The following is a 55,233-nucleotide window of genomic DNA, read 5'->3' as shown; positions in this document are numbered from 1 at the left end:
TCTCCCACGACGTCGACCTGGTCGAGACGGTCGTCAACAAGGTGTTCTACCTGGACGCCAACCGCGCCCAGATCGACGTCTACAACATGGGCTGGAAGCTCTACCAGCAGCAGCGCGAGGCCGACGAGAAGCGCCGCAAGCGCGAGCGGCAGAACGCCGAGAAGAAGGCCGCCTCCCTCAACGCGCAGGCCGACAAGATGCGCGCCAAGGCCACCAAGACGGTCGCCGCGCAGAACATGGCCCGCCGCGCCGAGCGCCTGCTCTCCGGCCTGGAGGCGGTCCGCCAGTCCGACAAGGTCGCCAAGCTCCGCTTCCCCGAGCCCGCGCCCTGCGGCAAGACCCCGCTGATGGCCGAGGGCCTGTCGAAGTCGTACGGCTCGCTGGAGATCTTCACCGACGTCGACCTGGCCATCGACAAGGGCTCCAGGGTCGTCATCCTCGGCCTCAACGGCGCCGGCAAGACGACCCTGCTGCGTCTGCTGGCGGGCGTGGAGCAGCCGGACACCGGCGGGGTCGTCCCCGGCCACGGCCTCAAGCTCGGCTACTACGCCCAGGAGCACGAGACCCTGGACGCCGACCGCACGGTTCTGGAGAACATGCGCTCCGCCAACCCCGACCTGGACCTGGTCGAGGTCCGCAAGACGCTCGGCTCCTTCCTGTTCTCCGGCGACGACGTCGACAAGCCCGCCGGCGTCCTCTCCGGCGGCGAGAAGACCCGCCTGGCGCTCGCGACCCTGGTGGTGTCCTCGGCGAACGTGCTGCTGCTGGACGAGCCGACCAACAACCTCGACCCGGCCAGCCGCGAGGAGATCCTCGGCGCGCTGCGCACCTACAAGGGCGCGGTCGTGCTGGTCACCCACGACGAGGGCGCCGTGGAGGCGCTCCAGCCGGAGCGGATCATCCTGCTGCCCGACGGTGTCGAGGACCTGTGGGGCGCCGACTACGCGGACCTCGTCGCGCTCGCCTGAGCCGTCGGGGCGGTCAGGGCGGTCAGCACCGCTTGATCGAAGAGGTGATCCACTGCGTATGGATCATTCGGCCGATCCGTGATCCATCATCTGTGTGAGATCTCCTCGTACCGAGGTGTGTCCTACATCAATTTCCCGGCCGGGCCCATTATCGGCAAGGGCTCGGCCGCCGCGCGTCTCTGACCTGGCACTTCGTGAATTTACCCGTTCGGCGGTGCGAACGCGGCTGGGAGGAATTACAGATTCCGCTTGTGGGGATGGGCTCCCGTCGTCAAAACCTTGTCTCACGGACCTTGCCGAATGGGTGGCCATGAAGGCCCGGAGGGGTGATCATGAGGAGACCAGAGCGCACTTCCCATGAGGAGGCACGGGTGGCCGAGACTCTGAAGAAGGGCAGCCGGGTAACCGGCGCCGCGCGCGACAAGCTCGCGGCAGACCTGAAGAAGAAGTACGACTCCGGTGCGAGCATTCGGGCGCTGGCCGAGGAAACCGGCCGCTCGTATGGCTTCGTACACCGGATGCTCAGCGAATCGGGCGTCACGCTCCGTGGGCGTGGCGGGGCGACGCGGGGCAAGAAGGCCGCATCGTCCTGAACCCGGGCGGCCCATCGGCTTCGATGGTGGCCACCCGGTCGGTCAGCTGATCGGCCGGGTGGTTACTGTGCAGTCACTTAGCATCGCTCTGTTGACCGCACTCATCGGAGGCGCCCCATGGCTTCGCCCGACCAGGATGTTGTTCCCGAAGCTCCCGCACTCGACAAGGACGGCGTAAGGCTCACCGTCGACGACGCGATCGCCACGGTGACGCTGACCAACCCGGCCAAGCGCAACGCCCAAAGCCCCGCTCTGTGGCGGGCGTTGGCCGAAGCCGGGCGGCTCCTGCCGGGGTCGGTCCGGGTCGTTGTGCTGCGTGCCGAGGGCAAGTCCTTCTCCGCCGGACTCGACCGGCAGGCGTTCACGCCCGAGGGCTTCGACGGCGAGCCGTCGTTCATCGACCTCGCGCGTGGCAGCGACGCCGAGCTGGACGCGACCATCGCCGAGTACCAGGAGGGTTTCACCTGGTGGCGACGGAGCGACATCGTGTCCATCGCCGCGGTGCAGGGGCATGCCATCGGGGCGGGCTTCCAGCTCGCGCTCGCCTGTGACCTGCGCGTCGTCGCCGACGACGTGCAGTTCGCCATGCGTGAGACCAGCCTGGGGCTGGTACCGGACCTGACGGGCACGCATCCGCTGGTGGGGCTGGTCGGGTACGCCCGGGCGCTGGAGATCTGCGCGACCGGGCGGTTCGTCCTGGCCGAGGAGGCCGTGAGTACGGGGCTGGCGAATGTCGCGGTGCCGTCGGATCAGCTCGAGGACGCGGTACGCGACCTGGCCGGGGCGGTCCTGGCCGCGCCTCGGGACGCCGTCATCGAAACCAAGGCGTTGCTGCGTGGGGCCGACGGCCGGTCCTACGAGGACCAGCGCGCCGCGGAACGGGCTGCGCAGGCCCGGCGGCTGCGGGACCTGGCGGGCGTCGGCGAGTGAGTCCTCACCCGACCGCGGTCACCAGCACCGCCACCGTCGGATGATCCGGTAGCGCCTGTTCCACCTTCGCGCGGACCTCCCGGGCCACGTCCACGGCTCGGTGGTCCGCGCCCACCGCCAGTTCCAGGCGGACGTGCCGGCGCGGCAGGGCGGTGGTCCCGTCCTGCCGTTCTTCGATGTGCACCGGGCGGCCCAGCGTGCCCGTCAGGTGGGACACGCCCGGGACGCCCAGGGCGGCGTCGGCCGCACGGGCCTCGTCGGTGTCCCCGGGCGACACGGCGGAGGCCGGCTCCGGCGGCCGTACCGGACGGGGCTCCGGCTCCTCGGCGGTCGAGTCGACAAGCGCCGTCACCCGCAGGTCCACCTCCGCCAGCGCCAGGCCGAGCTCTTCCGCCGCGCCCGCCAACACCTCCCGCACCCGCGCCGCCGTCGTCGGCAGCGGCTCGGACGCCGTCGCGGCGAACTCGGCCGTCGCCCGCAGGGAGCCCGGCGGCAGAGCGCTCGGCGGAGGCGGTACGGCGGGCTCGTGCGCGTCCTCCGGGTCGGCGAGCCCGATCCGCACCGGGCCCAGTCGTACGCCCCGCATGTCCTCGGCCGCGCGCCGCAGCATCGCGCCGGCCGCCTCCTCCGAGATCCACGCGCCGTCGCGCGCGCCGCCCAGGGGCAGCAGCCTGCCCAGCCTCAGCTGTTGCCGTACGGCCTGCGTCCATCGATCCACCGTCATTACTCCAGCCTGCCGCATCCGTGGCGCGCAATCGCGCAACGCCGCTTACCGTGGTCAAAGGGACGATGACCGGAAGGGATGTACGGCGATGAGCGAGATGACGGAGCGGAACCGGACGCGGGGCCCTGAGAGCGAGACCGAGTCGCCGGTGCAGACCCGCAAGACCGCCAAGCGCGGCGGCGGGGACCCGGGCACCCGGGGGCGGACGACCATCGCCGATGGGGTCGTGGAGAAGATCGCCGGGCTGGCCGCCCGGGAGGTCGACGGAGTGCACGCGATGGGCAGCGGGCTGAGCCGTACCTTCGGAGCCGTGCGGGACCGGGTGCCGGGCGGGGCGAGGGCCGTGACGCGCGGGGTCAAGGTCGAGGTCGGCGAGGTGCAGACCGCGCTCGACCTGGAGATCGTCGTCGACTACGGCGTACCGATCTCCGATGTGGCGCAGGCGGTGCGGGAGAACGTCATCGCGGCGGTGGAACGGATGACCGGCCTCGAAGTCGTCGAGGTCAACATCGCGGTCAGTGACGTGAAGCTGCCGGAGGAAGAGGAAGAGGAGCAGGAGTCCCGCCTCCAGTGACGCGGCGACCGACAACCGAACGGAGCGCACCATGAGCATGGCCGTGGTCGGCATGATCGCCGGCATGGTGCTGGGATTCGCCGGGTATTTCGGCGGGTTCGGCGCCTTCCTGCTGGTCGCCGCCCTGGGCGCCGTCGGATTCGTCGTCGGCCGGTTCCTGGAGGGGGACTGGGAGCTCGGCGACTTCTTCCGTACCCGTGACGACCGGCGGCGGTGACACCCGTGAGCAGCGCGGCCGACGGACTGCGCAGACCCGTGGCCGTCGTCCCGCCGGGCGGGCGCGGCGCCACACGGATCGCCGACCGGGTCGTCGCGAAGATCGCGTCGCAGGCGGCCCGCGAGGCACTCGGCGAACTGCCCGAGGACGCCGCGCCCCCGCACACCAATGTCGCCGTCCACCACGAAACGGCCCGCATCCGCGTGCACCTCGAACTCGTCTACCCCTGCGATATCGGCGCCCGATGCGGGCAGGTGCGTCGTCATGTCGTGGAGCGGGTAGGCGCGTTGGTGGGCATGCAGGTGCCGGAGATCACCGTCCAGGTGGAGCGACTGCACCTGGCACCGGCGCACGGCGCGGCACAGGGGAGGACGCGATGAGCGAGCCCCAGGGATCCGAGGGCACCACACAGCGACTGCCGGTCATGGAGAAGGCGGCCGACACAGGCGGGGAGTACGAGGCTCCACCTGTGCCGGACAGCCAGGACGGAAAGGCCGGCGGCCGCTTCTGGTCGGCGCGCCGCGTCCCCGCCGGCCTCGTGGCGCTGCTGCTCCTGGTCGTCGCGGGCGCCTTCCTGTACGACATCGCCGCCGTGCGCGCCGACCGGGACGCCCTGCCCTGGCGCCGCGGCCTCGCCCGGCAGCTCGCCGAGCGGCCGTTGGACGACATCTGGGTGCTCGTCGGTGCGGGCGTCGCCGCCGCCCTCGGCCTGTGGCTGATCGTGCTGGCCGTGACGCCCGGTCTGCGGGCCGTACTGCCGATGCGGCGCACCCACGCCGACGTCCGCGCCGGACTGCACCGGGACGCGGCCGCCATGGTGCTGCGCGACCGGGCCATGGAGGTCCCCGGAGTGCGGTCGGTACGGGTACGCGTGCGCCGCGCCCGCGCCGACGTCCGCGCGGTCTCCCACTTCCGCGAACCGGACGACGTACGCGACGACTTGAACGCCGCGCTCACCGAAGCGGTCAGGGGGCTGGGTCTGGCCCGGCAGCCCGCGCTGTCGGTGCACGTGGCACGACCCGGACGGAAGGGGTGAGCACGGTGCTCAGGACCGTCAACCGGGTGCTGCTCGCCGTCGCCGGCCTCGTGCTGCTCGTCCTCGGTGGCTCCGTGCTCGCCGTGGGACTGGGCGCCCCGGCGCCCTCCTGGTGGATCCACGACGGCTCGCACGACGTGCTGCTGACCGACTCCGAGCGGACCCGCTGGCGGGACGACGCCTGGTGGTGGCCGACCGTGATCGCCGTGCTCGCCGTCCTCGTCCTGCTCGCCCTGTGGTGGCTCACGGCGGTCCTGCGCCGCCACCGGCTCACCGAAGTACTGGTCGACACCGGGGACGGCGAGGGCGCGCTGCTGAGGGGCCGGGCGCTGGAGGGCGCACTGGCCGGACAGGCGGGCGAACTGGACGGCGTGGCCCGCGCCCAGGTCCTGCTCACGGGCCGCCCCAGAGCCCCCGAGACCCGCGTACGGCTCCGGCTGGAACCGCACGTGGACCCCGGGACGGCCCTGCACGACCTCGAGACCGGGGCGCTGACCCACGCTCGCGATTCGGCGGGCCTTGAGACACTCCCGGCCGAGGTCAGACTGAATGCGGTCAAGCACCGTGCGGAAAGGGTCAGTTGAGAAACCTCAGAACCCGTGCCGCATTCCCCCGTCCACCGGCAACATGATCCCCGTCAGATAAGAAGCCGCCGGCGACAGCAAAAACGCAGCCGTACGCCCGAACTCCTCCGGAGTCCCGTACCGCCGCAACGGAATCCGAGCCTCATTGGCAGCCCGAGTCGCCTCAGGATCGGCCGACAACCCGTCCAGCTCGCGCACACGATCCGTATCGATACGAGACGGAAGCAGACCGACAACCCGAATTCCCCGCGGCCCCAACTCGTCCGCCAGCGACTTGGCGAAACCGGCAAGACCCGGCCGCAGCCCATTCGAGATCGTCAATCCGGGAATCGGCTCATGCACCGACCCGGACAACACGAACCCGACCACACCCCCGGCCTCCAGTTCGGCCGCCGACGCCCGCGCGAGCCGAACCGCCCCCAGGAACACCGACTCGAACGCCGCCTGCCACTGTTCGTCCGTGTTGTCGGCGGCGAACCCCGGCGCGGGCCCTCCGACGCTGACGAGGATGCCGTCGAAGCCGCCGAAGTGCTCGCGCGCGGCGGCGATCAGCCGCGCGGGCGCCGAAGCGTCGGCGTTGTCCGCGACCACCCCCACCGCGTTCGGCCCCAGCGCGGCGGCCGCCTCGGCGACGCTCTTCTCCTCCCGCCCGGTGATGACCACCTTCGCGCCGTCGGCGACGAGCTCGCGCGCGGCGGCGTTGCCGAGACCGCGCGTGGCCCCGGTGACGACGTACACCCTGTTCTTCAGCCCAAGATCCATGGCCCCTATCCTGCCCTTTCGGTCCCGAACAGGGCGAGGGCGGTGTTCACCAGGCCGATGTGGCTGAACGCCTGCGGGACATTGCCCAGCTGGACGCCGGCCACGGGGTCGTACTCCTCGGACAGCAGCCCCACGTCGTTGGCGAGGCCGACCAGCCGTTCGAACAGCTTCCGCGCCTCCTCCGTACGGCCCGTCATGTGCAGGGCGTCCGCGAGCCAGAAGGAGCACACCAGGAAGGTGCCCTCGCCGCCCGGCAGCCCGTCCACGGGAGTCTGAGCGGCGCTGTAGCGGCGCAGCAAGCCGCCGTGGCCCAGCGCGTCGCGGACCGCGTCGATGGTGCCGAGCACGCGTGGGTCGTCCGGCGGCAGGAAGCCGACGCGCGGGATGAGCAGCAGCGAGGCATCGAGCTCGCGTGAGCCGTAGTACTGCGTGAAGGTGTTCCGCTCGGGGTCGTAGCCCTTCTCGCACACCTCCCGGTGCACCTCGTCGCGCATCGCCCGCCAGCCGTCCAGGTCCCCGCGCAGCTTCGGGTTCCTCTCCAGCGTGCGCACGGCACGGTCGGCGGCCACCCACACCATCACCTTCGAGTGGACGAAGTGGCGGCGGCCCCCGCGCATCTCCCACAGCCCCTCGTCCGGCCGCCGCCAGGCCGAGCGCAGGAAGTCCATCAGGGCGCACTGCAACGCCCACATGTCCGGTGTGCTGGGCAGGCCCGCCTTCCGGGCCAACGAGAGCGTGTCCATGACATCGCCGTACACGTCCAGCTGGAGCTGGTTCACGGCCCCGTTGCCGATCCGTACGGGCTTCGAGCCGGCGAAGCCGGACAGCCACGGCACCTCGAACTCCGGCAGCCGCCGCTCGCCCGCCAGGCCGTACATGATCTGCAGGTCCGCCGGGTCGCCGGCCACCGCCCGCAGCAGCCAGTTCCGCCAGGCCTCGGCCTCCTCCTGGTAGCCGCACGACAGCAGGGCGCCCAGGGTGAGGGTGGAGTCGCGCAGCCAGCAGTGGCGGTAGTCCCAGTTGCGCACGCCGCCGATCTCCTCGGGCAGCGAGGTGGTCGCGGCGGCCACGATGCCGCCGGTGGGTGCGTAGGTGAGGGCCTTGAGGGTGATGAGGGAGCGTACGACGGCGTCCCGGTGCGGGCCGTCGTAGCGGCAACGGGACGACCACGCCTGCCAGTCCGCGACGCTGCTCTCCAGCGCCTCGTACGGGTCGACGAGCGGTGGGCGCGGCTCGTGCGAGGGATGCCAGGTCAGGACGAAGGCGACCTTCTCGCCCTCGGTGACGGTGAACTCCGAGTGGGTGCCGCAGTCCTCGCCCCAGGTGCGCACCTGGGGCTCGCTGCGCAGCCACGCCGAGTCGGGCCCCGCGACGGCCACCCGGTGGCCGTCGGACCGGCGCATCCACGGCACGATCGAGCCGTAGTCGAAGCGCAGCCTCAGTGTGCTCCGCATGCTGACCTCGCCGCTGAGGCCTTCCACGACGCGTACGAGGTCGGGGGCGCGATCGCGCTGCGGCATCAGGTCGGTGACCCGCACGCTGCCTGCGTCGGTCTCCCACTCGGTGTCGAGGACGAGGGTCTCGGGGCGGTAGGCGCGGCGGGTGCAGGGGCCTGTCGCGCCCTTGGGGGCGATCCGCCACTGGCCGTTCTCCGCGTTGCCGAGGAGCTTGGCGAAGCAGGCCGCCGAGTCGAAGCGGGGCAGACACAGCCAGTCGACGGAGCCGTCCCGGCCGACCAGCGCCGCCGTCTGTTCGTCGCCGATGAGCGCGTAGTCCTCGATATGGGGGTGCACGGGGTGCGGGTGCCCGGCGGACCCGGTGACGAACCCGGGGCGCCGGGGTGATGGTTCGGTCGGCCTACGGCGTTCCGGGCGTCGGCATCGTGACGACGGTCCTCGCCGTGCGGGCGACGGTCGGTCTACGGAGGCCCGGGCGTCGTCACCGTGACGACCGGCCTCGCGGAGTCGGAGGCGGTCGGTCTACGGAGGCCCGGGCGGCACCATGACGGCCGTTCTTCCGGTGCCGGAGAAGATCACGCCCGGCTCCGACGGGGTCTGGTTCAGCACCCATAGACCGATCAGCGTGGCCAGGGTGAAGACGACGGCGATCAGCACGGCGAGCACGAGCCGTCGCCGGCGTTCCCGGCGCAACCACTCGCCGCGCGCCGTGCGGTAGGCGTCGGGAGCGGGCCGCACCCCGCCGGCCAGTGCCTCGAGGGCCTCGCGCAGCTCCCGCTCCGTGCGGTCCGGGCTGGTGTCGTTCATCGCCGGGCCTCCATCGCCTGGGTGAGTGCGGCGATGCCGCGTGCCGTATGTGTCTTCACCGAACCGCAGGAGATCCCCATCGCGGCGGCGATCTCACTCTCCTTCAGCCCGAGCCAGTGCCGCAGCACGAGCGCCTCCCGCTGGCGGGCCGGCAATTGCTGGAGGGCGTCGACCAGCACCCGCTGGTCGTCGCGCAGCAGTGCGGTGCTCTCGGCGGAGGCGACGGCCTCGGCCGGGAGGTTCGGCGGGTTCTCCACGTGCTTGCGGGCGACCTGGAGATGCCGTATCCGCATCCGGGTCAGATTGCACACCGTGGAGCGCAGATACGCCTCCGCCGCCTCGGCGTCCCGCAGCCGCCGCCACTTGCGGTAGATCTGGTAGTACGCCTCGGCCACCACATTCTCCGGGTCGTCGGCGCCGAGCAGGACGGCGAGGCGCAGCATCGAGGAGTAGTGCAGCTCGAAGAGCCGGGCGAGTCCGGCCTCGCGTTCCAGGTCCGCCGGGTCGGGCAGCACGGGCGTGAGGGGCCCGTCCGGCTGCTCGACGGGCGGCTCGGACACGGGAGTCGGGTGTCTGCGTCTCACGGGTTGTTCGCTCCCGTCTCGGGGTGTCGCCCGACGGTCAGGCGGGACGGCAGATCGGTCGCGTCGGCGCCGCGGGGCACGCCGAGGCGTTCGAGGACCGCGGTGCCCGCCAGGGCGACGGTCAGATTGAGCAGCAGGGCCGCGAGCCCGGCGTAGATCTCCAGGGATCCGAAGCCCAGGGTCACGATGGACGAGAACCCCTCGCGTACGACCATGACCGTCCCGGCCACCATGCCCACGCCCCACCCGGCGAGCAGCGCCCGCGGATGCAGCCGCCCGGTGAACAGCCCGACGGCCACGGCCGGGAAGATCTGCAGGATCCACACACCGCCGAGCAACTGCAGGTTGATGGCGTCCTGGTCGCGCAGCCCGAACACGAACGCCACGGCCCCCGCCTTCGCGATGAGGGAGACCGCCTTGGCGATGCGCACCTGCCGCTTGGGCGTGGCCGTCGGGTGGAAGTACTCGACGTAGACGTTCCGTACGAAGCCGGTGGCGGCCGCGATCGACATCACCGCGGCCGGGACCAGCGCACCCACGGTGATCGCGGCGAACACCAGACCGGCCAGCGGCGCCGGCATCAGCCGGTCGACCAGCATCGGTACGGCGGCCTCGGCGCTGCCCCGCGGGGCCTGTACCCCGGTGGCGAGCGCCGCGATGCCGAGGAAGCCGAAGAGGGCGAGCAGACCCGTCCAGGCGGGCAGCGCCACGGAGACCTTGCGCAGGGTGCGCGGCCCGTCGGCGGCGAAGCCGGCGGTGAGCACATGGGGGTACATCAGCAGGGCCAGCGCCGAGCCAAGGGCGAGCGTGGCGTACGCGGGCTGCTGGGCCGGGGACAGGATCAGGGGGGAGTGTGCCGTGTCCGTACCGCCCAGCCGACGGGCCGCGCCGTCGAACACGGCCCCGGGCCCGCCCAGCCGTTCGAGGACCAGCCAGCACACGGCGGTGAGCGAGACGAAGACCGCCACCGCCTTCAGCGCGGAGATGACCGCGGGCGCCCGCAACCCGTACCGGTACGTCGCCACCGCGAGCCCCGCGAACAGCGCCACCATCACCAGATCACCGGCCGCGCCCCGCGGATACATGCCCCCGGCCGTCAGCACCGCCCGTATGCCGAGCAGTTGCAGCGCCAGATACGGCATCGTCGCGAGGATCCCGGTCAGCGCGACCACCAGGGCCAGCGGCGGCGAGCCGTACCGTCCCCGCACGAAGTCGGCGGCGGTGACGTATCCGTGCCGGCGGGCCACCGTCCACAGCCGGGCGAGCAGGACGAAGGCGAGCGGGCAGATGATCACCGTGTACGGCACCGCGAAGAAGGCGGGCGCGCCGTTGCCGTAGGCCAGTCCCGGGACGGCCGTGAAGGTGTACGCGGTGAAGATCGTGCCGCCGAGCAGCAGCCAGGTCCACACCGGGCCCAGGCTGCGGTCGGCCAGCGCCCAGCCCTCCAGGGACGGCAGCCGGTCGCTCGGGCGCAGCCGCCGTGCGGTGACGGCGAGCAGCGACGCCCCGCCGATCACGGCGAGGAACGTCGCGGTCATGGCGCTGTCGGCCATGGGTCACCGTCCTTGGTGTGCCTGTGCCCTCACGGGGGAGTTGCGCGGGCGGCCCGGTCGGAGGACAGAAAACCGGCGGGAAATCTTCTGGAAATTCGCTGTCAACCGGTTCCGGAGGGTGGGCAACTCTTGCACGGACCGGCAGCGGGCGGGAGAGCCGCCGTCGCCGAAGCTCACGCATCTCGTGTCACGAGGTGTCCCAACGAGGAGCCGCCATGCCTACGTCAGCCCTGCCCGAATCCGGGCTCCAGGAGTCCGAAAAGTTCCGAATGTCCCCGCGCGGGGTCCTGTTGTGGACCACCGTCTCCCTGCTCGGCGCGGTCGCCTGGGGCGTCCTCGCCCTCGCCCGCGGGGAGGAGATCTCCGCGGTCTGGCTGGTGGTGGCCGCGCTCGGCTCGTATGCCATCGCCTACCGCTTCTACTCCCGCTTCATCGCCCGCCGGGTGCTGCAGCCGGACGACCGCCGGGCCACTCCGGCCGAGCGTCTTCAGGACGGTGTCGACTTCCACCCCACCGACCGCCGGGTGCTCCTCGGTCACCACTTCGCCGCGATCGCCGGCGCGGGCCCGCTGGTGGGCCCCGTGCTCGCGGCCCAGATGGGATACCTGCCCGGCACCCTCTGGATCGTCGCGGGGGTGATCTTCGCCGGGGCGGTACAGGACATGGTCGTGCTGTTCCTGTCGATGCGCAGGGACGGCAAGTCGCTGGGGCAGATGGCCCGCGAGGAGATCGGCCGGGCGGGCGGGGCCGCGGCCCTGGTCGCCGTCTTCGCCATCATGATCATCCTGCTGGGCGTGCTGGCGCTGGTGGTCGTCAACGCGCTCGCCCATTCCCCGTGGGGCACCTTCTCGGTCGCGATGACCGTCCCCATCGCTCTGTTCATGGGCTTCTGGCTGCATCGCATCCGGCCGGGGCGAGTCGTCGAGACCAGCCTGATCGGCGTGGCGCTGCTGCTGCTCGCGATCGCCGGCGGCAGCTGGGTGCAGAACTCCTCGCTGGCGTCCGTCTTCACGCTCAGCCCCACCACCCTCGTCTTCTGTCTGGTCGGCTACGGCTTCGTGGCCTCCGTCCTGCCCGTGTGGATGCTCCTCGCCCCGCGGGACTACCTCTCCACCTTCATGAAGATCGGCACCATCGCACTGCTGGCGGTCGGGGTGGCCGTGGCCGCGCCGGTGCTGCGGGCGGACGCGGTGAGCGACTTCGCCTCGTCGGGTGCGGGACCGGTCTTCGCGGGGTCCCTCTTCCCCTTCCTCTTCATCACCATCGCCTGCGGAGCGCTCTCCGGTTTCCACGCCCTGGTCTCCTCGGGCACCACCCCGAAGCTGATCCAGAAGGAGTCCCAGGTCCGGATGATCGGCTACGGCGCGATGCTGATGGAGTCGTTCGTCGCGATCATGGCGCTGATCGCGGCGGCGACGCTGGAGCCGGGCCTGTACTACGCGATGAACGCCCCCGCGGGACTTCTCGGTACGACGGCCGAGTCGGCGTCCCACGCGGTGGCCGGCCTCGGCTTCACCATCACGCCCGACCAGCTCACCCAGGCCGCCAGGGCGGTCGAGGAACAGACCCTGATCGCCCGCACCGGCGGCGCCCCGACCCTCGCCGTCGGCATGTCGGAAATCTTCTCCGGAGTCTTCGGCGGTACGGCCATGAAGGCCTTCTGGTACCACTTCGCGATCATGTTCGAGGCGCTGTTCATCCTCACCACGGTGGACGCGGGCACCCGGGTCGGCCGCTTCATGCTCCAGGACATGCTCGGCAACGTGTGGAAGCCCGTCGGCCGGGTCAACTGGAAGCCCGGCATCTGGCTGTGCAGCGCTCTGGTCGTCGCCGCCTGGGGCTACTTCCTCCACACCGGTGCCACCGACCCCCTCGGCGGGATCAACCAGCTCTTCCCCCTGTTCGGCATCGCCAACCAGCTGCTCGCCGCGATCGCCCTGGCGGTGTGCACGACCGTCCTCGTCAAGTCCGGGCGGCTGCGCTGGGCCTGGGTCACCGGCGTCCCGCTGGCCTGGGTGGTCGCGGTGACCTTCACCGCGGGCTGGCAGAAGCTCTTCTCCGGCGACCCCAAGGTCGGCTTCTTCGCCCAGCGCGCCCGGTACGCCGACGCCATCGACGCCGGCCAGGTCCTGCCGCCCGCCAAGACCCTCGACGACATGCACACCGTGGTCACCAACTCCACGGTCGACGGCGTGCTGATCGCCCTGTTCCTGCTGCTGGTGGCCGTGGTGCTCGTCAACGCGGCGGTGGTGTGCGTGCGGGCGATCCGCTCGCCGGGTGCGCTGCCGACCACCGAGGCTCCCTACGTCGAATCCCGCATCGACGTGCTGCCGCAGCCGGCGGAACCCCTGGCCGGGGCCCGGTGATGAGGGCCGCTCGCCGGACCGGAGCCGTGCGGTGGTACCGGTCGGTGCGCTGGTACCTGCGCGAGCTGACCGGAGAGGCGGAGTACGACCGCTACTGCGAGCGGCACCGGCGCCACCACCCCCTCGCCCCGATCCCGACCCGCCGCGAGTACCAGGTGCTGCGCACACGGCACCGAGAGGAACACCCGCAGAGCCGCTGCTGCTGACGGCGCCTCGACCGCGTTCAGCATCACCATGAACTGCGGCGGCGGAGTGCCCCGCCAGGTCTCCGCACGGGCCGCCCCGCACAGCTCCCGCGCGCGGGCGGCGTCCTTCTCGTCCAGCGCGATTCAGGGCCCTTCTGATGGATCTCCGCAGCGGGGCGGGCGCACCAGGGAGCCCTGACGCCGCCCGCCCCGCTCCACCGCTCGTCCCCTGGCGGGACCGGCCGACGGTTCGCCGACCGACGTGAGGCACGGCTGCTACACCGTCGCCGGTTCCTCCGCCTGCGTCGTGGCCTTCTCGGCGGCCGCCGCCCTGCGGTCGCGGGCCTCCCGCCGGACCAGGACCAGCCAGCCGATCGGGACGCCGGCGGAGAACAGCCACCACTGGATGGCGTACGCGTAGTTCAGCGCGGCGTCCTCGTTGCCGGGCCGGCCGACCAGCTCCGGGGTGTCGCCCTTCGGCTCGGGCGCCGTCTGCGCGACGTACCCGCCGAGCACCTGGGCGTCCAGTCGCCGCGCCTCCTGCTCACTGTTGATCAGCATGATCTGCCGGTCCGGCAGCCCCTTGAGGTTCTTGATGCCGCTCGCCGCGGTCGTCTCGTCGGGCATCAGCCGGCCGGTGACGGTGATCTGGCCGCGGGGCGGTGCGGGGACCTTGGGGAACGCGGTCTGGCTCGGGCCGTCCGCGGGGATCCAGCCCCGGTTCACCAGCAGGACCTTGCCGTCCGTCAGGACGAACGGGGTCAGGACGTGGTAGCCGACCTCGTCGTCGGAGTTGGTGCGGCGGCGGACGACGACCTCGTCCTCGGTGTCGAAATGACCCTTCGCCGTCACCCTGCGGTACCGCTCGTCACGGGTGACGGTGTGTCCGGGGGAGGTCATCCGCTCCACGGGTACCGGCTTGGCGGACAGCGCGTCGGCGACCAGCTGGTTCCGTGCGGTACGCAGCTCGTAGCGATGCATCTGCCAGATGCCCAGCCTGATCATCGTGGGGATGAGGAGGAGAGCGACCAGCGTGAGGATCACCCACTGCCGGGACAACAGGAAGCGGTACACCCCACGACCGTACAACTCGGTCGTGGGGCGCATTCAGGGGGGTGCGGACTAGACCTTGTCGATGATCCCCGCCTTTCCCTCCGCGCGGGCACAGTGGGCGCCGCAGTACCAGTGGCCCTCGACCTCGACGCCCTGGCCGATGATCTGCACACGGCAGTGCTCGCAGATGGGGGCCATGCGGTGGATCGCGCAGGAGAAGCAGTCGAAGACGTGGACCGCGCCCTGTGCGTGCACCTCGAAGGTCATTCCGTAGTGATTGCCGCAAACTTCACATGTCGCCATGCGCCACAGGGTGAGCCGTCGGTGCGGCGCGGGCGAGGGGGCGGCGGGCGAGTCGCCCGCCAATCACCCGTCCGTACGGTCACTGCTCCGACGCCGGCTCCACGTCCTGGAGGAGCTGTCCGAACGCCGCCTCGTCGACGACCGGCGTCCCGTACTGCCGGGCCTTGACCGCCTTCGACGTGGCCGAGTCCGGGTCGTTCGTGACGAGCAGGCTGGTCAGCCGGGACAGGCTGGTCGCCACATGCAGACCGGCCTCGACCGCGCGGTCCTCCAGCAGCTCGCGCTCGATGGACGTGTCTCCCGAGAAGGCGACCCGCATGCCCTGTTTGAGTCGTTTGCCCTCTTCGTAGCGGCCCGGGTTGGGGTACGGGCACGCGGGCCTCTTGCGGGCGGGGCGCCAACCGCTCTGCCGGTAGCCGCCGTAGCCCGCCTGCTGCCCGATCCGGGGCGTGGGCCGGTCCGTCCACTCGGTCAGCGGCCGGCACTCGTGCAGCGGCAGTCGTACGCCGTCCGCGGCCGCCGCGCGCAGGCTCGGCCGGAACGCCTCCGCGAGGACGCGCGCGTCGTCGAGCGCGTGGTGCGCCCGCCGCTGTACGACGCCGAAGTGCGCGGCCAGTGTCTCCAGTTTGTGGTTGGGCAGCGGCAGGCCCAACTCCTTGGACAGCGCGATGGTGCACAGCCGCTGCCGCACCGGCGCCTCGCGCTCCGCGCGCGCGTACTCCCGGGCGATCATCTGCCAGTCGAAGACCGCGTTGTGCGCGACGAGCACCCGGCCGTCGAGGCGGGCCGAGAACTCCTCGGCGATGTCCTGGAAGAGGGGCGCGGCCTGAAGCACCTCGCTCGTCAGACCGTGGATCCACACCGGGCCCGGGTCCCGCTCCGGGTTGACCAGCGTGTACCAGTGGTCCTCGACCTCACCGCGCGCGTCCAGGCGGTAGACGGCCGCGGAGATTATCCGGTCGTCCCGGGCCAGGCCGGTGGTCTCCACGTCAACGACCGCGTATCCCTTCGGATACGCGGCCGGCCATGCTGTGGGGAAGGACGCTGCCCTCGCGCGGTCATCGAGCATGGTCCCTGAGGATACGGGCCACGACTGACAGTTCTGTCCCGCCCCCGTCCGTCAGACGCCCCGCGGCGTACGCCTGTTCGGATGCCGGGTCGTCAACTGATGTTCACCACCGGATCGGCACCGGCAACGCCGTCAGCAGTCCCGACACCGCGACCACCACCCCCAGGGCGACGACCTCCGCCCGCGCGGGGGAGCAGGCGGTCAGCGGGTCGGGCGCCCGGGCGAGCCGGATCCGCGCCCACAGGGCGAGTACCGCGACGGCGGCCACCAGGAGCACCTTGGCGAGCAGGGTGCGCCCGTACGCCGTCGTCGTCAGCTGCTCCAGGATCGTGCCCGAGGGCATGCGGCGCAGCGAACTCCACACCCCGGTCGCCGTGATGGCCGCGAGCAGAACGGCCGCCACGCGTGCGTAGCGCCCCAACAGGGCCGCGCCCGCCTCCGGGGCACCCCAATGCCGCAGCGTCCGCAGCGCGTACAGCAGACCGCCCGTCCACAGCGCCGCGCACGTCAGGTGCACCAGCGTCAGCCCGGACCCTGCCAGCGGGTCGTGCTCGGTCGTGGGATGCGCGCGCAGGGCCTCCGCCACGACCACCGCGGCCAGGGGCCACACCTGTGTCGCCGGCCGGCGCGAGAGGGCGCACAGGCCGGCCGCGAGGAAGGCGTTGACCTCCAGGAGCGCGAGCTTGCCGTCGCGGGACTCGTACAGCCCGCCGACATCGATCTCGGCGGCGCTCCGCGGCACCAGATTGCCCGTGGCCACGACCGAGGCCAGGCCCAGGGCGGCGACGAAACCGGCGGCGGCCGCATACGGCGCCCAACTGCGAGGCGCGGCCGGGGGAGCGCCGGGTACGGAACGGGCCAGCCGACGTACGAACAGTTCGCCCAACGGCACACACAGCGCCGCGAACAGCACCGTTCGCAGCAGCGCTACACCACCGACACCGGGCGCGGCGGCCTCGCCGGTGTCGTGCAGCGCGGCGGACGGTCCGAGCAGCGGTATCAGCGCGGCCAGCGCCACCAGGAAGAGGACGGCGACGGCTCGGCCGGCCCCGGGGCGTCGCGCCGACCCGCTCGCGTCGGATGCCCCGGGCGTGGGTCTTATCAAGCTCACCTCAAGATCTTCACCAGCCTTCACGGAACCGGGCAAGTCCAGGAAAACAACTGGCGGTACGGAATTCCGCCCATAGGTACGTATCCGGCCCGACCGTGACTCAGATCCAGCCCGGCGCGTCCGCCCCCCAGGGACCCGGCGGCCGCGCCCAGTCCACCGGGCCGCCGTCGAAGGCGACCGGCGACCGGGCGTACCGCAGCCGCCCGAGCGCGCTGTCCGTCTCCGAGAGCCAGGAGCCGGGCCCGTCGTACGGGGCGGCCTCCTCCGTCGGACAGGGGCCGGCCTCGCCGTACGACGCCTGCCCGGTGTCACTCGCTGCGACCCCGTTCACCAGCCACTCGGCAGTCCGCGCAAGTGCCGGCCGGATGAACCGGCTCCCGCCCTCGTACGACTGCTCGGTCACAGCCCGCAGCACCGCCGCCGCCAGCAGATACCCCGTCCCGTGGTCCAGGGCCTGCGCGGGCAGTGCGCCGGGCCGCTCCGCCGACCCCTCGACGGCGGCGATCCCCGTGGCCGCCTGCACCAGGCTGTCGAATCCCCGCCGCTGACCCCACGGCCCGTACGCACCCCAGGCCGACAACTGCGCGACGATCACCCCCGGCCGCCGCTCGGCCAACGCCTCCGCCGACAGTCCGAACCGGTCCAGCGCGCCCGGCCGGTACCCGGTGACGACCACGTCCGCCGCCGCGAGCAGTTCCTCGAAGAGACGCCGGTCGGCCACGAGGTCGAGGGTCGTCGACCGCTTCCCGAAGCCCGTGTCGGCGTGCTGGTCGGGGAGTTCGGGCAACCGGGGGGAGTCCACGCGCAGCACGTCCGCGCCCAGCAGGGCGAGCGTGCGGGTGGCGACCGGGCCCGCGATGACCCGGGTCAGGTCCAGGACGCGCAGTCCGGCGGCGGGCAGCAGGGGAGCGCCGTCGCCGTCGATCGGCGCGAGCACGCGCGCGTGCGCGGAGTCCAGCCGACCGCGCTCCACCAGCGGCCGTCCGGCCACCGCGGCCGCCTGCTCCTGCGCGGCCCATTCCTCGGGTGTACGCAGGGCGACGGCGAGGCCTCCGGCCGCGTACACGGCCTCCTCGGCCTCCAGAGCGGACCGTTCGGCGAGCGCGCATTCGACGGATGCCACAGCCCCCGTGCCCTCCGGCACCCCCAACGCGCCCAGCAGCCGTGCCCGATGGTGCGGATAGTTCGCGTGCGTGCGCACCCATCCGTCCGCCGTCCGCCAGAAACGGGACAGCGGCGCGAAGGTGGCCGACGCCCGCCCGTCGACGAGCAGATGCCGCTCACTGACGAACGCCGTAGCGACGGCCCCGTCGTCCACCCACACCCCGGGCACCTCGGCGAGCCCGGCCCGCCGCGCGCCCAGCTCGGCTGCGGCCAGCGCACACGCGCCGACACAGGCCCGAGCCAACTCCCGTACGGGAAGGCGCCCCTGAAGAGCGCCCTCCCGCACCACGGTCGACACCCGGGGGAGAAGGGCGGGATCGCCGCCCACCGCCGACCAGGCGAACTCGATATCAGTCATGACCGCACTATGCGGCATTGACCGAATCAAGATATGGACCGGCGTTGACCGACCTACTTGGTCACCGCGTCCAGCGCGTCCGCCATGCCCCAGCCGTAGAAGCCGTTGCGGTTCTTCGACCCCTCGCAGACCGCGTCGATCTTGCCGTCGCTGTCGATGTCGTACGGGTCCGTGCACGGCGTGCCGTCGGCCTCGGCGTACAGCAGGGCCTTCACCACGGCCGGCGGGGCGTACGGGTGCGTCGACTTGATCAGGGCGGCGACGGCCGCGACATGCGGGCTCGCCATCGACGTACCGGCCATGTAGCCCCACTTGCCGCCCGGCAGCGTGCCCAGGATCAGACCGCTGGTCGCCGGTGGCTCCGGCTTCTGGTACGACGTCGAATCGCCGCCGGGCGCGGCGATGTCCACGATCCCGAGGCCGTAGTTGGAGAACGACGACTTGATGCCCTTGGCGCCGGTCGCCGCGACCGTCACGACACCCGGCAGCTGGGTCGGTATGTCGACGCACTCGGACGGGTCGACGGTCCGCTCCACGGGGGTGGCGTCGTTCGGCGAGACCGGGTCGGTGATCTCGTCGGCGGCGAAGTCGTAGTTCTCGTTGCCGGCCGCCGCGACGTTGACCGCGCCCTTCTTCTCCGCGTACCGCGAGGCCCGGGCGACGGCGTCCACGAGCGCCTTCTGGTCCGGGTCGTTCTTGCAGTTGAAGTACCAGGGGTCGGTGTAATAGCTGTTGTTGGTGACGTCGACGCCGTGCGTGGCCGCCCACATGAAGCCGCAGACCACGGCCTCGGTGTAGAAGTAGCCGGCGGTGGTCGACACCTTGATGCCGGCGACCTTCACACCGGGCGCGACGCCCGTCATGCCGACGCCGTTCTTGGCGGCCGCGATCTCACCGGCCACGTGCGTGCCGTGCGGGCTCTCCGACGCGCTCGGCCGCCACGCCCCGTCGGCCGTGTCCGGCTTGCCCGTCACACAGTTGACGGACGCGGCACGGTCGAAGTTCGGCGCTATGTCGGGGTGCGTGTCGTCGACACCGGTGTCGATCACGGCGACGGTCACCTTGCTGCTGCCGAGCGACTTCTCATGGGCCTTGTCCGCCTTGATCGCGGGCAGGTCCCACTGCAGCGGCTCCAACGGGTCCTCACCGTCGGCGGCCTGCGCGCTCGCCACCTCCTTGGCGGAGAGCACCTTCGGCGTCCCCATGTCGGTCGTCGACTGCGCGGGCAGCGGCGCGTTGCGGGTGTTGCCGGCCGACTCGACGCCACGGACCTTGCGGATGGTCTTGGCGAAGTCCGGGTTCGACGAGTGGACGACGATCACGCCTATTTGGTCGTACGACGTCACGATCGTGCCGCCGGCGTCGGCGATGGCCTTCTTCACCTGCCCCGAAGGCCCTTGCCCGGGACGGACGTTGACGACGTAGCTGAGCGCGGTCGCGTCCGCCGTCGTCGCGGAGGCGAGGACGTCGTTCACGGTGCCGGTGACGCCGTTCACGGTGCCGGGCACATCGGCCGCGGTCGCCGTGGCGTTGGGCAGGAATGCCAGGGCTGTCGCCATGGTCATTCCGAGCGGGACGGCGAGCGCGCGGCGGAAGCGCGGGTGAGGCGCTGTCATATGTCAGTGTCTCCAGTTCGTTCGTGGTACGCGGTGACCGTGCGGGAGGTCGGAAGGTCCTTGGGGTCCGAAGTGCCCTGAGGCACGCGTCACTTCACCGCGCGGAGCGCGTTGACGATGCCGTACCCGTAGAACCCGTTGACATACTTGCCGCCCTCGCACACCGCGTCCTGCGTGCCGTCGCCGTCCTGGTCGTAGGACGCCGGGCAGGCGGTGTTGTCCGCCTGCGCCTTGAGCAGCGCCTGCAGCTGGGCCGGGGACGCCTTCGGGTACTTCGACTTCAGCAGCGCGGCGACGCCCGCGGCGTGCGGCGAGGCCATCGACGTGCCCTGCAGGAAGCCGTACTCGCCGTTCGGCATGGTGGACAGGATGCGGCCGTTCTTCGACGGCGTGTCCGGGATCTGGTAGAGCCGGTCGCCGCCCGGTGCGGCGACGTCGATGACGCCCTTGCCGTACGTCGAGTAGTACGACTTGAGGTTCTGCACCCCCGTCGCGCTGACCGTGACCACACCCGGCAGCTGCGTCGGCACGTCGAAGCACTCGTGCGGGTCGATGGTCCGCTCGACCGGCGTGGAGTCGTCGGGGCTGGAGTCGTCGACGATCGCGTCGGAGTCCAGGTCGTGGTTGGAGTTGCCCGCCGACGCCAGGTTGAGCGTGCCCTTCTTCTGCGCGTACAGCTGGGCCCTGTTGACGGCATCGACGATGGCCCGCTGGTCCGGGTCGTCCATGCAGTTGTACAGCCACGGGTCAACGTAGTAGCTGTTGTTCGTGATCTCGACGCCGTGGTCGGCGGCGAACACGAAGGCGCACACGACGCTCTCCGGGTAGAAGAGGCCGTTGCTCGGGTCGGTCACATTGATGCTCGAGACCTTCACCCCGGGTGCGACACCGGCCACGCCGATGCCGTTGCGGGCCGCGGCGATCTCACCGGCCACGTGGGTGCCGTGGTAGTCCTCCGCGGTGTACGGCCGCCAGGCGCCCTCGCTGGTGTCGGCGACACCGCCGTCGCAGTTCGCCGACTGGGACGCGGAGAAGTTCGGTGCGATGTCCGGGTGGGTGTCGTCGACGCCGGTGTCGATCACGGCGACGGTCACCTTGCGGCTGCCCGGGTTGATCTTCGCGGCCTTGTCGGCGCCGATCGCACGGAGGTCCCACTGGTCGGCTTCCAGGGGCTCACTGTCGGGCGTGGCGGCCGATGCGCTCGCGACCTTGGCGGCCTGCTCCTTGGACAGGACCTGCGCCGTGCCCTCGTCCGTGGTCCCCGCGGCGGTCAGCGGCGCGGTGCGCGTGGCACCCGCCGACTGCACCCCGCGTATCTCGCGTATCTCCTTGGCGAAGTCCGGGTTCGACGAGTGGACGACGATCACGCCTATCTTCTCGTACGTGACCACCACCGTGCCGCCCGCCGCCGGGACCGCCTTCTTCACCGACTTGATCGTGCGGCGGTCCAGCTTGGTGTTCACGACGTACGCCAGGGCGGGCGCGTCCACCGCCTGTGCGGCACTCTCCGCGCGTGGAGCGGCCGACGCCGCCGCGGGAAGGAAGCCGAGCGAGGCGGTCAGCGACAGAACGACCGGTACCGCGAGGGCGAGGCGACGTCTGGAACGCAGATGAGCCATGGGGTCTCCACATCATCCGGAAACGGGACCTGCCCGAGACACAGGTGGTGCTCGGGCAGGTACATGACGATTTGGTGCAGGCCCGAAACTATCTCTCGAAGTCGCTGGCCAGCAATGACTTACTCGAAGTGAGTTGGGAAAGAAGCCCCGGGGGTTGAACCAGTCCTCGCGCGCCGCCGTGACCTTGGGCAGGGAACGCGAGGACACTCGCCCCCTATCTCCGTAACAACCGCATCCGCAATCAGGAGGAGACTCCGTGGCTACCGACGCACCGCCCCCCTCGAAAGAGCAACACAAACTCCCTTCCCCCGAGGAGTTCAACGAGGTGCAGCAGAGCGCGGAGTTCGGTGAACTGCGCCGCTCCTTCCGCTCCTTCGCCTTCCCGCTGACCATCGGCTTCATCGCCTGGTACCTGCTGTACGTGCTGCTGTCGAACTACGCGGGCGGCTTCATGGGCGCCAAGCTGTTCGGCAACATCAATGTCGCCTTTGTTCTGGGTATCGCCCAGTTCGTCACCACATTCGTCATCGCCTGGTGGTACTCGCGGCACGCCGCCGCGAAGCTCGACCCCAAGGCCGAAGCCATCAAGTCCCGAATGGAGGGCGGCGCATGAGCCCCGCACTGCAGACCTTTGTCGCCGCGAACGAGGCCAGCGAGCACCGGCCGCTGATCATCACCCTTTTCGGGCTGTTCGTCGTGGCGACGCTGGGCATCACCGTCTGGGCGGGCCGCCAGACCAAGGACGCCGCCGACTTCTATGCCGGTGGCCGCCAGTTCAGCGCCTTCCAGAACGGCCTCGCGGTCTCCGGCGACTACATGTCGGCCGCGTCGTTCCTCGGCATCGCGGGCGCCATCGCCCTCTTCGGATACGACGGCTTCCTGTACTCCATCGGCTTCCTGGTCGCCTGGCTGGTGGCCCTGCTCCTGGTGGCCGAGCCGCTGCGGAACTCCGGCCGCTACACCATGGGTGACGTGCTGGCGTACCGCATGCGCCAGCGCCCGGTCCGTACCGCCGCCGGCACCTCCACGATCGTCGTGTCGATCTTCTACCTGCTGGCCCAGATGGCGGGCGCGGGCGTCCTCGTCTCGCTGCTGCTCGGCATCACCTCCGACGCCGGCAAGATCCTCATCGTCGCCCTCGTCGGCGTCCTGATGATCGTGTACGTCTCCATCGGCGGCATGAAGGGCACCACCTGGGTCCAGATGGTCAAGGCCGTGCTGCTGATCGGCGGCACCATCCTGATCACCTTCCTGGTGCTGCTGAAGTTCAACTTCAACGTCTCCGACCTGCTGGGCACGGCCGCCGAGAACAGCGGCAAGGGCGCCGCCTTCCTGGAGCCCGGCCTCCAGTACGGCGCGACCGGCACCACCAAGCTGGACTTCATCTCCCTCGGCATCGCCCTGGTGCTCGGCACGGCGGGCCTGCCGCACATCCTGATCCGCTTCTACACCGTGCCCAACGCCAAGGCCGCCCGGAAGTCCGTGAACTGGGCGATCGGCATCATCGGCGGCTTCTACCTGATGACCATCGCGCTCGGCTTCGGCGCCGCGGCGCTGATCTCGCAGGAAGAGATCATCGCGTCCAACCCGTCCGGCAACACGGCGGCGCCCCTGCTCGCCCTGCACCTGGGCGGCGTCGACTCGGCCTGGGGCGCGATCCTGCTCGCCACGATCTCGGCGGTGGCCTTCGCGACGATCCTCGCCGTGGTCGCCGGCCTCACCCTCGCCTCGTCGTCCTCCTTCGCGCACGACATCTACGCCAACGTCATCCGCAAGGGGCAGGCCACTGAGAAGGAGGAGGTCAGGGCGGCCCGTCTGGCGACCATCGGCATCGGTGCCGTCTCCATCCTCCTGGGCGCCCTCGCCCGCGACCTGAACGTGGCAGGCCTCGTCGCCCTCGCCTTCGCGGTCGCGGCGTCCGCCAACCTGCCGACAATCCTTTACAGCCTGTTCTGGAAGCGGTTCACCACCCAGGGCGCCCTGTGGTCGATCTACGGCGGTCTCATCGTCGCCGTCGGCCTGGTGCTGTTCTCGCCCGTCGTCTCCGGCGACCCCAAGGCGATGTTCCCCGGCGTCGACTTCGCCTGGTTCCCGCTGAAGAACCCGGGCATCATCTCCATCCCGTTCGGCTTCCTGATGGGCTGGCTCGGCACCATCCTGTCCAAGGAGGAGCCGGACACCGACAAGTACGCGGAGCTGGAGGTCCGGTCCCTGACCGGCACCGGCGCGCACTGAGCCGCGCACTGAGAGCCCACCGAGTACGCCCCCTGAGCGGCCGCGTCGTAGGTCCCTACGACGCGGCCGCGTCCTGTCTCGTGGGATCGAACCCTGTTGATGTCAGTGGCGTCACGTAGGCTCGCAGTTGACGGAAAATATCTGGTCCGTGACGAGGCAGGGGGCCCACGTGCTGATCGACACCTATGGCCGGGTGGCCACCGACCTGAGGGTCTCGCTGACCGACCGGTGCAACCTGCGGTGCACCTACTGCATGCCCGAGGAGGGCCTGCAGTGGCTGGCCAAGCCCGACCTGCTCACGGACGACGAGATCGTGCGCCTCATCGACATCGCCGTCACCAGCTTGGGTATCAAGGAGGTCCGCTTCACCGGCGGCGAGCCGCTGCTGCGCCCCGGCCTGGTCGGCATCGTCGAGCGGGTCGCCGCCCTGGAGCCGCGCCCCCAGATGTCCCTCACCACCAACGGCATCGGCCTCAGGCGTACGGCGACGGCCCTGAAGGAGGCCGGGCTGGACCGGGTCAACGTCTCCCTGGACACCCTCCGCCCGGACGTCTTCAAGACCCTCACCCGCCGGGACCGCCACAAGGACGTCATCGAGGGCCTGCACGCCGCCCGGGACGCGGGCCTGACCCCGGTCAAGGTCAACTCCGTCCTGATGCCCGGGCTGAACGAGGACGAGGCCCCGGACCTGCTGGCCTGGGCGGTGGAGCACGACTACGAACTGCGCTTCATCGAGCAGATGCCCCTGGACGCCCAGCACGGCTGGAAGCGCGAGGGCATGATCACCGCCGGCGACATCCTCGCCTCCCTGCGCACCCGCTTCGAGCTCACCCCCGAGGGCTCCGACGAGCGCGGATCGGCCCCCGCCGAGCGCTGGACAGTCGACGGCGGCCCGCACCGCGTCGGCGTCATCGCCTCCGTCACCCGCCCCTTCTGCGCGGCCTGCGACCGCACCCGCCTGACGGCCGACGGGCAGGTACGCACGTGCCTGTTCGCGACGGAGGAAACGGACCTGCGCGCCGCGCTGCGCTCCGGCGCCCCCGACGAGGAGATCGCCCGCATCTGGCGCCTGGCCATGTGGGGCAAGAAGGCGGGCGCGGGACTGGACGACCCGTCGTTCGTCCAGCCGGACCGGCCGATGTCCGCCATCGGCGGCTAGGGCCTGTCCGCCGGACAGGCCCTAGGAGTTCTCGGGCGCTTCCCAGTCCTCAAGCTTCACGACGTCCTTCAGGAACCCCCGCACACCGAGGAACTGGGACAGATGCTCCCGGTGCTCCTCACACGCCAGCCACGTCTTGCGCCGCTCCGGCGTATGGATCTTCGGGTTGTTCCACGCCAGCACCCACACGGCGTCGGCACGGCAGCCCTTCGCGGAACAGATCGGGGTCTCGTCACTCACAGGTTCGTCTCACAGGTCCACAAACAAGGCGACGCCGAGCAGCCACGGGGGGAGCTGCCCGGCGTCGGTCCGTCGCTCCGACGGGGGATGCGGAGCGCCTACGAAGTATGTCACGGGTAACCCGTCGCCCGGCACTGGAACAACATGATTGATCTGAGCTTTTCTTGAGCTTGGTGCAGGCCTGACTCCCGGCAGGGGCGCATCCGCGAGGGACGCGCCATGATCACGCCCGGTCGCGCGACCCGTTCGCCGCGCCCGGTGCGGGATCGGCGACGACGTCCTCCGGGACGGGTTCCGCGAGCCGCTCCTCTTGCGTGAAACCGTCCTCTTTTGCGAAAGCGTCCTCCGCGTGCGGCGGCTCGATCATCGGCGGCGTCGGCGCCGTAACGAACGTCGACGGCAGCGACGGCGCGTTCTCCCGCCCCGCGTTGGCGACGACCACGGCGATGTAGGGGAGTACCGCGCCCAGCACCAGGGCGACGATCGCGACGTGCCGTTCGACGTTCCACAGGGTGGCCGCGAGGATCACCGACAGCGTACGGATGGTCATCGAAATGACGTATCGCCGCTGCCGCCCGCGTACATCCTCCTGGAGGCCCGCCCGAGCCCCGGTGATCCGGAACACCTGGGCGTTGCCGCCGCCATGCTGCTTCCGCATCACATTCCACCATCCGCCCGCATCGGACTCTCCCCGCCCCGTACCAGGTCCGCCCCGGGTCGGGGAACGGGACCCGGACAGCTCCCACGTTACGCCGCGCCTCACCCGTCCACGAGACCGGGGCGCCCCCAGCCTGGACGAACGGCGTCGGCCGTTGCCTGTACGGCCCTGCCCGGCATGCGCCGTACCGCGACCGGGCCGAGACTGGGTGTAGTGCTCAGACGGGCGGTACTCGGACGAGCACAGACGGGGCGAGACGAGTCGTACAAGGAGGCAGCCATGGGCTGGTTTTGGGCGATCATCGTGGGATTGGTGCTCGGTCTCGTCGCCAAGGCCATCATCCCGGGCAAGCAGCACATTCCGCTGTGGCTGACCACCATCCTGGGCATGCTCGGTGCCATTGGCGGCAACGCGGTCGCGCGGGCGGCCGGTGTCGACGCGACGTCGGGCATCGACTGGTGGCGCCACGCCTTCCAGCTCGTGGCCGCGGTCATCCTCGTCGGCCTCGGCGACCGGGCGTACCTGGCGGTCCGGGGCAGCCGGCGGAGAGCCTGACGGCACGGACGGCGGAGGGGACGCCTCCGACACCGGAAACCGTCCCCTCCGTACATCCGCGCAGGCGGAACGCCCGCGCAGCGGGTGTACCCGCTCAGCCGCCCGTGACCTCGACCGCCGCCAGGTTCTTCTTGCCCCGGCGCAGCACCAGCCAGCGCCCGTGCAGCAGATCCTCCTTGGCGGGGACGGAGTCCTCCGCGGCGACCTTCACGTTGTTCACGTAGGCACCGCCCTCCTTGACCGTGCGGCGCGCGGCCGACTTGCTGGCCACCAGGCCGACCTCGGCGAACAGGTCGACCACCGGACCGAGCCCGGCGACCTGGATGTGCGGCACCTCGGACAGGGCCGCGGCCAGCGTCTTCTCGTCCAGGTCGACCAGCTCGCCCTGCCCGAACAGAGCCTTGGACGCGGCGATCACGGCGGCGGTCTGCTCGGCGCCGTGGACCAGCGTCGTCAGCTCCTCCGCGAGCGCGCGCTGCGCGGCACGGGCCTGGGGGCGCTCCTCGGTCTGCCGCTCCAGCTCCTCCAGCTCCTCGCGGGACTTGAAGGACAGGATCCGCATGTACGTCGAGATATCCCGGTCGTCCACATTCAGCCAGAACTGGTAGAACGCGTACGGCGTCGTCATCTCCGGGTCGAGCCAGACGGCCCCGCCCTCGGTCTTGCCGAACTTGGTGCCGTCCGCCTTGGTCATCAGCGGGGTGGCAAGAGCGTGGACGCCGGCGTGCGGCTCCAGCTTGTGGATCAGGTCCAGGCCGGCCGTGAGGTTGCCCCACTGGTCGCTGCCGCCCTGCTGGAGCGTGCAGCCGTACCGGCGGTACAGCTCCAGGAAGTCCATGCCCTGGAGCAGCTGGTAGCTGAACTCCGTGTAGCTGATGCCTTCTTCGGACTCCAGGCGCCGGGCGACCGAGTCCTTCGTCAGCATCTTGTTGACGCGGAAGTGCTTGCCGATGTCCCGCAGGAACTCGATGGCCGACAGACCGGCCGTCCAGTCCAGGTTGTTCACCATCACCGCGGCGTTCTCGCCCTCGAAGGACAGGAACGGCTCGATCTGCGCACGCAGCCGGGTCACCCAGTTCGCGACCGTCTCCGGGTCGTTCAGCGTGCGCTCCGCCGTGGGGCGCGGGTCGCCGATCTGGCCGGTCGCCCCGCCCACCAGGGCCAGCGGACGCAGGCCCGCCTGCTGGAGCCGGCGCATGGTGAGGACCTGCACCAGGTGGCCGACGTGCAGACTGGCCGCCGTCGGGTCGAACCCGCAATAGAACGTGACGGGACCGTCCGCGAGCGCCTTGCGCAAAGCGTCCTCGTCAGTGGACAGGGCGAACAGCCCGCGCCACTTCAGCTCGTCGACGATGTCCGTCACGGTTCTCGTATCTCCTTGAGTGGGCCTCGTAATCAGGTACGAGGTTATACGCCCTGGCTGACAGAGCTCATATTGAAGTCCGGCACCCTCAGGGCCGGCATCGCAGCCCTGGTGAACCAGTCGCTCCACTCCCTGGGCAGCGTCTTTTCCGTGCGCCCGGCCTCCGTGGCCCGGCCCAGCAGGTCGACCGGCGACTCGTTGAACCGGAAGTTGGTGACCTCGCCGGTCACCTCGCCGTTCTCCACGAGATAGACGCCGTCCCGGGTCAGGCCCGTCAGCAGCAGCGTCGCCGGGTCGACCTCGCGGATGTACCACAGGCAGGTCAGCAGCAGCCCGCGCTCGGTGCTCGCGACCATCTCCTCCAGGGAGCGGTCCTCGCCCCCGTCCAGGATCAGGTTGTCGATCCCCGGCGCCACCGGCAGCCCGGTCAGGTCCGCGCTGTGCCGGCTGGTCAGCAGATTGCTCAGCTCGCCCTCGCGCATCCACTCGATGGCCGTCAGCGGCAGCCCGTTGTCGAACACCGACTGATCGCCGCCGGAGGAGTGCACGAGCACGAAGGGCGCGGACTCCAGGCCCGGCTCGTTCGGGTCGCTGCGCAAGGTCAGCGGCAGGTCGGTGAGCTTGTCGCCCACGCGGGTGCCGCCGCCCGGCTTGGAGAACACCGTGCGGCCCTCGGCCGCGTCCCGGCCCGACGCCGACCACATCTGGTAGATCAGCAGGTCCGCGACGGCGCTCGGCGGCAGCAGGGTCTCGTACCGCCCGGCGGGCAGCGCGATCCGGCGCTCGGCCCAGCCGAGGCGTACGGCGAGCTCCGCGTCCAGCGCCGCCGGATCGACGTCCTTGAAGTCCCGGGTGGACCGGCCCGCCCATGCCGACCGCGTACGGTCCGGCGACTTGGCGTTCAGCTCCAGCGTCCCGTTGGGCTGGTCGTGCCGCAGGCGCAGCCCCGTAGACGTACCGAGGTAGCTGGAGACCACCTCGTGGTTGGCGAAGCCGTACAGCTCGCGACCGCCCGCACGCGCGCGTGCGAACGCCTCACCGAGCGCCGGCGCGAAGTCCGCGAACACGGCGGACGAGGTCTCGGCCGGCGCGTCCGTGAAGTCGGGCGCCGCCGGTACGCCTGTCACCAGCGGCCGCGAGTCCTCGGCGGGTCCGGCACTGCGCGCGGCGGCCTCCGCGGCCCGCACCAGGGGCTCCAGCTCGTCGGCGGTCACGGCCGAGCGCGTGACGACACCGGAGGCCGTGCCCTCCTTGCCGTCGACGGTCGCGATCACGGTGAGGGTACGGCCGCGCGTGACGCCGTTCGTGGTGAGCGCGTTGCCCGCCCAGCGCAGGTTCGCGGTCGACTGCTCGTCGGCGATCACCACACAGCCGTCGGCCCGGGACAGTTCGAGGGCGCGCTCGACGATCTCGTGCGGCTTGTTCGTACGAGGACTCATCGACCCGCCTCCTGCGTGGTGTTGAGAATGTTGACGCCCTTGAAGAGGGCGGACGGGCAGCCGTGCGAGACCGCGGCCACCTGGCCGGGCTGGGCCTTGCCGCAGTTGAAGGCGCCGCCCAGGACGTAGGTCTGCGGACCGCCGACGGCCGCCATGGACCCCCAGAAGTCGGTGGTCGTCGCCTGGTAGGCCACGTCCCGCAGCTGCCCGGCGATCCGCCCGTTCTCGATCTTGAAGAACCGCTGCCCGGTGAACTGGAAGTTGTAGCGCTGCATGTCGATCGACCAGGACCGGTCGCCGACGACGTAGATCCCGCGCTCCACGCCCCCGATCAGGTCCTCGGTCGACATCCCCGCCGGATCCGGCCGCAGCGACACGTTGGCCATGCGCTGCACGGGCACATGGCCGGGGGAGTCGGCGAACGCGCACCCGTTGGACCGCTCGAACCCGGTCAGCCTCGCGATCCGCCGGTCCAGCTGGTAGCCGACCAGCGTGCCGTTCCTCACCAGGTCCCAGGACTGGCCCTCGACGCCCTCGTCGTCGTACCCGATGGTCGCCAGGCCGTGCTCGGCGGTGCGGTCACCGGTGACGTTCATCAGCTCGGAGCCGTACCTCAGCTTGCCCAGCTGGTCGAAGGTGGCGAAGGAGGTACCGGCGTAGGCGGCCTCGTAGCCGAGCGCCCGGTCCAGCTCGGTGGCGTGGCCGATGGACTCGTGGATGGTCAGCCACAGGTTGGACGGGTCGACGACGAGGTCGTACAGGCCCGGCTCGACGCTCGGCGCCCGCATCTTCTCGGCGAGCAGTTCCGGGATCCGCATCAGCTCGGCGTCCCAGTCCCAGCCCGTGCCGGTCAGGTACTCCCAGCCGCGCCCGACGGGCGGCGCGATGGTCCGCATGGAGTCGAACTCGCCGCTCGACTCGTCGACCGACACGGCGGTCAGCGACGGATGCAGCCGCACCCGCTGCTGCGTGGTCACGGTCCCGGCGGTGTCGGCATAGAACTTGTTCTCGTGGACGGTGAGCAGCGAGGCGTCGACGTGGTTGACGCCGTCGGCCGCCAGCAGCCGTTCGCTCCACTGCGCCAGCAGCCCCGACTTCTCCTCGTCGGGGACGGTGAACGGATCGATCTCGTACGACGAGATCCATGTCTTCTCGGCGTGCACGGGCTCGTGGGCGAGTTCCACCCGCTCGTCGGACCCGGCGGCCTTGATCACCTGAGCCGAGAGCTTGGCCATCTGGATCGCCTGCGAGGCGACCTTGGCGGCGGCGTCGAGGGTCAGGTCCACCCCGGACGCGAATCCCCACGTCCCGCCGTGCACGACCCGCACCGCGTACCCGAGGTCGGTGGTGTCCGACGAACCGGAGGGCTTGGCGTCCCTGAGGCGCCAGGACGCGCTGCGCACCCGCTCGAACCGGAAGTCCGCGTGCTCGGCGCCCAGCGCACGCGCGCGTGCGAGCGCGGCGTCCGCCAAGGCGCGTAGGGGAAGTGCCGTAAAGGCGTCGTCGATGGTATGAGGCACCGCGGTCTCTCCCTGTTGTCATGACCTGTGGTTGCCCCGATCATGTCGCGCGGGCGGGTCCGCGGACCACACGTTTGCGTCCGGAGCCCGCATCTTTCTGTAGGGATCCGACAGTGAGTGCCGTAAGCCACTGTGGGTGCCCGATTGTCCGCGCGTGGCCCCGGACCGATAGGTTTTCGAGGAAGCCGCCTGTCATCCAGGTGCTGGGCGGGTGTGCCAGACCGCTATCGAAAGGGTGATCCGTTGAGCCGCTCGGTTCTCGTCACCGGAGGCAACCGGGGCATCGGCCTCGCCATCGCCCGCGCTTTCGCCGACGCCGGCGACAAGGTCGCGATCACATACCGCTCGGGTGAGCCGCCGGCCGGCTTCCTCGCAGTCAAGTGCGACATCACCGACCCCGAGCAGGTGGAGCAGGCCTACAAGGAGATCGAGGCCGAGCACGGCCCCGTCGAGGTGCTGATCGCCAACGCCGGCGTCACCAAGGACCAGCTCCTGATGCGCATGTCCGAGGAGGACTTCACCTCGGTCATCGACACCAACCTCACCGGCACCTTCCGGGTCGTCAAGCGCGCCAACCGCGGCATGCTGCGCGCCAAGAAGGGCCGCGTCGTGCTGATCTCGTCGGTCGTCGGGCTGTACGGCTCGCCCGGCCAGTCCAACTACGCCGCCTCCAAGGCCGCCCTGGTCGGCTTCGCGCGCTCCCTCGCCCGTGAACTGGGCTCGCGCAACATCACCTTCAACGTCGTCGCCCCCGGCTTCGTCGACACCGACATGACCAAGGCGCTCACCGACGAGCAGCGTGCGGGCATCGTGTCCCAGGTGCCGCTCGGCCGGTATGCGCAGCCGGACGAGATCGCCGCGACGGTGCGGTTTCTCGCGTCGGACGACGCCTCGTACATCACTGGAGCCGTCATCCCCGTAGACGGCGGACTGGGAATGGGTCACTGAACCATGAGCGGAATCCTCGAGGGCAAGCGCGTCCTGATCACCGGTGTGCTGATGGAGTCCTCCATCGCCTTCCACACCGCCAAGCTGGCCCAGGAGCAGGGCGCCGAGATCATCCTGACCGCCTTCCCGCGGCCCACGCTGACCGAGCGCATCGCCAAGAAGCTCCCCAAGCCCACCAAGGTCATCGAGCTCGACGTCACCAATGACGAGCACCTCGGGCGGCTGGCCGACATCGTCGGCGAGGAACTGGGTGGCCTGGACGGTGTCGTCCACTCCATCGGCTTCGCCCCGCAGGACGCCCTCGGCGGCAACTTCCTCAACACGCCGTTCGAGTCCGTCGCCACCGCCATGCACGTCTCGGCGTACTCCCTGAAGTCGCTGACCATGGCGTGCCTGCCGCTGATGCAGAACGGCGGCTCGGTCGTCGGCCTCACCTTCGACGCGCAGTACGCCTGGCCGCAGTACGACTGGATGGGTCCCGCCAAGGCCGCCCTGGAGGCGACCAGCCGCTACATGGCGCGCGACCTGGGCAAGCAGAACATCCGCTGCAACCTCATCTCCGCGGGTCCGATCGGCTCGATGGCCGCCAAGTCCATCCCGGGCTTCGCGGAGCTGGCCTCCGTGTGGGACACCCGCGCCCCCCTCGAGTGGGACCTCAAGGACCCCGAGCCGGCCGGTCGCGGTGTCGTCGCCCTGCTGAGCGACTGGTTCCCGAAGACCACGGGCGAGATCATCCATGTGGACGGCGGTCTGCACGCGATCGGTGCGTGACGCCGCCGCTGTGGCTCGACCGAGAGTGAGGGCCCGCGTCCGAAAGGGCGCGGGCCCTCACCGCTCACTCGTTCGGCCTATTCGGCCGGGCGGGCGGGGGCCACAACTGCGCACTCTGGAATAGGCGTTCCTCACGCGCTTCCCTCCCCAGCACGGCCGAGGAGGTCCCCTTGTGCGCACGTCCCGCAGCCTGGCCTCAGCGACCGTCGCCCTCTCTCTCGCACTGTGCCTGCCCCACGAGGCGATACCGCACGCGCGCGTGGACGTACGCAAAGCCCCCTCACCGGAGCTGTTCGGTGCCTGGTGCCGCAGCCGCGTCACCGGCTCGCAGGTGACGGCGTACTGCCACAACCCCTATCCGCAGCCCGACCACGTCAGCCTGCACATCGAGTGCGAACGCTGGTGGGACGTCGACAGCGACGGGGCCCCGGTCGAGGCCGGGCCCGCGCAGACCGTGCGGCTGACCGGCCGCTGCTGGAAAGAGGTCCGCTCTGTGTGGATCAGCCACCGGAAGGGGCGTTGAACCGGCCCGGGCGGCACAGGAACGGATAGCTGGCGGCCTCCTCGGCGGCCGCCGCCGCGTCGCCCGTGCGGATCGCGTCGACGAGCCGCGTGTGGTCCATGTGCGTCTCGGGCGTCAGCTCCTGGCCGATGTCATCGCGCAGCCAGTCCCGCAGCACCTCGCTCAGGTCCGCGTACATCGCGGTCATCACGTCGTTGTGCGACGCGGCCACGACCGCCAGGTGGAAGGTCGCGTCCGCCGTCACGAACGCCTCCGCGTCGCCCGACTCCCACGCCTCCTCACGCCGTACGAGGAGCGCGTCGAGCTGCTTGAGGTCCTTCTCGGTGCGCCGCTGGGCGGCCAGCCTGGCGGCGGCAGACTCCAGCGTGGAGCGCAGTTCCGCGATGTGCCGCGGGTCCGCGCCGGCGAAGCGGCGCTGCATCACGCCCGCCAGCTCGCTCGTCGCCACGACATATGTGCCGGAGCCCTGGCGGATGTCCAGCAGACCGTTGTGGGCGAGCGCGCGGACGGCCTCGCGAACGGTGTTGCGGGCGACACCGAGCTGCTCGACCAGCTCGGGTTCCGTCGGGATCCGGGATCCGACCGGCCACTCGCCCGAGGTGATCTGGTGGCGCAACGCGGCGATGACCTGCTCGGACAGCGCCGAACGGCGGGGATGACTCAGGGGCATGACACACCTTCGCACGGGCGGGGCCGGAGCGAGCGGCCTGGAAGTGAACCACCAATCATCCCATGATTCTATGATGGGCGACATGGCACATCAGGGAACCCGGACGACGAAGTCCACGAAGGTACGCAGTCCGTCCGCGAGCGACTCCGAAGGAGCCACTGTGTCCACGGGGTCGCCCTCGCGCGCGTGGGCGACCCGCCTGGTCGTCGTCGGCATCATGCTGTCCGCCGTCAACCTCCGCCCCGCCATCACCAGCCTGGGCGCCCTCCTGGAAGAGGTCCGCGACGGGCTCGGCATGAGCGGCAGCGTGGCCGGACTCCTCACCTCCGTACCCCCGCTCTGTTTCGCCCTCTTCGGCGGCATGGCCCCCCGGCTGGCCCGCCGCTTCGGGCCGGGCGCGGTGGTGTGCGCGGGCATGGCCGCCATCTCGGCCGGCCTGCTCATACGGCCGTACGCGGGCAGTACGGCAGGCTTCCTGGCCGCCAGTGCCCTCGCGCTCATGGGCATCGCGGTCAGCAACGTCCTGATGCCGGTCATCGTCAAGCGCTGGTTCCCGGACCGGGTCGGTTCCATGACCGGCCTGTACTCGATGGCGCTCGCCCTCGGCACCTCGGCCGCGGCGGCGGTGACCGTACCGATGACCGAGGCGCTGGGCGGCAGCTGGCAGTCCGGGCTCGCGATGTGGGCGCTCCTGGCGGCGGTGGCCGTGGTGCCGTGGATCCCGCTCGTCCGGGAGCGGGGCACCGCCCAGGCCGCCGCCTCGCGGGAGGAGCCCGCGCGTGAGGAGCCGACGGCCGCCGTGCGGATCACCCGCAGCCGTATCGCCTGGGCCCTCGCTGTCTTCTTCGGACTCCAGGCCACCGCCGCCTACATCACCATGGGCTGGATGGCGCAGATCTTCCGGGACGCCGGAGTGCCCGCGAGCACGGCCGGGCTGCTGCTCGCCGTCACCATGGTGATGGGCGTGCCGCTGGCCTTCGTCATCCCGCGCGTCGCCACCCGGCTGCCGAACCAGGGGCCGATCGTGATCGCGCTCGGCGTCTGCGGTCTCGCCGGATACGCCGGCCTGTACTTCGCGCCGGCCGGCGGCGCCTGGGCCTGGGCCGTGCTGCTCGGCGTCTCCAACTGCGCCTTCCCGCTGGCCCTCACGATGGTCGGGATGCGGGCCAGGACCGGCACGGGCGTCGCCCAGCTGTCGGCCTTCGCGCAGAGCACCGGCTATCTGATCTCCATCCCCGGCCCGCTCCTGGTCGGCGTGCTCTACCAGCACAGCGGCGGCTGGGGCCTGCCGATCGCCCTCATGACCGGTCTGATGATCCCGCAGATGGTGGTGGGTGTCCTCGCGGGCCGCAGCCGCACGGTGGAGGACGAGGCGGCCCGCTGAGCCCTCCCCGGGCCCGGTCGGCCTCACCCCGGGGATTCCGGTGCGGGACCCCGGGGATTCCGGGGCGGACGACGGGTGCGAGACTTGCCGTATGCCAGTGCTCGACCCGAACCCCCAGAACGGCCAGAAGAAGATGCTGCTCGTCTTCGGCTCGTTCTTCGCCATCTTCGTGATCATCGCCATCATCGCGACGATCGCCTCGCCCTGACCGGATCTCCTCCTCCGGGTGGGGCTAGCCCCACCATCCCCTAGGGGGCGAGTGTCAGGGTCAACTGGGTGGATCACCGGATGGGTTGAGGGCTCAGGATTCCGTAGCTTCGAGATGTGACCGCGGGAAGCGGACCACGCGGCATCGAAGACCAGCGGAGGCGTCCATGTCGGCCCACATCCCCACCCGGCCCCACCCGGCGCCCCGGGGCGGCGTCGACATCCGGCTGCCCTGGTGGGCCCTCGCACTGCCCACGCTCGCCTTCATCGTGCTGTTGGCCCTGATCCTGAACCCGACGGACGCGCAGGCGGCCTCCGGTGACCCCGCCGTCACCCATCTCCTCGAGCGCGTGCAGCAGCTGATAACGCGCTGAACACCCTCGGAGCCGCCCCGTCAACTCCCTGCGCCCCATGGCCTGTTTCATGCGAAGCTGGATCCCATGAGCGTCGCAGAACCCCGCAGGATTGTCCTTTTCCGGCATGCGAAGGCCGACTGGCCACAGGTGACCGACCACGAGCGGCCGCTCGCCGATCGGGGCCGAAAAGACGCGGCAGAGGCCGGACGGAGGCTGGCCGACACCGGCCTCTCCTTCGACCTGGCCCTGTGCTCCACCGCGACCCGAACGCGCGAGACCTGGAAGCTCGCCGTCCAGGAATTCCCGCAGCGGCCGAAGACCGTCTACGAGGAGCGGATCTACGAGGCCTCGCCCGGCGAGCTGATCGCCGTGCTCAACGAAACCTCCGACGACGCGCAGAACATCCTTCTCATCGGGCACAACCCCGGTGTACAGGGGCTCGCCGACATCCTGGCCGGCTCGGCCGATGAGGAGGCCCGTGAGCGGATGAGCCGCCGCGGCTTCCCGACCGCCGCCTTCGCCGTCCTGTCCTTCGAGGGCTCCTGGAAGACCCTGGAGCCGGGCGCGGCCACCCTGCTCGACTACTGGGCGCCGTCCGACTGACCCGACCCACGCACAGGGCCCGGCGCCGCAGCGGTGCCGGGCCCTTCATCGTGCGCGGCGGCCCGGCCTTCGCGGTGCGCTTCCCGGCCCGCGGCTCGGTCCGCGACACGGCTGGACCTTCGCCGTGCGATTCCCGGCCCCGCGGCCGGATCCGCGATACTGCTCAGTCCTCGTCGTGCGCGTCCGCCGCCTCGACCTCTTCGCGGGTCACGCCCAGCAGGTACAGGACCGTGTCCAGGAACGGCACGTTCACCGCCGTGTGCGCGGCCTCCCGCACCACAGGCTTGGCATTGAAGGCGACCCCGAGACCCGCCGCGTTGAGCATGTCCAGATCGTTGGCGCCGTCGCCGATCGCCACCGTCTGGGCGAGCGGCACACCCGCCTCCGCGGCGAACCGGCGCAGCAGCCGCGCCTTGCCCGCCCGGTCCACGATCTCGCCGGTGACCCTGCCGGTGAGCTTCCCGTCGACGATCTCCAGCGTGTTGGCATGGGCGAAGTCCAGCCCGAGCCGCTCCTTCAGATCGTCCGTGACCTGGGTGAAGCCGCCCGAGACGACCCCCACCTGGTAGCCGAGCCGCTTCAGCGTGCGGATCAGCGTGCGCGCGCCCGGCGTCAGCCGCACCTCGCTGCGCACCTTGTCCACCACCGAGGCGTCCAGCCCCTGCAGCAGCGCCACGCGCGCGTGCAGCGACTGCTCGAAGTCCAGCTCCCCGCGCATCGCGGCCGCCGTCACCTCGGCGACCTTGTCCTCACAGCCGGCGTGCGCGGCGAAGAGCTCGATCACCTCGTCCTGGATGAGCGTCGAGTCCACGTCCATGACGACCAGGCGCTGCGCGCGCCGGTGCAGTCCGGCCGCGACGACCGCGACGTCCACGCCGAGCGCCGCCGCGTCGGTCACCAGGGCGGTGCGCAGCGGCTCGGTCTCCACGCCGGACACCGCGAACTCCACCGCCGTCACCGGGTACTTGGCGAGCCGGAAGATACGGTCGATGTTGCCGCCGACCTTGGTGATCCTGCCCGCGATGGCCGCCGTGGCGTCCGCGGTGAGCGGATGCCCGAGCACGGTCACCAGGGAGCGTCCGAGTCCGCGCGGCCGGTTGTCGCCGCGGCCGGAGATGATCTCGGCCTGCATCTTGATCGACTCCGCCCAGCTGTGGACGGTCGCCCGCAGATCCCCCTCCAGTCCGCGCGGCGGCTCGGTCACGAGCACGCACAGCACCATCCGGCCACGGGTGACGACCTGCTCGATGTCGACCACGTCGACGGAGTAGGCGGCGAGGGTGTCGAAGAGGCCGGCCGTGATCCCTGGCCTGTCCTTGCCGAAGATCTTGACGAGGAGAGTAGGGGCGTCGGAGGACGAGGTCTGCGATGCGCTCATGGTGTTCCCACCGTATCCGGCACGCAGTGCCTTGCGCCCCTGTGGTCCGTCTGGCGGACACGGAACACTGGGCGTCAGGCCGGTGACGCGGACCTTACCAACGGGCCACATCCTCTCCGCGCTGGGGCCGGTCGACTCCCACGGCACATGCGACACATACGGCACCTGTCGCGGCCTCGGCTCGCCGCCCCGCGCCGATCACCGCCGCCCCTTCGGCCTGCCCGGCGGAGGCGGTGGTGGCGGTGGGGGCGGGGGAGGAGGCCCGTCGTCGCCCGACGGCCGGTCTCCGGGCCGTGACCTGGGGGACTTCCGGTACGACCGAGGTGGCGGCCCGATCGGCCGGGCCACCGTGGGCGCGCCGTACACGTCGTCACCGGGCGGCGGGGGGCCACCGGGCCGCCGCGCCTGGTCGGACGCCCGCTTGTCCTCCTCCGACCCCGCTTCCTCACCGGGCCGCCTCGCAGCGGGCGGCCGGTCTTGAGGCGCTCGCGCACCTCCCGGCCCCGGCCCTGCACCGGGCGGCCGCGCATCCTCCGGCTCCCTCAGCTCCTCCGGCTCCCTCAGCTCCTCCGGAACCCGCAGATACGGATTGGTGGCCGGGTTCGGCGGACGGTACGGCGCGTTGGGGGCGTACGGACCGGCCTCACCGGCGCGCTGCTCCCCGGGCTCACCGACATACCTGTGCCTCTCCGCCTGGCCGGCGTACGGCGCTCCTGCCTCGCCGGCATATGGTCCTCCGCTGTCCGGAGCGTACGGACCCCCAGCTTGGTCGGCATGTGGCTCTCGGCTTCCCCGGGCGTACGGCCCACCCGCCTCGCCGGCATATGGCCCCCCGCTGTCCCGGGCATACGGCGCACCCGCCTCGCCCTCGAACGGCGCCCCCCCGGCACCCCCAGCCACCGGCCCTCCGCCCGGCCGCGCCCACGCCACCGCACCCAGCGCCAGTGGTGCCGCCCGCTGCCCCGCCGCCCCGGTCGCACGGGCGAGCAGCGCCCCGGCGGCCCCCGCGCCCGCGCCCCACACCGCGCCGAGCAGCAGCGCCATGCCGAGGTTCCCGCGCAGGTCGATCCCGGCGCCGAGCGCGTCGAAGCCGAGCACGGACAGCGAGGCGTCCACGGACACCTCCGTCAGCCAGGCGAGCAGCGGCAGCGTCAACGCGGTCGCGACCCCGAGCCGCACAGCACACCGCCCCGCGAAACCGAGGGCACCAGGATCCCGTACGCCTCCGGAACCGGCCCTCGCGCCCACAGCGGCCCCGGACCCGGCATCCCCGCCCACACCCGCCACACCGCTGGACTCGGCACCTGCCCTGCCCCAGGACCCCGCACCCGCCGAATCCCCAGCACCCGAAGCGCCCCCAGCCTCGCCCCTCACAACCCCAACAGGCGTCCGCACAGCCATCAGCACCCCCGCCAGCAGCATCATCAGCGCCGCCGCTACCCCCAGCAGCCACACCCGTCCGTCCAGGTCGGCCAGCCGCCCCAGCGTGACGTTCTGGTCGGTGCCGGGGCTCAGGAGGTCGTCCAGCGGGTCGGGGAGCAGTCGGATCAGTTCGCCGGTCGCCTTGCCGTCCCACGGCACGAACAGACCGATCGGAATCCCCAGCCACACCCCGTTCGGCGCGCCCAGCAGCGCCGCTCCGGCGATCCGCTTCGGATGGTCGTCGCCGATCGCCGCGTACGCCGCGGCGGCGAACCCCGCGGCCACCGCCACCAGCAGCACCGTGACGAGGGCGGACGCGGCCGGCCGTACGACACGGTGCACGGCCTCCCAGCCGCGCGGCAGCGGCGTGCGGCGCGAGGCGAGCAGCGCGATCAGCAGGACCCCGGCCGACCAGCCCAGCCCGCCCAGCAGCGTGGGCGCGGTGTCGACGGTGAAGCCGACCGCGGCCTGCGCGTCGATGAGGTCGCCGATCTGGTCGGGCAGCAGCCCCTCGATGTCCCCGATGTCGCCCACCCCGGGAATCTCGATGCCGCCGCCCCCACCCCCGCCGGGCAGGTCGTCGAGCCCCAGTGAGCTCCCGTCGATCGTGATGACGTCGTGCCCCGCCCAGGCCAGCCCGCCCAGCATCGCCACGAACATCGCGACCACCGCCCCCGCACGCGCGAGGAGTTCGGACGGCGCTATCACAACTCCGGCCGCCCGCAGGGACCGTAAGAAGAACCACGACAACAGCAGCGCGCCGACGAGGCTGACACCCAGTGGCGTGATCTCGATGGCGGTCGCCGCCTCCGCGCCCGTCAACCCGAACGCCGACACATCCCCGGACGGTGTGACCGAACCACCCGCCCCAAGAGCCACCACCGCCGCGGTCATCGGCCCCAACGAGCCCGCCGTGTCCGCCTCCAGCAGATGCAGGCCGAGCGCCGCCGTGCCGGCCATACCGATCAACGCCCAGCTCACAGAGGCGATCGCGGACAGCAGGATGTCCCCCCACGGCAGCCTCGTACCGTGCTTCGCGGTCTCGACGCTCATGGACGCACTCATGGCAGACCCCCCGATCCGCGGCGCGGCCGGGTCGCCGCGCATGTCCCCCTCGCGTGGATTACCACTCTCCGGGCCGGTTTCAACCCCGTCAACGGAACCAGTCGAAGCGCGTGTGCGTGGTCTTCACAAGGCCCGACTTTCGGTCAGGGGGCGGAGCCTGAAATAGTTCCCGACGATGTTCGACATCCCTAGACTCCCTGTGATGGGGGTAACTCGGGGGACTACTCAGTGGGGCATGGAGTGCCGGAACTCGTACTGGAATTGAACGGACGGACCTGGACGCTCGATGCGTCCAGGCCATACACCCTCGGACGCGATCCGCAGGGGGACATCGTGCTCGACGACGCCAGGGTGTCCTGGCGTCACGCCACGATCAGCTGGAATGGCCGCAGTTGGGTCATCGAGGACCACGGCAGCACCAACGGCACGTTCGTGCAGGGTCAGCGGATCCATCAGCTGGAGATCGGCGCCGGCTCGGCCGTGCACCTCGGCAACGCGACCGACGGACCGCGCGTGAACGTCTCCGGCGCGGCGGCGTCCGTCGCCTCGCCGCAGGCTCAGCCCCAGCAGCCGTACGCGGCACAGGGCGCGAACCCCGGCTGGGCGCCGGCCCAACAGGCGCCGCAGGCACCGCAGCAGCAGGTCCCGCAGGCCGACTGGCAGCAGCCGCAGCAGGCCGCGCCGCAGCACGCCGCGCACATCCCGCCGCAACAGGGTCCCGGTGGTGGCGCGGGGGCGCCGCCGGTCTACGGCGATCGCAGCCCGACCACGTTCCACCAGTTCTCGCTCGGCCGAGTGATGCGCATCGGCCGTGCCCTGGAGAACGAACTGGTCGTCTCCGACCTCCAGGTCTCCCGGCACCACGCCGAGTTCCACGCCACGCCGGACGGCCGCTACGAGATCCGCGACCTCGGCTCGCACAACGGCACGTACGTCAACGGCATGCCGATCGCCAAGGGCGGCTCCACGCTGCTCGGCCCGAACGACATCGTCGGCGTCGGCCACTCCACGTTCCGCCTGGTCGGCGACCGCCTCGAGGAGTTCGTCGACACCGGTGAGATCTCCTTCTCGGCCCGGCACCTGACCGTCACGGTCGACGGCGGCAAGCAGATCCTCAAGGACGTCTCCTTCGGCGTCCCGGAGAAGTCGCTGGTCGCGGTCATCGGCCCGTCCGGCTCCGGCAAGTCGACCCTGCTCAAGGCGCTGACCGGCTACCGGCCCGCCGACCAGGGCGACGTCCTGTACGACAACCGGAACCTGTACAAGCAGTTCGCCGAGCTGCGCCAGCGCATCGGTCTGGTCCCGCAGGACGACATCCTGCACAAGGAACTGACCGTCAAGAAGGCCCTCAAGTACGCGGCCAAGCTGCGCTTCCCCGCCGACACCACGGGCGCCGAGCGCGAGGCCCGCATCGACGAGGTGCTGCGCGAGCTGAAGCTGGACATCCACAAGGAGAAGAAGGTCACCTCTCTCTCCGGCGGCCAGCGCAAGCGCGTATCCGTGGCCCTGGAGCTGCTCACCAAGCCGTCGTTGATCTTCCTGGACGAGCCGACCTCCGGCCTCGACCCGGGCATGGACCGCGACGTCATGCAGCTGCTGCGCGGCCTCGCCGACGACGGCCGCACGGTCCTCGTCGTCACCCACTCCGTGGCCGAGCTGGCGCTGTGCGACAAGCTCCTGGTGATGGCGCCGGGCGGCGCGGTCGCCTACTTCGGCCCACCCGAGGAGGCCCTGAACTTCTTCGGCTACGACACCTGGGCCGACGTCTTCTCCGCCTTCGAGAACTACCGCGACTACGACTGGGCGGGCCGCTGGAAGGGCTCGCAGCACTACCAGATGTACGCCGCGGACATCGACGCCGTCGCGCCGCAGTCCGTACAGGTTCCGCCCATGCAGGCGATGAAGCCGCCGAAGCCGCAGGGCTGGATGTCCCAGTGGGGCACGCTGGTGCGCCGCTATGTCTCGGTCATCGCCTCCGACAAGCTCTTCCTCGCCCTGATGGTGATTCAGCCGGCCGTGCTCGGCGCGGTGAGCCTGCTCATCGAGCCGGGCAACAGCCTGCTGCCCAACCAGCCCAACGCGGCGGGCCGCATCATCCCCAACGGCACGGCCACCACGGTCCTGCTGATCCTCGCGGTCGGCGCCTGCTTCGCCGGCGCCGCCAACTCCGTCCGCGAGCTGATCAAGGAACGGGTCATTTACGAGCGGGAACGCGCCACCGGCCTGTCCCGCTCGGCGTACCTGATGTCCAAGGTGTTCGTGCTCGGCATGATCACCCTGTTCCAGGGCCTGATGGTCGGTGTCATCGGCTTCACCAGCCGGGAGATCCCCGAGGAGGGCCTGGTCCTCGGCAACCTCACGCTCATCGAGCTGTCCCTGCCGATCATGGCGCTGGGCTTCACCTCGATGATGTTCGGCCTGGTCATCTCCTCGCTGGTGAAGACCGCCGAGAAGACCATGCCACTGCTGGTGATGTTCGCGATCATCCAGGTGGTGTTCACCGGCTGCCTCGTCGCCCTGCACGGCTCGATCGGCGTCAACCAGTTCTCGTTCCTGATGCCGTCGCGCTGGGCGGTCGCCGCCGCGGGCGCCACGCTGGACTTCAACAAGATCAGCCCGCCGGAGAAGCCCGGCGACACCGACCCGCTGTGGGAGCACACCCTCGGCGCCTGGGGCATGGACATGGCCGCCCTGATCGCCCTCGGCGTGATCTGCGGCTTCTTCGTGGCCCGCTTCCTGCGCCGCCACGAGCCCGAGGTCATGCGCAAGTAGCCTCCGCCGTACGACGGTGAAGGGCGGCACCCTCCCCGGTGGGGGCGCCGCCCTTCACCGTGCGGTCAGAGGCCCGCGCCGGACTCAGTACGCGCCGTTGACGTTGTCGATCGAGCCGTACTTGTCGGCCGCGTAGTTCGCGGCGGCCGTGATGTTGGCGATCGGGTCGTAGATGTTCCACGACGTGCCGGCCACGTGGTACGCCTTGAAGGTCGGCGGGATCACCTGGAGCAGGCCCTTGGAGGGCACGCCGTTGATGGCGTTGATGTCCCAGTTGTTGATCGCGTTGGGGTTGCCCGAGGACTCCCGCAGGATGTTGCGGTGCAGACCGTTGTACGAGCCCGGGATGCCCTTCTTCTTCATGATGTCCAGGGACTCGCGGATCCAGCCGTCGAGGTTGTTGGAGTAGCTCTTGGCGGCGACCGCCTTGACCTGGACGCGCTTGGCGGACCGGCTCGCGGCCTCCTTCGCCGTGCGCTCCTGCTCGGCCTTCTTCTTGGCCGCGGCCGCGGCGGCCTTCTGCTTCGCGGCGGCCTCGGCGGCCTTCTTCTTGGCGGCGGCTTCGGCCTCGGCCTTCTCCTTCGCCTGGAGGGCCTGGCTCTGGAGGCTGGCACCGGCGAGCTGCTCGCTGACGCCGGACCGGAGACCCTTGAGCTGCTCGGAGCTGTAGGCCACCGGCTTCGAGGCGGCGGCCGCCTCGGACGTGGTCGTCTGCCCGCCCGGCACCGTGGTGAACACGACGGCGGCGGCACCGAGCGTGGCTACACCGGCGATCGCGATCTTGTGCGTCCGGGTCAGGGCGCGACTGCGGTCACGAAGGGAAGTGTTCTTGGGCATGGCGGGTTGGACCTCTTCGAATAGCGCGGAGGTCGCTCATGTCCGGCGGCGGACACGGGTGCTTCCTGCACAAACGCCGCGGGCGGAACCCGCGGCGCTGAGCGACGGCAGCCATTCTTAGCGGCCGCAAAAAGGCCAGGCAAAGGTGTGACCTACTACCCCCGGTAGTGGATCAGGGAATGACAAAACGGGACAGACCAGAACGTCTGTCCCGTTCAGGGTGGAAGGGTATGTCTGCTATTTCACCTAGTACGTGATCTGCGCCCTATGTGCGGGCTCACATCGGGCATGTAACAGTCTCACCAGCAGTTGCTGAAGCAATGCTCTGTGTGAGGGCCTCCTCCGGGAGAATGAGGTGCACGTCCCCGAACTCGTGCCACAGGTAGAGCCCGCGCAGGGCCTCCGCGTAGCTGCGGTCGATCGCCGCCCGCCCGGCGACCGCCTCCAGCATCAGCAGATGCGAGGCCTCCGGCTCGTGCAGCCCGGTCAGCAGCCCGTCGACCACCCGTACGCCCCGCTCGGGCGTCACCACGAGGTCCGTCCACCCCTCGGCCGCCCGCACCACCCCGTCGGGCCCGGCGGCCGTCTCCACGGCCCGTACGGCCGTCGTACCGACCGCCACGACCCTGCCGCCCGCCGGTCTCCCACCACCACCCTTCACAGGAAGCGCTTCGCGCCTTATTTGATTCGCTTTCACCGCGTTGATCAGCCGCGCCGACGCCTCCGGCACCGCGAAGCGCTCCGGATACGGCGGCTCGTGCGCCTCCGCCGAGGCCACCCCGGTGTGCAGCGTGATCGGCGCGAACTGCACACCCCGGCTCACCAGCTCCGCCACCAGCCGCGCGGTGAAGGGCCGCGCCGCACTCGGCATCTCCGCACTGCCCGACCCGTCGCCGGACGGCAGCGCGAACACCGTCTGGTACACGGACAACGGCTGGTCCCGCTCCGTATAGGAGTAACGAATCGGCCGCCCGTGCTCCCGCAGCATCCCGAGGACCCCCGCCCCCGACACCCGCGCCCACCACAGCCGCTCGCTCCCCGGGCTCACCGGCTCCTCCAGAACCAGCCGCACACCCCCGGGCAGCCGCACCAGCGTCCCCGCGGGACCGCCGGCACGCGCGCGCGTGGTGCCCTTCCGGTCGGCGTCCCGCAGCTCGACCGCCCACCGCCCGTCGTCCCCGCGCGTGGAGAAGTGCACCACCACACGCGCGTGCCCGGTCCACCCGTCCACGGCGGCAGCCAGCGTGGGAGACGTGTTGACGACCAACAGGTCCCCCGCGCGCAGCAGCCGGGGCAGTTCGACGAACGCGTGATGCGACACCTCACTGCCACGCGACACGAGCAGCCGTACCGCGTCCCGGTCGAGCCCGGCTCCACGCTGCTCGACCGGCACCCGGGCCGACAGCTCCTCCGGCACCTTCCCCCACTCTCGAACGGGCTCGAGCGGGGGCACCCCCATCGCCAGCGTCATCGCCCCTCCAGCAGGGCGGGAGCCCCGTAGCGCCCGCTCGCGGGACGCTCCTCCAGCAGCCGCAGGAACGCCGGGACCACACTGGCCGGCTCCGGCCGCGGATCCTCGTCCTCCGGTACGGCCGCCGCGTACAGGTCCGTGGCCATGTCCCCGGGATCCACCGCCCAGACCCGCAGCCCGGGCTCCTCCGCGGCGAACACCGCCGCCAGGTGGTCCAGGGCCGCCTTCGACGCCCCGTAGCCGCCCCACGTCTCGTACGCCTCGGCGGCCGCGTCCGAGCTGACCGCGATCACCGTGCCCGCCGCGGACGCCCGCAGCAGCGGCAGCCCCTCCTGGGCCAGCCCCAGCGCGGCCACCACGTTCACCTCCAGCGCTCGCCGCAGCCCCTCCAGCGGCAGCTCCGCCAGCCGGACCAGCGGCTCGGCGCCCAGCGCGCTCGCGTTGTTCACCAGCAGGTCGAGCCCGCCGAGCTGCCGCGCCGCCGCCACCAGCTCGCTCCGGTGCCGGGCGTCCGTGACGTCCCCCGGCAGGGCGGTCACGCGCGTCCTGTGCGCGGACACGGCCTCCGCCGCCTCCTTGAGGGCCTGAGCGCCTCTGGCGTCGAGCACCAGATCCCAGCCGCGCGCGGCCAGCGCCTCGGCGAGCGCCCGCCCCAGCCCCTTCGAGGCCCCCGTGATGATCGCTACCGGCATGACACACGTCCCCTCGTCTTCGACGCCTCCTGATCGGCGTGACCCCAACGTAGGAACGACACCGCCCGGGCCGCCTCGGACGCGGGCAGCAAAGCGGCGGGGTCCTTCGCCCTAGGCCCACCGGCCTAGGAAGCGGCCGCCACAGGTCCGATACGGACTGTCACACCCCGCCGGTACCGTGAGGGCATGAGTCAAGGCCCCCGGTCCGGCCTCGCCGCGGTGAGCTCCGCGCTGCTGGCCATGAGCAGGCACCTCGAGGTGCGCGACGTCCTCAAGACGATCGTCGCCTCGGCCCGCGAGCTGCTCGACGCGCAGTACGCCGCGCTCGGCGTCCCGGACGACCACGGCGGCTTCGCCCAGTTCGTGGTCGACGGCGTCAGCGACGAGCAGTGGAAGGCCATCGGCCCCCTGCCACGCCAGCACGGCATCCTCGCGGCGATGCTGCACGAGGCCAGGCCCGAGCGCCTCGCAGACGTGCGCAAGGACCCCCGCTTCGAGGGGTGGCCGTCCGCTCACCCCGACCTGGCCGACTTCCTGGGCCTGCCGATCCGCGACGGCGACGAGGTCATCGGCGCCCTCTTCCTGGCCAACAAGAACTGCCAAAAACAAGAAGGCAGTTGCGGCTTCACAGAGGACGACGAGGAACTGCTCTCCATCCTCGCCCAGCACGCCGCGATCGCGTTGACCAACGCCAGGCTCTACGAACGCAGCCGCGAACTGACGATCGCCGAGGAACGCTCGCGCCTCGCGCACGAACTGCACGACGCGGTCAGCCAGAAGCTGTTCTCCCTGCGCCTGACCGCCCAGGCGGCCGCCACTCTGGTCGACCGCGACCCGTCGCGTGCCAAGGGCGAGCTCCAGCAGGCGGCCGCGCTCGCCGCCGAGGCCGCCGACGAACTGCGCGCCGCCGTCGTCGAGTTGCGCCCCGCGGCACTCGACGAGGACGGCCTGGTCGCGACCCTCCGCACCCAGATCCAGGTCCTGGACCGTGCCCACGCCGCCCGTGTGACCTTCGACGGCCGAGGCGTCCGCGCCCTGCCCGCCGCCCAGGAGGAGGCACTGCTCCGGGTTGCCCAGGAGGCCCTGCACAACGCCCTGCGGCACTCCGGAGCCGAGCACGTCGACGTGACCCTGGACCGGCGCGGCAGCGGAGTCGTCCTGCGGGTCACCGACGACGGCAGCGGCTTCGACCCGCAGGGGATACGCAGCGCGGGACGCCATCTGGGCCTGGTCTCCATGCGGGACCGGGCGAGCGGGGTCGGCGGCGCGCTGACCGTGGAATCGGCGCCCGGCAAGGGCACCACGATCGAGATGGAGGTCCCCGGTGGCTGACGCAATCAAGGTGCTGCTCGTCGACGACCACCAAGTGGTCCGCCGGGGGCTGCGCACGTTCCTCGAAGTGCAGGACGACATCGAGGTCGTGGGCGAGGCGGCCGACGGAGCCGAAGGCGTCGCCCGCGCCGAGGAGCTGAAACCCGACGTCGTCCTCATGGACGTCAAGATGCCGGGCATGGACGGCGTCGACGCCCTGCGCAAGCTCCGCGAACTCGACAACCCCGCGCGCGTGCTGATCGTCACCAGCTTCACCGAACAGCGCACGGTCGTCCCGGCCCTGCGCGCCGGCGCCGCCGGGTACGTCTACAAGGACGTCGACCCCGACGCCCTGGCCGGCGCCATCCGCTCCGTGCACGCCGGCCACATCCTGCTGCAGCCCGAGGTGGCGGGCGCCCTGTTGTCCCAGGAGGAGAGCAACACCGGCCAGGGCAGAGGCGGTTCGCTCACCGAGCGGGAGCGCGAGGTCCTCGGGCTGATAGCGGACGGCCGCTCCAACCGGGAGATCGCCCGCGCGCTCGTCCTCTCCGAGAAGACCGTCAAGACGCACGTCTCGAACATCCTGATGAAACTCGACCTCGCCGACCGCACCCAGGCCGCCCTGTGGGCCGTACGCCATGGTGTGACCGGCTGAAATACGCTTCAAATGGCAATACGGAGGGTTCCGCTCCGGACTGAGATTCATACCGTCGTGGGAATGTCCCCCGGATGGCGCATCCTTCGCGGATCTCCGCCGTTCTCCAGTGCGTGCTGCGGCGACTGGCCGTGGCAATCGCTAGGAGGGCTTAGAAGTGAAGAACCTGAAGAAGGCAGCGGCCGTGACGATGGTGGCCGGCGGTCTGCTCGCCGCCGGTGCCGGAATGGCCTCCGCCACCGACGGCGCGCACGCCGACGGCAAGGCCGTGGGCTCGCCCGGCGTCGCCTCGGGCAACCTCGTCCAGGCCCCGGTGGACATCCCCGTGAACGCGGTCGGCAACAGCGTGAACGTCGTCGGCGTGCTGAACCCCGCCTTCGGCAACGAGGGCGTCAACCACTGACCGATGCCGCCCAGCGGCCAGTGACCTCCGGCCTCCCGGGCACGCCCGGGAGGCCGGTCAGTTTTGCCGCTGGTACGCCACAGGCGGTGGCGCCCGCCCCGCCGCGTGCAGCCGATCCCGCCCAGCCGTGGTCAGCCGACGCCGTCAGGCCGCCGCGCTGCCCCCGCTGGCCGTCAGGCTGCGGTGCCGCCCCCGCCCGGCCGTCAGGCTGCGGTCAGCCGCTCCGCGTCAGCTGCGGGCAGTCGTGCCGCTGGGGCGGCTCCCGACCCAAGGAGAGGCGGCACCTCGTAAGCGCCGGGCTGCGCGACCCACCCCCGCCCGGCCTCACGCCGGGACACCAGCAAACAGAGGCTCACCGCACCCCCTTCTCCCGCTCCTCCACATACGCGTTGTAAGCCGCCACAGCAGCCCGCCGAGCCGTCCGCTCCACCGGCCGCAACGCAACTCCCCGCGCCGCCATCTCGGACGCGCTCACCGCACCCCCGGGCCCGTTCTCAGACGCCAGCGACACCAGGAACCCCACCCGCTGCGCCAACTCCAGCACCCGCACCGCCCGGCCCGGATACCCCGGCGCCAACATCTCCCGCCCCCGCTCGGCCCGCGCCCGATACGCCTCGATCGCCGCCTCCGCCACCGGCCCCGACCCGGCCACATCCAGCCGAGTGAGCACCTCGGTCGCCTCCCGCAGCGCCTCCGCCAGCTCCCGCTCGGCCTCCCCGAGCGACGGCACATCGGCAGGCGGCGCCTCCCGCACGGGAAGCACATGCCACACCACCTCGACATGAACATCACCGGCGGGCCCGGCCTCGTACACCTCGGGCACCAGCCCCAGCGCGACGCCGTGACAGACGACCGCCTCCTCCGCGTCCAGCGCCCGCGCGTTGAACTCCGGCGGCCCGCTCAGCCCCAGCGGATGCCCGGGCGCGGGCAGCGCGACCCGCAGCCCCGTCACACCGAGCGACCGCAGCCGCCCCAGCGCGAGCGTGAGCCCGACGGGCGCCGTCTCACCCGGCAGCCCCTCGACCCGGTGCACCGCGTCCTCCCCGACGATCGCGAGCACGGCGTCATCCGGCGAGACAAGTCCGGCCAACAGGGCATTTCCCCAAGCGGCAAGGCGTCCAGAGCGTGGTTCCGTGAGCATGCCCCCACCCTAAGGACCGGACCGATGGAATGTCCGGGCCCACCCGTGGCGTAGATTTCCTTGAGGGCTGCGCCCACCGGCGCGGCGGACCGAGCCACAGGCGTACGCGACAGCCGAGACCGGCCACACTGCAAGGGGAGACAACGCGCTCATGAGCGATGTTCTGGAGCTTCAGGACGTATCCGTGGTCCGCGAGGGCCGGGCTCTGGTGGACCAGGTCTCCTGGTCGGTGAAGGAGGGCGAGCGCTGGGTCATCCTGGGCCCGAACGGCGCCGGCAAGACCACCCTCCTGAACGTCGCCTCCAGCTATGTCTACCCCAGCAAGGGCACCGCCACCATCCTCGGCGAGACCCTCGGCACGCCCGGCACCGACGTCTTCGAGCTGCGCCCGCGCATCGGCATGGCCGGCATCGCCATGGCCGACAAGCTGCCCAAGCGCCAGACCGTCCTGCAGACCGTGCTGACCGCCGCGTACGGCATGACGGCCACCTGGCAGGAGGACTACGAGGAGATCGACGAGCAGCGCGCCCGCGCCTTCCTCGACCGCCTCGGCATGAGCGACTACCTGGAGCGCAAGTTCGGCACGCTCTCCGAGGGCGAGCGCAAGCGCACCCTCATCGCCCGCGCCCTGATGACCGACCCCGAGCTGCTCCTGCTCGACGAGCCCGCAGCCGGCCTCGACCTCGGCGGCCGCGAGGACCTCGTACGCCGTCTCGGCCGCCTCGCCCGCGACCCGATCGCCCCCTCGATGCTGATGGTCACCCACCACGTCGAGGAGATCGCCCCCGGCTTCACCCACGTCCTGATGATCCGCCAGGGCAAGGTCCTCGCCGCCGGCCCGCTGGAGTTGGAGCTCACCTCCCGCAACCTCTCCCTCTGCTTCGGCCTCCCACTCGTCGTCGAACAGGTGGGCGACCGCTGGACCGCACAGGGTCTCCCGATGTCCTGACACCCCCAACTCCCGGGTAAGAAGCCCGTTTCAAGCACCCTGCGCCCTGTCGGAGGCAGGGCCCGCGGACCTACCATGACCATGTGAACGACATCGACGCATGGGTGTGGTGGCTCATCGGCGCGGCAGTGCTCGGAATCCCGCTCGTGGTGACGGCGATGCCAGAACTCGGCATGCTCGCCGTGGGCGCCCTCGCCGCCGCGGCCACGGCCGGACTCGGCGGCGGCGTCGTCGTCCAAGTGCTCGTCTTCGCCGTCGTCTCGGTCGCCCTCATCGCCGTAGTACGGCCCATCGCCACCCGGCACCGCGCGCAGCGACCCGAACTCGCCACAGGGGTGGACGCCTTGAAGGGCAAACAGGCCGTCGTACTGGAGCGCGTCCACGGCTCCGGCGGCCGGATCAAGCTCGCCGGGGAAGTCTGGTCGGCCCGCTCCCTCGACACCGACCGCGCCTACGAAGTAGGCCAGGAAGTGGACGTCGTGGACATCGAGGGGGCCACGGCGATCGTCATGTGACCTCGTCAGTTGGGGCAGGACGTAACTGAACCGAACGCACCACGAGGTACGCGACGGTCTGTCACACTCGACCAGCAAGATCTTCAACAAGCATAAGATCTTTCCGAAGGCGCCTAGGCGGAGAAGGGTACGGGGAGAGCACGATGGAACCGGTCATCATCGTCTTGATCATTCTGGTGGTGTTGGTCTTCATCGCCCTGATCAAGACGATCCAGGTCATCCCGCAGGCGAGCGCCGCCATTGTTGAGCGCTTCGGCCGCTACACGCGGACACTCAATGCGGGACTCAACATCGTCGTCCCGTTCATCGACACCATCCGCAACCGCATCGACCTGCGTGAACAGGTCGTTCCCTTCCCGCCCCAGCCGGTGATCACCCAGGACAACCTGGTGGTGAACATCGACACGGTCATCTACTACCAGGTGACCGACGCCCGGGCGGCGACCTACGAAGTCGCCAGCTACATCCAGGCGATCGAGCAGCTCACCGTCACCACGCTCCGCAACATCATCGGTGGCATGGACCTGGAGCGGACCCTGACCTCCCGCGAGGAGATCAACGCAGCCCTGCGCGGCGTCCTCGACGAGGCCACCGGCAAGTGGGGCATCCGCGTCAACCGCGTGGAACTGAAGGCCATCGAGCCCCCGACCTCCATCCAGGACTCGATGGAGAAGCAGATGCGCGCCGACCGTGACAAGCGCGCCGCGATCCTCACCGCCGAAGGTACGCGCCAGGCCGCGATCCTCACCGCCGAAGGTGAGAAGCAGTCCCAGATCCTGCGCGCCGAGGGTGAGGCCAAGGCCGCCGCCCTGCGCGCCGAGGGCGAGGCCCAGGCCATTCGTACGGTCTTCGAGTCCATCCACGCCGGAGACGCGGACCAGAAGCTCCTCGCCTACCAGTACCTCCAGATGCTCCCGAAGATCGCTGAGGGCGACGCCAACAAGCTGTGGATCGTGCCCAGCGAGATCGGCGACGCGCTCAAGGGACTGAGCGGTGCCATGGGCAACTTCGGCCCCATGGTCGGAGGTTCGGGCGGTTCGGGCAACGGCGGCGCGGGCACGGAACGCCGCGAGAAGCCGTCGATCGACTGACGACGTTCTGGTACGAGACCGGGGCCCGCCTCCTGCTTCGGGAGGCGGGCCCCGGATCTACGTACGGCTGCGGCCTAGGCCGCCGGCTGTGCCAGCCACTCCGGCAGCGCGGCGAAGTCGTCCTGTCCCAGAGCCAGCAACATCGCGTCCGCCGGCGTCGGCTCGAACGGCTCCCGCAGCAGCGGCATACCCGCCTGCTCCGGAGTCCGGTTGGCCTTGCGGTGGTTGTCCTCCGCGCACGAGGCCACCGTGTTCAGCCAGGTGTCCTGACCCCCCTGCGACCGCGGCACCACGTGGTCCACGGTCGTCGCCCGCCTGCCGCAGTACGCGCACCGGTGCCGGTCGCGCACCAGAACGCCTCGCCTCGACCACGGAGCTTGTCTTCGGAACGGCACCCGTACGTACCTGCACAGCCTGATCACCCGGGGCGCCGGTATGTCGACCACCGCTCCCCGCATGCGCAGTTCGGGGTGGGACTGCTCGACGACGGCCTTGTCCTGAAGCACCAGAACGACGGCTCGGTTCAACGTCACCGTCGACAGCGGCTCGAAGCTCGCGTTCAGTACCAGCGTGTCCCGCATCACCAGCCCACCTCCCGTGTGCACCGGCCCACCCCATGGCGGGCTGGGATCAACTCTGGCCGGGCACGCCGAGATGGACAACGCAATATCTGCTGCTCCCACGGGGGGTGACCCCCGCGACCCCCGGCAACAAAAATGCCCGCCCCTGATCACTTCCAAGACCAGGGGCGGGCAAACGTTCCATGAACGTCAGGCTTCGGCGGGCACCTCGTACTCACCGATCAGCTGGGCGCGCGCGATCGTGTGGAACCGCAGGTTGAAGCCCACAAAGGCAGGCGTCGCGTCCGCGTCGGGACCGAGCTTCTCCTGGTCCACGGCGTACACGGTGAACACGTACCGGTGCGGTCCGTCCCCGGGCGGTGGCGCGGCGCCACCGAAGTCCTTCGTCCCGTAGTCGTTCCGAGCCTGTACGGCGCCCTCCGGCAGCCCTTCGAACTTGCCGCTGCCCGCACCCACCGGCAGCTCGGTAACCGAGGCCGGAATGTCGAACACCACCCAGTGCCAGAACCCGCTGCCCGTCGGGGCGTCGGGGTCGTAGCAGGTCACGGCGAAGCTCTTGGTCTCGGGCGGGAAGCCCTCCCACCGCAGATGCGGCGAGGTGTTGCCGGCCGCGTAGACCTGAGCGTCCTTGAGCGTCGCGCCCTCCGCGACGTCCTCGCTCGTCACCGTGAACGACGGCACGGGCGGATGGAAGTCGTGGGGGAGCGGCCGCCTCTTGAGCTCGGTCACCTCGGTACCTCCTGATCGGTTCTGGAGTCAGTGGTTCCGAGCCTAGAACCAGTTGCGCTTGCTGCCGACTTCGGACAGCCACTGGTTGAGGTACGCCGCCCAGTCGGTGCTCTGGTAGTCGTGCAGACCCACCTGGAACGAGCGGAAGGTGTCACTGCCCTCGCTGAACAGACCCGGCTTCTTGTCCATCTCCAGGACGACGTCCATCACGCTCTCGTCCGCGACGAAGCTCAGCTCGACCTGGTTCAGCCCCCGGTACTGCTGCGGCGGCAGGAATTCGATCTCCTGGTAGAACGGCAGCTTCTGCCGCGTCCCGCGAATGCGGCCGCGTTCCATGTCCGCGTTCTTGAAACGGAAGCCCAGCTGGATGAACGCGTCCAGAATCGCCTTCTGCGCGGGCAGCGGGTGCACGTGGAGCGGGTCCAGGTCACCGGAGTCCACCGCGCGGGCGATCTCCAGCTCCGTGGACACACCGATGTGCATCGACGGCAGTGCGTGCCCGTCGATCATTGTGATCGGCGTCTCCCACGGGATCTCCAGCCCGAACGGCACCGCGTGCACGGCGTTCGCCTTCAGCTCGAAGGCCCCGCCGAGCTGCTGCTTGGTGAACTCGATGTCCTGCTTGTACTCCTGGTCGCCGCTCTCGACCTCGACCTTGGCCTGCAACCCGACCGACAGCGCCTCGATCTGCTGGTCGACGGACCCGCCCTGGATCCGCACCTCACCCTGGACGACACCGCCCGGAACGACGTTGACCTCGGTCAGCACCGTTTCCACCGAAGCCCCGCCGGCCCCCAGGCTCGCGAGCAGCTTCTTGAACGCCATGTCTCTCCCTCGTCCTGCTTCTTGAGCTTCCTGCGCTTCACCCGCGCGGGTCCTTGATCCATACAAACGCAATCCGGCCGCGGCCGGTTCCGCGCCCTCACCCTGGCAAGGCGAACGCCCCCTGACCACCCCGGTGCACCCACCCGTCTGCACTACCCTCGGAGAGCATGATCGCGACCCCCGACCGTACGCCCCTGCCCCGAGAGTTCTTCGACCGGCCCGTACTGGAGGTCGCACCCGACCTACTGGGCCGCATCCTCGTGCGCACCACCCCGGACGGTCCGATCACGCTCCGCCTCACGGAGGTAGAGGCCTACGACGGCCCGAACGACCCCGGCTCCCACGCCTATCGCGGCCGCACGGCCCGCAACGGCGTGATGTTCGGTCCGCCCGGACACGTGTACGTCTACTTCACCTATGGCATGTGGTTCTGCATGAACCTCGTGTGCGGTCCGGAGGGCCGAGCCAGCGCCGTCCTCCTCCGCGCCGGAGAGATCATCGAAGGAGCCGAACTGGCTCGCAAACGTCGACTCTCGGCCCGAAACGACAATGAACTGGCCAAAGGCCCGGCCCGCCTGGCCACGGCCCTCGACGTCGACAGAGCCCTGGACGGCACGGACGCGTGCGCGGCCGGCGATACGCCGCTGCGGGTGCTGACCGGTAGCTCCGTGCCCCCCGACCAGGTACTCAGCGGCCCGCGCACCGGCGTGGCCGGCGACGGTGGCGTCCATCCCTGGCGTTACTGGATCGCCAACGACCCGACGGTGAGCCCTTATCGGGCCCACGTCCCCAGGCGCCGCCGAAGTTGACTCGCCCTTCGAAGATGCGTAATGTGGCCCGAGCCGCTTGACCCGGGTACGGCGAAAGCCAGCAGCCGGAAGCGGCCAACCCACTACCTACGACTTCCCTCCAGCGAGGGCGAATTCGGTATGCCCGCATGCCTGAATTCAGACTCGCGGAACTCGATTATGAGTTGGCTCGGGAATCGGTTAACGTAGTGAATGTCGAAAGGCCCCGCCGACTGGGAATCAGGCCCGAAAGGATCTGATAGAGTCGGAAACGCAAGACCGAAGGGAAGCGCCCGGAGGAAAGCCGCGAGAGAGTCTCTCGGGTGAGTACGAAGGAAGCGTCC

The 55,233-nt window shown here is 70.7% G+C and carries 56 protein-coding genes and 1 pseudogene (1 of these 57 only partly in view); 29 read left to right on the top strand and 28 right to left on the bottom strand.

What is annotated here, in order from left to right; translation table 11 throughout:
* From ABT063_RS37310 to ABT063_RS37300, 3 genes are all read left to right on the top strand, one after another.
* Positions 1–968, top strand: the 3' portion of a protein-coding gene (locus ABT063_RS37310; protein WP_351064805.1) for an ABC-F family ATP-binding cassette domain-containing protein. It extends 631 nt beyond the left edge of the window; 968 of the gene's 1,599 nt are visible here — the last part of the coding sequence; the start codon falls outside the window, past its left edge; the stop codon is at positions 966–968.
* Between the two features lie 371 nt (positions 969–1,339).
* Entirely contained in the window at positions 1,340–1,561 is a 222-nt protein-coding gene (locus ABT063_RS37305) for a helix-turn-helix domain-containing protein (RefSeq protein WP_004002281.1), read from the top strand.
* A gap of 117 nt (positions 1,562–1,678) precedes the next feature.
* Positions 1,679–2,491 carry an enoyl-CoA hydratase/isomerase family protein gene (locus ABT063_RS37300; protein WP_351064803.1) on the top strand — a complete coding sequence of 271 codons (813 nt, stop codon included), beginning with the start codon at positions 1,679–1,681 and terminating at the stop codon, positions 2,489–2,491.
* A gap of 4 nt (positions 2,492–2,495) precedes the next feature.
* Here ABT063_RS37300 and ABT063_RS37295 read toward each other — a convergent pair whose 3' ends face one another.
* Positions 2,496–3,215 (bottom strand): nucleopolyhedrovirus P10 family protein, encoded by a 720-nt coding sequence (locus tag ABT063_RS37295; protein WP_351064801.1) that lies wholly within the window; start codon positions 3,213–3,215, stop codon positions 2,496–2,498.
* A gap of 88 nt (positions 3,216–3,303) precedes the next feature.
* On the opposite strand from ABT063_RS37295, the gene ABT063_RS37290 reads away from it, so the two are divergent.
* Genes ABT063_RS37290 through amaP form a run of 5 tightly spaced genes read left to right on the top strand, consistent with a single transcriptional unit; the run spans position 3,304 to position 5,626 of the window.
* A complete protein-coding gene (locus ABT063_RS37290; RefSeq protein WP_351064799.1) occupies positions 3,304–3,789 on the top strand; it encodes an Asp23/Gls24 family envelope stress response protein in 486 nt (161 codons plus the stop codon).
* Positions 3,790–3,820: 31 nt separating this feature from the next.
* A complete protein-coding gene (locus ABT063_RS37285; protein WP_351064797.1) occupies positions 3,821–4,006 on the top strand; it encodes a hypothetical protein in 186 nt (61 codons plus the stop codon).
* A complete protein-coding gene (locus ABT063_RS37280) occupies positions 4,003–4,386 on the top strand; it encodes an Asp23/Gls24 family envelope stress response protein (protein ID WP_351064796.1) in 384 nt (127 codons plus the stop codon). Before ABT063_RS37285 ends, ABT063_RS37280 begins: the two co-directional genes overlap by 4 nt.
* On the top strand, positions 4,383–5,042 hold the full coding sequence (locus ABT063_RS37275; protein ID WP_351064794.1) for a DUF6286 domain-containing protein: 660 nt from the start codon (positions 4,383–4,385) through the stop codon (positions 5,040–5,042). The genes ABT063_RS37280 and ABT063_RS37275 overlap by 4 nt, the downstream gene beginning before the upstream one ends.
* Positions 5,039–5,626: an alkaline shock response membrane anchor protein AmaP gene (amaP, locus tag ABT063_RS37270; protein WP_351064792.1), complete on the top strand. Its 588-nt coding sequence runs from the start codon at positions 5,039–5,041 to the stop codon at positions 5,624–5,626. The genes ABT063_RS37275 and amaP overlap by 4 nt, the downstream gene beginning before the upstream one ends.
* A 6-nt stretch (positions 5,627–5,632) precedes the next feature.
* Here amaP and ABT063_RS37265 read toward each other — a convergent pair whose 3' ends face one another.
* From ABT063_RS37265 to ABT063_RS37245, 5 genes are all read right to left on the bottom strand, one after another.
* On the bottom strand, positions 5,633–6,388 hold the full coding sequence (locus tag ABT063_RS37265; protein WP_351064790.1) for an SDR family oxidoreductase: 756 nt from the start codon (positions 6,386–6,388) through the stop codon (positions 5,633–5,635).
* 5 nt (positions 6,389–6,393) lie between these two features.
* Entirely contained in the window at positions 6,394–8,181 is a 1,788-nt protein-coding gene (locus tag ABT063_RS37260) for a glycoside hydrolase family 15 protein (RefSeq protein ID WP_351064788.1), read from the bottom strand.
* A gap of 186 nt (positions 8,182–8,367) precedes the next feature.
* Entirely contained in the window at positions 8,368–8,652 is a 285-nt protein-coding gene (locus ABT063_RS37255) for a hypothetical protein (protein ID WP_351064787.1), read from the bottom strand.
* A complete protein-coding gene (locus ABT063_RS37250) occupies positions 8,649–9,236 on the bottom strand; it encodes a SigE family RNA polymerase sigma factor (protein ID WP_502990958.1) in 588 nt (195 codons plus the stop codon). Before ABT063_RS37250 ends, ABT063_RS37255 begins: the two co-directional genes overlap by 4 nt.
* Positions 9,233–10,789: a sodium:solute symporter family protein gene (locus tag ABT063_RS37245; RefSeq protein ID WP_351064785.1), complete on the bottom strand. Its 1,557-nt coding sequence runs from the start codon at positions 10,787–10,789 to the stop codon at positions 9,233–9,235. Before ABT063_RS37245 ends, ABT063_RS37250 begins: the two co-directional genes overlap by 4 nt.
* Positions 10,790–11,004: 215 nt before the next feature.
* Here ABT063_RS37245 and ABT063_RS37240 point away from each other — a divergent pair, with 215 nt between their 5' ends.
* Entirely contained in the window at positions 11,005–13,155 is a 2,151-nt protein-coding gene (locus ABT063_RS37240; RefSeq protein ID WP_351064784.1) for a carbon starvation CstA family protein, read from the top strand.
* Positions 13,155–13,361, top strand: a complete 207-nt coding sequence (locus ABT063_RS37235; RefSeq protein WP_502990957.1) for a YbdD/YjiX family protein — start codon at positions 13,155–13,157, stop codon at positions 13,359–13,361. The genes ABT063_RS37240 and ABT063_RS37235 overlap by 1 nt, the downstream gene beginning before the upstream one ends.
* A 255-nt stretch (positions 13,362–13,616) precedes the next feature.
* Here the strand turns inward: ABT063_RS37235 and ABT063_RS37230 are convergent, their stop codons facing one another.
* The 7 genes from ABT063_RS37230 to ABT063_RS37200 all read right to left on the bottom strand — a co-directional run bounded on the left by ABT063_RS37230 (position 13,617) and on the right by ABT063_RS37200 (position 21,633).
* A complete protein-coding gene (locus ABT063_RS37230; protein WP_351064782.1) occupies positions 13,617–14,414 on the bottom strand; it encodes an SURF1 family cytochrome oxidase biogenesis protein in 798 nt (265 codons plus the stop codon).
* A gap of 48 nt (positions 14,415–14,462) precedes the next feature.
* Positions 14,463–14,696, bottom strand: coding sequence for a metallothionein (locus ABT063_RS37225; RefSeq protein ID WP_351064781.1), 234 nt, complete (start codon positions 14,694–14,696; stop codon positions 14,463–14,465).
* A gap of 79 nt (positions 14,697–14,775) precedes the next feature.
* Positions 14,776–15,765 carry a DEDDh family exonuclease gene (locus tag ABT063_RS37220; RefSeq protein ID WP_351064779.1) on the bottom strand — a complete coding sequence of 330 codons (990 nt, stop codon included), beginning with the start codon at positions 15,763–15,765 and terminating at the stop codon, positions 14,776–14,778.
* 103 nt (positions 15,766–15,868) lie between these two features.
* On the bottom strand, positions 15,869–16,876 hold the full coding sequence (locus ABT063_RS37215) for a CopD family protein (RefSeq protein ID WP_351064778.1): 1,008 nt from the start codon (positions 16,874–16,876) through the stop codon (positions 15,869–15,871).
* 100 nt (positions 16,877–16,976) lie between these two features.
* On the bottom strand, positions 16,977–18,398 hold the full coding sequence (locus ABT063_RS37210) for a CoA transferase (RefSeq protein WP_351064776.1): 1,422 nt from the start codon (positions 18,396–18,398) through the stop codon (positions 16,977–16,979).
* Positions 18,399–18,451: 53 nt separating this feature from the next.
* Positions 18,452–20,014, bottom strand: coding sequence for a S8 family serine peptidase (locus tag ABT063_RS37205; RefSeq protein WP_351064774.1), 1,563 nt, complete (start codon positions 20,012–20,014; stop codon positions 18,452–18,454).
* An 89-nt stretch (positions 20,015–20,103) separates the two neighbouring features.
* A complete protein-coding gene (locus ABT063_RS37200; RefSeq protein WP_351064772.1) occupies positions 20,104–21,633 on the bottom strand; it encodes a S8 family peptidase in 1,530 nt (509 codons plus the stop codon).
* A gap of 256 nt (positions 21,634–21,889) precedes the next feature.
* Between ABT063_RS37200 and ABT063_RS37195 the strand changes: the two genes are divergently transcribed.
* From ABT063_RS37195 to moaA, 3 genes are all read left to right on the top strand, one after another.
* Complete coding sequence (locus ABT063_RS37195; RefSeq protein ID WP_351064770.1) at positions 21,890–22,246, top strand: DUF485 domain-containing protein; 357 nt, start codon at positions 21,890–21,892, stop codon at positions 22,244–22,246.
* Positions 22,243–23,868, top strand: coding sequence for a monocarboxylic acid transporter (locus ABT063_RS37190; RefSeq protein WP_351064769.1), 1,626 nt, complete (start codon positions 22,243–22,245; stop codon positions 23,866–23,868). The genes ABT063_RS37195 and ABT063_RS37190 overlap by 4 nt, the downstream gene beginning before the upstream one ends.
* Positions 23,869–24,037: 169 nt before the next feature.
* Positions 24,038–25,027 carry a GTP 3',8-cyclase MoaA gene (gene moaA, locus ABT063_RS37185; RefSeq protein ID WP_351064858.1) on the top strand — a complete coding sequence of 330 codons (990 nt, stop codon included), beginning with the start codon at positions 24,038–24,040 and terminating at the stop codon, positions 25,025–25,027.
* 21 nt (positions 25,028–25,048) lie between these two features.
* Here moaA and ABT063_RS37180 read toward each other — a convergent pair whose 3' ends face one another.
* Positions 25,049–25,267: a hypothetical protein gene (locus ABT063_RS37180; protein WP_351064768.1), complete on the bottom strand. Its 219-nt coding sequence runs from the start codon at positions 25,265–25,267 to the stop codon at positions 25,049–25,051.
* Positions 25,268–25,490: 223 nt separating this feature from the next.
* A complete protein-coding gene (locus tag ABT063_RS37175) occupies positions 25,491–25,925 on the bottom strand; it encodes a DUF3099 domain-containing protein (RefSeq protein WP_351064766.1) in 435 nt (144 codons plus the stop codon).
* 279 nt (positions 25,926–26,204) lie between these two features.
* On the opposite strand from ABT063_RS37175, the gene ABT063_RS37170 reads away from it, so the two are divergent.
* Positions 26,205–26,480 (top strand): GlsB/YeaQ/YmgE family stress response membrane protein, encoded by a 276-nt coding sequence (locus tag ABT063_RS37170; protein ID WP_351064764.1) that lies wholly within the window; start codon positions 26,205–26,207, stop codon positions 26,478–26,480.
* 94 nt (positions 26,481–26,574) lie between these two features.
* Here ABT063_RS37170 and tyrS read toward each other — a convergent pair whose 3' ends face one another.
* Genes tyrS through ABT063_RS37155 form a run of 3 tightly spaced genes read right to left on the bottom strand, consistent with a single transcriptional unit; the run spans position 26,575 to position 30,802 of the window.
* Positions 26,575–27,843 (bottom strand): tyrosine--tRNA ligase, encoded by a 1,269-nt coding sequence (gene tyrS / locus ABT063_RS37165; RefSeq protein ID WP_351064763.1) that lies wholly within the window; start codon positions 27,841–27,843, stop codon positions 26,575–26,577.
* 44 nt (positions 27,844–27,887) lie between these two features.
* Positions 27,888–29,282, bottom strand: coding sequence for a metallopeptidase TldD-related protein (locus ABT063_RS37160; protein ID WP_351064762.1), 1,395 nt, complete (start codon positions 29,280–29,282; stop codon positions 27,888–27,890).
* Positions 29,279–30,802 (bottom strand): TldD/PmbA family protein, encoded by a 1,524-nt coding sequence (locus ABT063_RS37155; protein ID WP_351064760.1) that lies wholly within the window; start codon positions 30,800–30,802, stop codon positions 29,279–29,281. The genes ABT063_RS37160 and ABT063_RS37155 overlap by 4 nt, the downstream gene beginning before the upstream one ends.
* A 243-nt stretch (positions 30,803–31,045) precedes the next feature.
* Between ABT063_RS37155 and fabG the strand changes: the two genes are divergently transcribed.
* From fabG to ABT063_RS37140, 3 genes are all read left to right on the top strand, one after another.
* On the top strand, positions 31,046–31,750 hold the full coding sequence (fabG, locus tag ABT063_RS37150) for a 3-oxoacyl-[acyl-carrier-protein] reductase (RefSeq protein ID WP_351064759.1): 705 nt from the start codon (positions 31,046–31,048) through the stop codon (positions 31,748–31,750).
* Positions 31,751–31,753: 3 nt separating this feature from the next.
* On the top strand, positions 31,754–32,521 hold the full coding sequence (gene fabI, locus ABT063_RS37145; protein ID WP_351064757.1) for an enoyl-ACP reductase FabI: 768 nt from the start codon (positions 31,754–31,756) through the stop codon (positions 32,519–32,521).
* Between the two features lie 172 nt (positions 32,522–32,693).
* Positions 32,694–33,044 (top strand): hypothetical protein, encoded by a 351-nt coding sequence (locus ABT063_RS37140; RefSeq protein ID WP_351064755.1) that lies wholly within the window; start codon positions 32,694–32,696, stop codon positions 33,042–33,044.
* Here the strand turns inward: ABT063_RS37140 and ABT063_RS37135 are convergent.
* The gene (locus ABT063_RS37135) at positions 33,022–33,714 is read right to left on the bottom strand and encodes a FadR/GntR family transcriptional regulator (RefSeq protein WP_351064753.1); all 693 of its coding nucleotides are present in this window, start codon (positions 33,712–33,714) and stop codon (positions 33,022–33,024) included. The two genes, ABT063_RS37140 and ABT063_RS37135, sit on opposite strands and share 23 nt — an antisense overlap.
* A gap of 70 nt (positions 33,715–33,784) precedes the next feature.
* Between ABT063_RS37135 and ABT063_RS37130 the strand changes: the two genes are divergently transcribed.
* The 4 genes from ABT063_RS37130 (at position 33,785) to ABT063_RS37115 (ending at position 36,264) form a co-directional block, all read left to right on the top strand.
* Positions 33,785–35,098, top strand: coding sequence for a CynX/NimT family MFS transporter (locus tag ABT063_RS37130; RefSeq protein WP_351064751.1), 1,314 nt, complete (start codon positions 33,785–33,787; stop codon positions 35,096–35,098).
* A gap of 91 nt (positions 35,099–35,189) precedes the next feature.
* Complete coding sequence (locus ABT063_RS37125; RefSeq protein ID WP_086023195.1) at positions 35,190–35,306, top strand: SGM_5486 family transporter-associated protein; 117 nt, start codon at positions 35,190–35,192, stop codon at positions 35,304–35,306.
* A gap of 166 nt (positions 35,307–35,472) precedes the next feature.
* Positions 35,473–35,679: a hypothetical protein gene (locus ABT063_RS37120; RefSeq protein WP_351064749.1), complete on the top strand. Its 207-nt coding sequence runs from the start codon at positions 35,473–35,475 to the stop codon at positions 35,677–35,679.
* Positions 35,680–35,745: 66 nt separating this feature from the next.
* Positions 35,746–36,264 (top strand): SixA phosphatase family protein, encoded by a 519-nt coding sequence (locus ABT063_RS37115; protein ID WP_351064747.1) that lies wholly within the window; start codon positions 35,746–35,748, stop codon positions 36,262–36,264.
* A gap of 163 nt (positions 36,265–36,427) precedes the next feature.
* Here ABT063_RS37115 and serB read toward each other — a convergent pair whose 3' ends face one another.
* Positions 36,428–37,642 (bottom strand): phosphoserine phosphatase SerB, encoded by a 1,215-nt coding sequence (serB, locus tag ABT063_RS37110; protein ID WP_351064746.1) that lies wholly within the window; start codon positions 37,640–37,642, stop codon positions 36,428–36,430.
* Between the two features lie 198 nt (positions 37,643–37,840).
* Positions 37,841–40,117: a streptophobe family protein gene (locus ABT063_RS37105; RefSeq protein ID WP_351064744.1), complete on the bottom strand. Its 2,277-nt coding sequence runs from the start codon at positions 40,115–40,117 to the stop codon at positions 37,841–37,843.
* Positions 40,118–40,369: 252 nt separating this feature from the next.
* Here ABT063_RS37105 and ABT063_RS37100 point away from each other — a divergent pair, with 252 nt between their 5' ends.
* Positions 40,370–42,901 carry an ABC transporter ATP-binding protein/permease gene (locus ABT063_RS37100; RefSeq protein WP_351064742.1) on the top strand — a complete coding sequence of 844 codons (2,532 nt, stop codon included), beginning with the start codon at positions 40,370–40,372 and terminating at the stop codon, positions 42,899–42,901.
* Positions 42,902–42,985: 84 nt separating this feature from the next.
* Here the strand turns inward: ABT063_RS37100 and ABT063_RS37095 are convergent, their stop codons facing one another.
* The 3 genes and pseudogenes from ABT063_RS37095 to ABT063_RS37085 all read right to left on the bottom strand — a co-directional run bounded on the left by ABT063_RS37095 (position 42,986) and on the right by ABT063_RS37085 (position 45,901).
* Entirely contained in the window at positions 42,986–43,738 is a 753-nt protein-coding gene (locus ABT063_RS37095) for a transglycosylase SLT domain-containing protein (RefSeq protein WP_351064740.1), read from the bottom strand.
* Positions 43,739–44,037: 299 nt separating this feature from the next.
* A pseudogene (locus ABT063_RS37090) lies at positions 44,038–45,209 on the bottom strand (S-adenosylmethionine:tRNA ribosyltransferase-isomerase).
* Positions 45,206–45,901, bottom strand: a complete 696-nt coding sequence (locus ABT063_RS37085; protein ID WP_351064738.1) for an SDR family NAD(P)-dependent oxidoreductase — start codon at positions 45,899–45,901, stop codon at positions 45,206–45,208. Before ABT063_RS37085 ends, ABT063_RS37090 begins: the two are co-directional and overlap by 4 nt.
* A gap of 186 nt (positions 45,902–46,087) precedes the next feature.
* Between ABT063_RS37085 and ABT063_RS37080 the strand changes: the two genes are divergently transcribed.
* The 3 genes from ABT063_RS37080 (at position 46,088) to chpE (ending at position 48,270) form a co-directional block, all read left to right on the top strand.
* Positions 46,088–47,233, top strand: a complete 1,146-nt coding sequence (locus ABT063_RS37080; RefSeq protein ID WP_351064736.1) for a GAF domain-containing sensor histidine kinase — start codon at positions 46,088–46,090, stop codon at positions 47,231–47,233.
* Positions 47,226–47,867 carry a response regulator gene (locus ABT063_RS37075; RefSeq protein ID WP_351064735.1) on the top strand — a complete coding sequence of 214 codons (642 nt, stop codon included), beginning with the start codon at positions 47,226–47,228 and terminating at the stop codon, positions 47,865–47,867. The genes ABT063_RS37080 and ABT063_RS37075 overlap by 8 nt, the downstream gene beginning before the upstream one ends.
* A gap of 157 nt (positions 47,868–48,024) precedes the next feature.
* Positions 48,025–48,270 (top strand): chaplin ChpE, encoded by a 246-nt coding sequence (gene chpE, locus ABT063_RS37070; protein ID WP_351064734.1) that lies wholly within the window; start codon positions 48,025–48,027, stop codon positions 48,268–48,270.
* Between the two features lie 352 nt (positions 48,271–48,622).
* Here chpE and ABT063_RS37065 read toward each other — a convergent pair whose 3' ends face one another.
* Positions 48,623–49,411 carry an Rv1486c family protein gene (locus ABT063_RS37065; RefSeq protein ID WP_351064732.1) on the bottom strand — a complete coding sequence of 263 codons (789 nt, stop codon included), beginning with the start codon at positions 49,409–49,411 and terminating at the stop codon, positions 48,623–48,625.
* 151 nt (positions 49,412–49,562) lie between these two features.
* On the opposite strand from ABT063_RS37065, the gene ABT063_RS37060 reads away from it, so the two are divergent.
* The 3 genes from ABT063_RS37060 (at position 49,563) to ABT063_RS37050 (ending at position 51,966) form a co-directional block, all read left to right on the top strand.
* Positions 49,563–50,360 carry an ABC transporter ATP-binding protein gene (locus ABT063_RS37060; protein WP_351064730.1) on the top strand — a complete coding sequence of 266 codons (798 nt, stop codon included), beginning with the start codon at positions 49,563–49,565 and terminating at the stop codon, positions 50,358–50,360.
* 83 nt (positions 50,361–50,443) lie between these two features.
* Positions 50,444–50,875 carry an NfeD family protein gene (locus ABT063_RS37055; RefSeq protein WP_351064728.1) on the top strand — a complete coding sequence of 144 codons (432 nt, stop codon included), beginning with the start codon at positions 50,444–50,446 and terminating at the stop codon, positions 50,873–50,875.
* Positions 50,876–51,018: 143 nt separating this feature from the next.
* Positions 51,019–51,966: an SPFH domain-containing protein gene (locus ABT063_RS37050; protein ID WP_351064727.1), complete on the top strand. Its 948-nt coding sequence runs from the start codon at positions 51,019–51,021 to the stop codon at positions 51,964–51,966.
* Between the two features lie 74 nt (positions 51,967–52,040).
* Here ABT063_RS37050 and ABT063_RS37045 read toward each other — a convergent pair whose 3' ends face one another.
* The 3 genes from ABT063_RS37045 to ABT063_RS37035 form a co-directional block, all read right to left on the bottom strand.
* Complete coding sequence (locus tag ABT063_RS37045) at positions 52,041–52,547, bottom strand: HNH endonuclease (protein WP_351064725.1); 507 nt, start codon at positions 52,545–52,547, stop codon at positions 52,041–52,043.
* A 189-nt stretch (positions 52,548–52,736) separates the two neighbouring features.
* Complete coding sequence (locus tag ABT063_RS37040) at positions 52,737–53,276, bottom strand: YbhB/YbcL family Raf kinase inhibitor-like protein (RefSeq protein ID WP_351064723.1); 540 nt, start codon at positions 53,274–53,276, stop codon at positions 52,737–52,739.
* Positions 53,277–53,318: 42 nt separating this feature from the next.
* Positions 53,319–54,101 (bottom strand): sporulation protein, encoded by a 783-nt coding sequence (locus tag ABT063_RS37035; RefSeq protein ID WP_351064721.1) that lies wholly within the window; start codon positions 54,099–54,101, stop codon positions 53,319–53,321.
* Between the two features lie 167 nt (positions 54,102–54,268).
* Here ABT063_RS37035 and ABT063_RS37030 point away from each other — a divergent pair, with 167 nt between their 5' ends.
* Positions 54,269–54,910 (top strand): DNA-3-methyladenine glycosylase, encoded by a 642-nt coding sequence (locus ABT063_RS37030; RefSeq protein WP_351064719.1) that lies wholly within the window; start codon positions 54,269–54,271, stop codon positions 54,908–54,910.
* The last annotated feature ends 323 nt before the right edge of the window (positions 54,911–55,233 follow it).

This window comes from Streptomyces sp. NPDC002838 (assembly GCF_040295365.1).
Taxonomy (GTDB): Bacteria; Actinomycetota; Actinomycetes; order Streptomycetales; family Streptomycetaceae; genus Streptomyces.
This window is presented reverse-complemented; position numbering and strand designations above follow the sequence as displayed.

What these genes read in the sequence shown, in the direction of transcription:
- ABT063_RS37030 (WP_351064719.1), top strand. Translation starts at nt 54,269, where the DNA reads ATGATCGCGACCCCCGACCGTACGCCCCTGCCCCGAGAGTTCTTCGAC.
- ABT063_RS37130 (WP_351064751.1), top strand. Translation starts at nt 33,785, where the DNA reads ATGATGGGCGACATGGCACATCAGGGAACCCGGACGACGAAGTCCACG.
- ABT063_RS37220 (WP_351064779.1), bottom strand. Translation starts at nt 15,765, where the DNA reads ATGCTCGATGACCGCGCGAGGGCAGCGTCCTTCCCCACAGCATGGCCG.
- ABT063_RS37265 (WP_351064790.1), bottom strand. Translation starts at nt 6,388, where the DNA reads ATGGATCTTGGGCTGAAGAACAGGGTGTACGTCGTCACCGGGGCCACG.
- ABT063_RS37065 (WP_351064732.1), bottom strand. Translation starts at nt 49,411, where the DNA reads ATGCTCACGGAACCACGCTCTGGACGCCTTGCCGCTTGGGGAAATGCC.
- ABT063_RS37295 (WP_351064801.1), bottom strand. Translation starts at nt 3,215, where the DNA reads ATGACGGTGGATCGATGGACGCAGGCCGTACGGCAACAGCTGAGGCTG.
- ABT063_RS37175 (WP_351064766.1), bottom strand. Translation starts at nt 25,925, where the DNA reads ATGCGGAAGCAGCATGGCGGCGGCAACGCCCAGGTGTTCCGGATCACC.
- ABT063_RS37245 (WP_351064785.1), bottom strand. Translation starts at nt 10,789, where the DNA reads ATGGCCGACAGCGCCATGACCGCGACGTTCCTCGCCGTGATCGGCGGG.
- ABT063_RS37050 (WP_351064727.1), top strand. Translation starts at nt 51,019, where the DNA reads ATGGAACCGGTCATCATCGTCTTGATCATTCTGGTGGTGTTGGTCTTC.
- ABT063_RS37120 (WP_351064749.1), top strand. Translation starts at nt 35,473, where the DNA reads ATGTCGGCCCACATCCCCACCCGGCCCCACCCGGCGCCCCGGGGCGGC.
- ABT063_RS37105 (WP_351064744.1), bottom strand. Translation starts at nt 40,117, where the DNA reads ATGAGCGTCGAGACCGCGAAGCACGGTACGAGGCTGCCGTGGGGGGAC.
- ABT063_RS37085 (WP_351064738.1), bottom strand. Translation starts at nt 45,901, where the DNA reads ATGCCGGTAGCGATCATCACGGGGGCCTCGAAGGGGCTGGGGCGGGCG.
- ABT063_RS37240 (WP_351064784.1), top strand. Translation starts at nt 11,005, where the DNA reads ATGCCTACGTCAGCCCTGCCCGAATCCGGGCTCCAGGAGTCCGAAAAG.
- ABT063_RS37300 (WP_351064803.1), top strand. Translation starts at nt 1,679, where the DNA reads ATGGCTTCGCCCGACCAGGATGTTGTTCCCGAAGCTCCCGCACTCGAC.
- ABT063_RS37115 (WP_351064747.1), top strand. Translation starts at nt 35,746, where the DNA reads ATGAGCGTCGCAGAACCCCGCAGGATTGTCCTTTTCCGGCATGCGAAG.
- ABT063_RS37170 (WP_351064764.1), top strand. Translation starts at nt 26,205, where the DNA reads ATGGGCTGGTTTTGGGCGATCATCGTGGGATTGGTGCTCGGTCTCGTC.
- ABT063_RS37225 (WP_351064781.1), bottom strand. Translation starts at nt 14,696, where the DNA reads ATGGCGACATGTGAAGTTTGCGGCAATCACTACGGAATGACCTTCGAG.
- serB (WP_351064746.1), bottom strand. Translation starts at nt 37,642, where the DNA reads ATGAGCGCATCGCAGACCTCGTCCTCCGACGCCCCTACTCTCCTCGTC.
- fabI (WP_351064757.1), top strand. Translation starts at nt 31,754, where the DNA reads ATGAGCGGAATCCTCGAGGGCAAGCGCGTCCTGATCACCGGTGTGCTG.
- ABT063_RS37255 (WP_351064787.1), bottom strand. Translation starts at nt 8,652, where the DNA reads ATGAACGACACCAGCCCGGACCGCACGGAGCGGGAGCTGCGCGAGGCC.
- ABT063_RS37135 (WP_351064753.1), bottom strand. Translation starts at nt 33,714, where the DNA reads ATGCCCCTGAGTCATCCCCGCCGTTCGGCGCTGTCCGAGCAGGTCATC.
- ABT063_RS37205 (WP_351064774.1), bottom strand. Translation starts at nt 20,014, where the DNA reads ATGACAGCGCCTCACCCGCGCTTCCGCCGCGCGCTCGCCGTCCCGCTC.
- ABT063_RS37035 (WP_351064721.1), bottom strand. Translation starts at nt 54,101, where the DNA reads ATGGCGTTCAAGAAGCTGCTCGCGAGCCTGGGGGCCGGCGGGGCTTCG.
- ABT063_RS37275 (WP_351064794.1), top strand. Translation starts at nt 4,383, where the DNA reads ATGAGCGAGCCCCAGGGATCCGAGGGCACCACACAGCGACTGCCGGTC.
- ABT063_RS37285 (WP_351064797.1), top strand. Translation starts at nt 3,821, where the DNA reads ATGAGCATGGCCGTGGTCGGCATGATCGCCGGCATGGTGCTGGGATTC.
- ABT063_RS37095 (WP_351064740.1), bottom strand. Translation starts at nt 43,738, where the DNA reads ATGCCCAAGAACACTTCCCTTCGTGACCGCAGTCGCGCCCTGACCCGG.
- ABT063_RS37200 (WP_351064772.1), bottom strand. Translation starts at nt 21,633, where the DNA reads ATGGCTCATCTGCGTTCCAGACGTCGCCTCGCCCTCGCGGTACCGGTC.
- ABT063_RS37080 (WP_351064736.1), top strand. Translation starts at nt 46,088, where the DNA reads ATGAGTCAAGGCCCCCGGTCCGGCCTCGCCGCGGTGAGCTCCGCGCTG.
- ABT063_RS37290 (WP_351064799.1), top strand. Translation starts at nt 3,304, where the DNA reads ATGAGCGAGATGACGGAGCGGAACCGGACGCGGGGCCCTGAGAGCGAG.
- ABT063_RS37045 (WP_351064725.1), bottom strand. Translation starts at nt 52,547, where the DNA reads ATGCGGGACACGCTGGTACTGAACGCGAGCTTCGAGCCGCTGTCGACG.
- ABT063_RS37160 (WP_351064762.1), bottom strand. Translation starts at nt 29,282, where the DNA reads ATGAGTCCTCGTACGAACAAGCCGCACGAGATCGTCGAGCGCGCCCTC.
- ABT063_RS37235 (WP_502990957.1), top strand. Translation starts at nt 13,155, where the DNA reads ATGAGGGCCGCTCGCCGGACCGGAGCCGTGCGGTGGTACCGGTCGGTG.
- ABT063_RS37190 (WP_351064769.1), top strand. Translation starts at nt 22,243, where the DNA reads ATGAGCCCCGCACTGCAGACCTTTGTCGCCGCGAACGAGGCCAGCGAG.
- ABT063_RS37210 (WP_351064776.1), bottom strand. Translation starts at nt 18,398, where the DNA reads ATGACTGATATCGAGTTCGCCTGGTCGGCGGTGGGCGGCGATCCCGCC.
- ABT063_RS37125 (WP_086023195.1), top strand. Translation starts at nt 35,190, where the DNA reads ATGCCAGTGCTCGACCCGAACCCCCAGAACGGCCAGAAGAAGATGCTG.
- ABT063_RS37060 (WP_351064730.1), top strand. Translation starts at nt 49,563, where the DNA reads ATGAGCGATGTTCTGGAGCTTCAGGACGTATCCGTGGTCCGCGAGGGC.